Below are 57,671 nucleotides of genomic sequence, written 5' to 3'. Positions count from 1 at the left end.
GATCGCCTGGCGGGAGGCCGCCGCCGCGGTCGCGACGGGCCCGGTGCTCGTGCAGGTGGCACGCCCCGGATACTCGCCGGGCCTGCGCTGTGCCGAGTGCGGCACGGCGGCGCGCTGCCGACGCTGCGGCGGCCCGCTGCGGCAGCAGCGCGCGGGCGGGGCGCCGAGCTGTCTGTGGTGCGGGGTCGAGGAGACCCACTGGCGGTGCACCGAGTGCGGCTCCTCGCGGCTCACGCGCGTCGGGGCGGGCAGCACCCGCACCGCGGAGGAGCTCGGGCGGGCGTTCCCGGGGGCGCGCGTCGTCGTGGCCGACGGCGAGCGCCGCGTGCTCGAGGTCGACGAGCGTCCTGCGCTCGTGGTGGCGACGCGCGGCGCGGAGCCGGTCGCGGCGGGCGGCTACCGCGCCGTGCTGCTGCTCGACGGCGAGCGGATGGTGGCGCGCGAGACCCTGCGCATCGCCGAGGACTGCCTGCGCTGGTGGTCGGATGCGGCCGCCCTCGCGGCGGACGGCGCGCCCGTCATGCTCGTCGGAGTCGGGGGCCGCCTCGCGACGGCGCTCTCCACGGGCAACGTCGGCGCCTTCGCGCGTGCCGAGCTCGCGGACCGTCGCGCCCTCGGCTTCCCGCCGGCCGCGCGCGTCGCGACGCTCGAGGGTCTGCCCGACGCGGTCGCCGCCGCCCGTCGTGCGCTGCCCCCCGAGGCGGCCGTGCTCGCCGAACGCGTGGCCGACGGCCGGGCCCGTGCCATCATCCGCTTCGACTACGCCCACGGTGCCGAGGTGGCCCGGGCCGTGCGCGGCGAGATCGTGCGCCAGGCCGCGACGCGCCGCAAACCGATTCCGGGCGCCGCGCGCCCCGGCCGTGCCCCCCTCCCGCTGCGTGCCCGCTTCGACGATCCCGAGCCCTTCGACGAGCTCTGACCTCGACGTCCCCGAAAGTACGTACTTTTGGGCCCGCTGACGGCGTGTCGGCCCCAAAAGGACGTACTTTCGCGGACAGGGCAGGATGGGGGGATGCGCCTGATCTTCGCGGGGAGCCCCGCCGCCGCCGTGCCGAGCCTGCGGGCGCTGCTCGACTCGCGCCACGAGGTGGTCGCGGTGGTGACACGGGAGGACGCACCACAGGGGCGCAAGCGCGTGCTCACGCCGACGCCCGTCGCCGAGCTCGCGGAGGAGGCGGGCATCCGGGTCATCAAGGCCAACCGGCTCGCGACCGTCACGGCTGAGCTGCTCGCCCTCGAGGCGGACCTCGGCGTCGTGGTGGCCTACGGGGGCCTCATCCGCGAACCCGTGCTGAGCGCCCCGCGGCACGGCTGGATCAACCTGCACTTCTCGCTGCTGCCGCGCTGGCGGGGCGCCGCTCCCGTGCAGCGCGCCGTCATGGCGGGCGACGCCGAGACGGGCGCCGCCGTCTTCCAGCTCGTGGAGGAGCTGGACGCCGGCCCCGTGTTCGCGATGGAGCGCGCCACCGTCGGACGCGTGCAGACCGCCGGCCACCTGCTCGAAGCGCTGAGCGTCTCCGGCGCCCGCCTGCTCGTGGGCGTCGTCGACGCGATCGAGGACGGCACCGCCACCGCGATCCCGCAGGAGGGCGAGGTGACGCTCGCGCCGAAGCTCACCCTCGACGACGGCCGCATCGACTGGACGCTGCCCGTCGCCCGTGTCGACGCGCTCATCCGCGGGGTGACCCCCGAGCCGGGCGCGACGACCCTCCTCGACGGGGAGCGCTTCAAGATCCACGAGGCCGCGATCGCCCACGGCGCCGCGCAGCTGCCACCGGGAGCCCTGGCGCAGCGCGGCAAGGCGGTGCACGTGGGAACGGGCGACGAGCCGCTCGAGCTGCGAACCGTGCAGCCGGCCGGCAAGCGCGCCATGCCCGCCGCCGACTGGTGGCGCGGACGCCCCGCCGGCGCCACCTCGGTGTTCGGATGAGCCGCATCCAGCCCGCGCGGCGGGTGGCCGCCGAGGTGCTCGCGGCGGTGCGTGAGAGCGACGCCTACGCGAACCTGCTGCTGCCCGCGCGCATCCGGGAGGCGCAGCTGAACCCCGCCGACGCCGGCTTCGCGACCGAGCTGGTCTACGGCACGTTGCGCATGCAGGGCTACTACGACCGCGTGCTCGAGCTGGCGGCCCGCCGTCCCGCGGGCCGTATCGACCCGCCCGTGCTCGACGTGCTGCGGCTCGGGGCGCACCAGCTGCTGGGGATGCGGGTGGCCGCGCACGCGGTGCTCGACGAGTCGGTCGAGCTCGTGCGCCGCGCGCGCAAGTCCTCGGCCGCGGGATTCGTGAACGGCGTGCTGCGGACGGTGAGCCGCGAGACCCCCGAATCCTGGCGCGAGCGGGCGGTCGCGGGGCTCTCGGGATCGGCGCGCCTCGCGGTCGCATCCTCGCATCCGGAGTGGGTCGTCGACGCGCTGCGCGACGCCCTCGCGCTCGAGGGGGCGGAGGGCGAGCTCGAGGCGTTGCTCGCGGCCGACAACGACGCCCCGCGGGTGGCGCTCGTCGCGCTCCCCGGTCTCGCGGATGCCACCCGGCTCGAGGCGGAGGGCCTCGCCCCGGGCGAGGTGTCGCCGCTCGCCGTGCGCTCGGGCGGCGGCGACCCGGCCCGGCTGCCCGAGGTGGCCGCCGGTCGCGTGCGCGTGCAGGACGAGGGCTCCCAGCTCGCGGCGCTCGCGCTCAGCCGCGCCCGGCCGATCGCGGCGGGGGAGCGCTGGCTCGACCTCTGCGCCGGCCCCGGCGGCAAGGCGGCGCTGTTGGCCGCGGAGGCGGCCGCCGCGGGTGCGCACCTCGTGGCGAACGAGCTCGTGCCGGCGCGTGCGGGCCTCGTCCGCAACGCCGTGCGCGTCTTCGGCGACGGTGCGGACGCGCCCGAGGTGGTCGAGGGCGACGGGCGACGCTTCGGGGAGGCGGGGGAGCGCTTCGACCGCATCCTGCTCGACGCGCCGTGCACGGGCCTCGGGGCACTCCGCCGTCGGCCCGAGGCGCGCTGGCGCAAGTCGCCCGACGACCTCGCCGCCCTCGTCGCGCTGCAGGCGCAACTGCTCGACGCGGCCGTCGCGGCCCTCGCGCCGGGGGGTGTGCTCGCCTACGTGACCTGCTCGCCGCATCCGGCCGAGACGCGCGAGCAGGTGCGGGCCGCGCTCGCGCGGCACCCGGAGCTGCGCACCCTCGACACCCCGGCCGCGCTCGAGCGCGTCGCGCGGCGTTCGCTCGGGCTGCCGGCGGCCGACTCGGCGCAGTTGTGGCCGCATCGCCACGGGACCGACGCGATGTTCGTGCAACTGCTCACTAGGGTCGAAGCGTGAGTTCCGGACCCCGCATCCAGCCGAGCATCCTCGCCGCCGACTGGGCGAACATCCAGCACGAGGTCGAGCGCATCCACGCGGCCGACGGGGTGCACGTCGACGTCATGGACAACCACTTCGTGCCGAACCTCACCTTCGGCCCGCAGATGGTCGAGGCCGTGCAGCGCGTCTCCCCGATCCCGCTCGACGTGCACCTCATGATCTCGGATGCCGACCGCTGGGCGCCCGGCTACGCGGAGCTCGGCGTGTTCTCCGTCACCTTCCACGCCGAGGCGAGCCTCGACCCGGCGGCCCTGGCCCGGCGCATCCGCGGGATCGGCGCGCGCGCCTCGCTCGCCCTCAAGCCCGGCACCGCCGTCGAGCCGTACCTCGAGCTGCTGCCCGAGTTCGACCAGGTGCTCGTGATGACGGTCGAGCCCGGCTTCGGCGGGCAGAGCTTCATGGCCGACATGATGCCGAAGCTGCGCGCCCTGCGTGCGGCCGCGGAGCGCCACGGCATCGACCTCTGGCTGCAGGTCGACGGCGGCATCGCCCTCGACACCATCGGCATCGCGGCCGAGGCGGGCGCCGACACCTTCGTCGCCGGCTCCTCGGTCTACGGCGCCGCCGACGTGGACGCCGCGATCGCGGGCCTGCGCGAGGCGGCATCCGCCGCGCACGCGCACTAGCCTGGACGCATGAGCGACAAGACCAAGCCCGAGATCGACTTCATCGAGGGCCCCGCGCCCACCGAGCTCGTCATCACCGACCTCGAGGTCGGCGACGGCGCGGAGGCCACCCCCGGCGCGACCGTCGACGTGCACTACGTGGGCGTCGACTTCGAGACGGGCGAGCAGTTCGACGCCAGCTGGGATCGCGGCGCCTCGATCCAGTTCCCGCTCGCCGGGCTCATCAAGGGCTGGCAGGACGGCATCCCGGGCATGAAGGTCGGCGGACGCCGCCAGCTCGTCGTTCCGCCCGCGCAGGCCTACGGCCCCGCCGGTTCCGGTCACCGCCTCGGCGGCCGCACCCTCGTCTTCGTGATCGACCTCCTCGGCGTCCGCTAGCCACCCCGCGCTTTCCGCAACTCAGGAGAAGAAGCCCGGAGGCGTCGGTTCGCCGCTGCATCCGGGCTTCTTCCTGAGTTGCGGGAACTCCGGGTTCCGCAACTCAGGAGATTCGGCCGCCTCGCGGCCGGGTGGGCATGGATGTCCGCCGTTTCCTGAGTTGCGGATGAGGTCGGATGCGTCGGACGCCACCCCCGCGGCCCGGTAACCTAGCCGGGTGAAGACCTTCGACGCCCTCTTCGAGGAGCTCAGCGCCAAGGCCGTCGCGCGACCCGAGGGCTCGCGCACCGTCCAGGAGCTCGACGCGGGCGTGCACGCGATCGGCAAGAAGATCGTCGAGGAGGCCGCCGAGGTGTGGATGGCCGCCGAGTACCAGTCCGACGCCGAGACGGCGGAGGAGATCTCGCAGCTGCTCTACCACCTGCAGGTGCTCATGCTCGCGAAGGGTCTGACCCTCGAGGACGTCGAACGACATCTGTGAACCGCCATCCCCGCCGATGACCGTTCACACACAGAAAGCACAGACATGCTGAGAATCGCCGTGCCCAACAAGGGCACGCTGTCGGAGACCGCCACCTCGATGCTCCACGAGGCCGGCTACGCCACGCGCCGCGACCCGAAGGAGCTCATCGTCGCGGACCCGCGCAACGACGTCGAGTTCTTCTACCTGCGTCCCCGCGACATCGCCACCTACGTCGGCTCCGGCGCCCTCGACGTGGGCATCACGGGCCGCGACCTGCTGCTCGACTCGCACTCCGCCGCCCTCGAGATCGACGCGCTCGACTTCGGTGCCTCCACGTTCCGCTTCGCGGGTCCGATCGGCCGCTACCAGACCCTGCAGGACCTGCAGGGTGTGCGCGTCGCGACGAGCTACGACGCCCTGGTGCGCGACTTCCTCGAGGCCGAGGGTGTCACCGCCACGGTCGTGCGCCTCGACGGCGCGGTCGAGTCGGCCGTCCGGCTCGGGGTCGCGGATGCCGTGGCCGACGTCGTCGAGACGGGCAGCACCCTGAAGAAGCAGGGGCTCGAGATCTTCGGCCCCGTCATCCTCGAGTCGAGCGCCGTGCTCATCGCCGCGCGCGAGGAGGTGCCGGGTCTCGAGACGCTGCGCCGCCGCATCCAGGGCGTCATCGTCGCCCACCAGTACGTGCTCATCGACTACGACCTGCCCGCGGAGCTCATCGAGCAGGCCTCGGCGATCACGCCGGGCCTCGAGTCGCCGACGGTGTCGCCGCTGCGCGACACCGGCTGGGTGGCGGTGCGCGTCATGGTGCCGCGCACCGAGATGAACCACGTCATGGACGAGCTCTACGCGATCGGCGCCCGCGCGATCCTGGTGAGCGCCATCCACGCCGCGAGGATCTGATGAGCGTCGTCGTCCGCGTCATCCCCTGTCTCGACGTGGCCGCCGGCCGCGTCGTCAAGGGCGTGAACTTCCAGGGGCTGCGCGACGCCGGGGACCCCGTCGAGCTCGCCGCGAAGTACTTCGAGCAGGGGGCCGACGAGATCACCTTCCTCGACGTCACCGCGACGGTCGAGGACCGCTCCACGATGTACGACACCGTCACCGCGACCGCCGAGCAGGTGTTCATCCCGCTCACGGTGGGCGGTGGCGTGCGTTCGACGGAGGATGTGGCCCGCCTGCTCGGGCACGGCGCCGACAAGGTGGGCGTCAACTCGGCCGCCCTCGCGCGCCCCGAGCTGATCGACGAGATCGCCGACCGCTTCGGCGCACAGGTGTGCGTGCTGTCGCTCGACGTCAAGCGCACCGACCGCACCGCCTCCGGTTTCGTCGTGACGACGCACGGCGGCCGCACGGAGACCGACCGCGACGCCCTCGACTGGGCGCGCGAGGCGATCGAGCGGGGCGCCGGCGAGCTGCTCGTGAACTCGATCGACGCCGACGGCACCAAGGCGGGCTTCGATCTGGAGCTCGTCGCCGCGATGCGGGAGCTCTCGCGCGTGCCGGTCATCGCGAGCGGGGGAGCGGGCGCCGCGCGCGACTTCGCGCCCGCGGTCGAGGCGGGCGCGGATGCCGTGCTCGCCGCATCCGTGTTCCACAACGGCGAGCTGACCGTCGGCGACGTCAAGCACGCCCTCGGCGAGGCGGGGATCGAGGTCAGATGAGCACCGCGGACACCATCGACGACACCGTGGCACGGGCGCGTTTCGACGCGGACGGCCTGCTGCCGGCGATCATCCAGCAGCACGACACCCGCGAGGTGCTCATGCTCGGCTACATGGACGCCGAGGCGCTGCGCCGCACCCTCACCGAGGGGCGCGTGACGTTCTGGTCCCGCAGCCGCCAGGAGTACTGGCGCAAGGGCGACACCTCCGGCAACCGCCAGTACGTGAGGGCCGCCGCGCTCGACTGCGACGGCGATACGCTGCTGGTCCAGGTCGAGCAGCTCGGTCCCGCCTGCCACACGGGCGCGCACAGCTGCTTCGACGTCGACCCGCTCGACCCCGTCATCGGAGAATCCACGGAGAACGCCTCGTGACCACCACCACGCGCGCCGAGTTCGACGCCGCCGTCGCCGCCGGGCACCGGGTCGTGCCGGTGCTGCGCGAGCTCTTCGCCGACGGCGAGACGCCGGTGGGCGTCTACCGGAAGGTCGCGGACGGCAAGCCCGGCACCTTCCTGCTCGAGTCGGCCGAGCAGGGCGGCATCTGGTCGCGCTGGTCGTTCGTGGGTGCCGGCTCCCTCGGGGTGCTCACCCAGCTGCGGGACGACGACGGCGACCGCGCCGTCTGGCTCGACTACGGGCTGGATGCCGCCCGCGCGCTCGGCGCGGAGGCCCCGTCCGCGCCGCTCGAGGCTCTCGCCCGGCTCTACGACCGCTGGAGCACCCCGCCGCTGCCCGGTCATCCGCCGCTCACGGGCGGGCTGGTCGGCTTCATCGGCTGGGAGGCGGTGCGCCAGCTCGAGCACCTGCCCGAGGTGCCGCCCGCCGAGGTGCCGATCCCGGGTCAGGCGCTCGCCTTCGTCTCGGAGCTCGTGGCCCTCGACCACCGCACGGGCACCGCGACGCTCATCGCCGCCGTGCTCAACGACGGCGCGACGACCCCGGATGCCTCCTGGGCCGACGCGCAGGAGCGGCTCGACGCGCTGCAGCACGCGCTCGCCCAGCCGAGCGCCGCCCAGCTCGCGCAGGTGGATCTGACGGTGGCTCCCGAGCCGCGCGCGCGCATCGCCGCCGAGGCCTTCCAGGCCTCCGTGGTGCGCTCGAAGGACTTCATCCGCGACGGCGACGTCTTCCAGGTGGTCATCTCGCAGCGTTTCGACCACGAGCTCGCCGCCTCGCCGCTCGAGGTGTACCGCGTGCTGCGGGTGCTCAATCCGAGCCCGTACATGTACCTGCTGAGCCTCGAGACGCCCGCGGGCGAGCCGTACGCGATCGTCGGCAGCTCGCCCGAGGCCCTCGTCAAGGTGCAGCACGGGCGCGTCTTCACGCATCCGATCGCCGGATCCCGCCCCCGCGGCGAGACCCCGGAGCGCGACGTCGAACTCGCCGACGAGCTGCTCGCCGACCCGAAGGAGCAGGCCGAGCACCTCATGCTCGTCGACCTGGCGCGCAACGACCTGTCGCGCGTCTGCGCGGCCGGCACGGTCGAGGTGACCGAGTTCATGCAGGTCGAGCGGTTCAGCCACATCATGCACCTCGTCTCGAGCGTCGAGGGCGACCTGCGCGCGGATGCCACGGCGATCGACGCGTTCCGGGCCACCTTCCCCGCGGGCACGCTCTCGGGCGCTCCGAAGCCCCGCGCGCTCGAGATCATCGACGAGCTGGAGGTCGCCCAGCGCGGCCTCTACGGCGGCGTGGTGGGCTACTTCGACCTCGCGGGGGATGCCGACCTGGCGATCGCGATCCGCACCGCGACGCTCGTGGGCGACACGGCGTACGTGCAGGCGGGTGCCGGGCTCGTGGCCGACTCCGACCCGGCGAGCGAGCACCTGGAGGCCCAGAACAAGGCGGCCGCGCCCCTGCGCGCCGTGGCGATCGCGAACGCGATGCGCCGGATCGGCTAGCGGATGTCGGGATCCCGTCTGCGGGGGATGCTGCTCGCCGCGAGCGCCGTGCTCGCCGGGCTCGTGCTGCTGGCCTGGTCGCAGCCGTGGTTCACCTTCACGTTCACGGCCGCGAGCGGCGATCCGGCCCCGCTGCAGGTCGGGGGAGACGTGGCGGCCTCGGGCCTCGCGCCGCTCGCGCTCACCGTGCTCGCGGTGGTCGCGGCGCTCGCCCTCGCGGGACCGGTGTTCCGCGCGGTGTTCGGCGTGCTCGAGGCGCTCGTGGGCGCCGCGATCGTCGCCGTGTGCGCGGTGACCCTCGGCGACCCGGTCGCCTCCTCCGCCTCGGCGATCACCGAGGTCACCGGGGAGAGCGGGCACGAGGCGGTCGCGGCGCTCGTCGCCTCCACGAGCACGACCGCGTGGCCGACGGTCGCGATCGTGCTGGGTGTGCTCGTCGCGCTCGTCGGTGCGCTCGTGGTCGTCACGGGCCGTCGGTGGCCCGTCGCGGGGCGGCGGTACAGCCGCACCCGCACCGAGGCCGTCGCATCCGACCCCATCGCGGAGTGGGACGCGCTGAGCGACGGCGACGACCCCACCGCGCCCTCCCGCTAGACTGACCCCGCCCGCTCTGTCGCGGGCATCCCGCGGGCCCTCGCCCGCGCGCACTCGAGAAGGAGCCCCAGTGACCGACCTGCACGATCCCGGACACGGCCACTCGCCCGCCGCGTGGGTCGCGGTGATCATCATGCTCGTCGCCTTCGCGGCCGGCACGCTGTTCTTCTGGTTCGACATGCCGGCCCTGGTGTGGGCGTCGGCCGGGCTGCTCGTGGTGGGTCTCATCGTCGGGTGGGTGCTCGCGAAGCTCGGCTACGGCGTCAAGGGCCCCAAGTACGTCGCGAAGGTGCACGACTAGCGTGCTCTCGGAACTCGTCGCCGGGGCCCTCGCGGACGCCTCGGACCGTCGCGCTGCCCGCAGTCTCGCCGAGGTCGAGGCGGATGCGCTGGCCGCGCCCGCGCCGCGTGACGCCCATGCGGCGCTCGCGCCCGCCGAGCGCGTCAAGATCATCGCCGAGGTGAAACGTGCGAGCCCCTCGCGCGGTTCGCTCGCCGAGATCCGCGATCCCGCGGGCCTCGCCGTCTCGTACCAGACCGGTGGGGCGAGCGCGATCAGCGTGCTCACCGAGCAGCGCCGCTTCGGCGGATCGCTCGACGACCTGCGCGACGTGCGCGCGGCCGTCGAGCTGCCCGTGCTGCGCAAGGACTTCATCGCCGAGCCGTACCAGGTGTTCGAGGCGCGCGCCGCGGGTGCCGACCTCGTGCTGCTCATCGTGGCCGCGCTCGAGCAGCCCGTGCTCGCGGAGCTCCACGAGCTCATCGGCCAGCTCGGCATGACGGCGCTCGTCGAGGCGCACTCGGCGTCCGAGGTCGAGCGCGCGCTCGAGATCGGTGCGGGTGTCGTGGGCGTCAACGCGCGCGACCTGTCGACGTTCCAGCTCGACCGCGACCTGTTCGGCACGCTCGCCGACTCGATCCCGGCGGGCGTCATCCGGGTGGCCGAGTCGGCCGTGTCCTCGCCTGCCGACGTGGCCCACTACCGCGCCTCGGGTGCCGACGTCGTGCTCATCGGCGAGGCGCTCGTGACGGGAGACGACCCGGTCGCCACCCTCGAGACCTTCCTGGCGGCGGGATGAGCGCCGGCATCCGGGCGAGCCTGCGCGCTCTGCCCGGCCCGTTCTTCGGCGAGTACGGCGGGCGCTTCATGCCCGAGTCGCTCATCGCGGCGATCGACGAGCTCGCGGCCGCCTACGAGGAGGCCAAGGCCGACCCGGCGTTCCAGGCCGAGCTCGACGAGCTGCACCGCAGCTACACCGGCCGTCCGTCGATCGTCACCGAGGTGCCGCGCTTCGCCGAGCACGCGGGCGGCGCACGGGTCTTCCTCAAGCGCGAGGACCTCAACCACACCGGCTCCCACAAGATCAACAACGTGCTCGGCCAGGCCCTGCTCACCCGCCGGATCGGCAAGACGCGCGTCATCGCCGAGACCGGCGCCGGCCAGCACGGCGTCGCCACCGCGACGGCCGCGGCCCTCTTCGGCCTCGACTGCACGATCTACATGGGCGAGGTCGACACGCAGCGCCAGGCGCTCAACGTGGCCCGGATGCGGCTGCTCGGCGCCGAGGTCGTCTCGGTCACGACGGGCTCGCGCACCCTCAAGGACGCCATCAACGAGGCCTACCGCGAGTGGGTCACGAGCGTCGAGACCACCAACTACATCTTCGGCACCGCGGCGGGACCCCACCCGTTCCCGGCGATGGTGCGCGACTTCCAGTCGGTCATCGGCGAGGAGGCGCGCGCCCAGCTGCTCGCGGGCGTCGGCCGCCTCCCGGATGCCGTGATCGCCTGCGTCGGCGGCGGCTCGAACGCGATCGGCATCTTCGACGCCTTCCTCGACGACGAGGGCGTGGCGCTCTACGGCATCGAGGCGGCGGGCGACGGCGTCGACACCGAGCGGCACGCGGCATCCATCGAACGCGGGCGTCCCGGCATCCTTCACGGCGCCCGCAGCTACCTGCTGCAGGACGAGGACGGCCAGACGATCGAGTCGCACTCGATCTCGGCGGGCCTCGACTACCCGGGCGTCGGCCCCGAGCACGCCTACCTCGCCGACATCGGCCGCGCGAGCTACCAGCCCGCCACCGACACGGAGGCGATGGAGGCGCTGCGGCTGCTGAGCCGCACCGAGGGCATCATCCCCGCCATCGAGTCGGCGCACGCCCTCGCGGGGGCGCTGCGGATCGGGCGCGAGCTCGGTCCGGACGCCGTGCTGCTCGTGAACCTCTCGGGTCGCGGCGACAAGGACGTCGCGACCGCGGGCCGCTGGTTCGACCTCTTCGACGACGGGGCGGTGCAGTCGTGACGAGCGTCTCGACGGCGATCACCGGTTCCGGTGCGCTCGTCGGCTACCTGCCGGTCGGCTTCCCGACCCTCGAGGAGTCGATCGACGCGGCCGTCGCGCTCGTCGAGAACGGCGTCGACGCGCTCGAGCTCGGCCTGCCCTACTCCGACCCGGTGATGGACGGCCTCGCGATCCAGAAGGCCACCCAGCAGGCCCTCGCGAACGGCTTCCGGGTGCGCGACGTTTTCACCGCCGTGGAGGCCGTGCGCAGCCGCGTGGACGCCCCCGTGCTCGTCATGACCTACTGGAACCCCGTCGTGCAGTACGGCGTCGCGCGTTTCGCCGACGCGCTGCGCGACGCCGGGGGAGCGGGCCTCATCACGCCCGACATCACCCCCGACTCCGCCGCCGACTGGATCGCCGAGAGCGAGCGCACCGGCCTCGACCGGGTGTTCCTCGCGGCGCCCTCGTCGACCGACGCCCGCATCGCCGACACCGTGGCGGCGAGCCGCGGCTTCGTGTACGCCGTCTCGACGATGGGCATCACGGGCGCCCGCGCCCAGGTGGACGCCCGCGCCCGTGAGCTCGTCGCGCGGTTGCGCACGGCGGGCGCGACGGGCCCCGAGACGATCGCCGCGTGCGTCGGCATCGGCATCTCGACGCCCGAGCAGGTCGCCGAGGTGCTGAGCTACGCCGACGGCGCGATCGTGGGCGCCAAGCTCGTCGGCGCCCTCGCCGAGGGCGGCGTGTCCGGGGTCGCCCGGGTGGCATCCGCACTGTCCCAGGGAAAGTAGACTCACGACGTGTTCGCAGCCCCCATCAGCATCCCCAGCCCGCCTCCCGAGTGGAAGCAGCTGCACATCCCCTACGGCGAGTGGCTGCACGCGATCTTCCCCGCGGTGGATGCGAGCCTGTCGCTGCGCATCACGACGTACGCGATCGTCATCATCGTCGGCATCTTCGCGGCCGTGCTGCTCACCAACCGGCGCCTGACCCGCCGCGGCGCCGAGCCGTGGATCATCGTCGACGTGGGCATCTGGGCCGTCGTGCTCGGCATCATCGGGGCGCGCCTGTACCACGTGGCCACCCACCCGGACGACTACTTCGGCCCGGGCCACGAGAACTGGTGGAACCCCTTCGTCTCCGGCAGCATCTGGGCCATCTGGGAGGGCGGCGGCGCCATCTTCGGCGCGCTCATCTTCGGCGCGCTCGGCGTGTGGATCGGCTGCCGCATCACGGGCCTGCGGTTCTGGACGGTCGCGGATGCCATCGCGCCGACGCTCCTCGTCGCGCAGGCGTTCGGTCGGCTCGGCAACTGGTTCAACCAGGAGCTCTTCGGCCTGCCCACCGACCTCCCGTGGGGCCTCGAGATCGACCGGCCGAACGCGGCGATCCCCGAGGGCATCCCGGACGACGTGCTGTTCCACCCGACGTTCCTCTACGAGATCCTCTGGAACCTCGCCGGCTTCGTCCTCATCATCCTCGTCACCGAGAAGATCACCCGCGTGCCCGGAAAGCTGCTGCCGCTGCTCACCCGCCGCGACAACTGGCAGTGGGGCAAGGTGCTCGGCCTCTACCTCGTCTGGTACGGCGTGGGCCGCAGCTGGTTCGAGTCGATCCGCCTCGACCCGAGCGAGACCTTCCTCGGCATCCGGTCGAACGTGTGGGCGGCCCTCGGGGCGATCCTGCTCGGCCTCATCATCATCGCCGTGCAGTCCCGCCGTCACCCGGGGGTCGAGCCGGACGCCTACCAGCCGGGGCGCCGACCCGAGTCCGCGGCTGCGGTAGACTCCGAGGACACCTACTCGGATTCGGACGAGCCGGGCGATGGCGCCTCGGAGGTCACCGAAGCTGCCGCCACAAGCGGTTCGACCCGGACAAAATAGTTCGCGCACCTCGCCGACGAACCGGACCGCTGCTGACGGCGGATCCGGAATCTCCCTCTCTTCGTCGGGACATCGACGTCCCACATCCAGCTTCCTTGTGAGGACGGTCGACATGTCACAGCACGACACCCCCACCCCACCGGGCTCGCCCGACCCGTTCGGGCGCTTCAGCGCGGTCCCCGACGCCCAGGGCCTCTACAACCCGCGGTTCGAGAAGGACGCCTGCGGGCTCGCCATGGTGGCGACGCTGCGCGGCACCGCGGGCCACGACATCGTGACGAACGCGCTCGACGCGCTGCGGCACCTCGAGCACCGCGGTGCGGTCGGCTCCGACGCCGGCACGGGTGACGGTGCCGGCATCATCACCCAGATCCCGGATGCCTTCCTGCGCGCCGTAGCGGGCTTCGAACTGCCGCCGGTCGGCCGCTACGCGGTCGGCATGGCCTTCCTGCCGCTCGACGACGCCCAGCGCGCCGCCGAGAAGGAGGCGATCGGCCGGATCGCCGTCGAGGAGGGCCTCGAGGTGCTCGGCTGGCGTGACGTGCCGACCGACCCCGAGCACCTCGGCACGCTCGCGCGCGAGGCCGCGCCGGCCTTCGAGCAGCTCTTCGTGACCTCCGCCCGCACCGACGCCGACGGCAAGCCGCTCGCGGGCATCGCGCTCGACCGGCTCACCTTCCGCCTGCGCAAGCGCGCCGAGCGGGAGCTCGGCTCCTACCTGCCGTCGCTGTCGAGCCGCACCCTCGTCTACAAGGGCATGGTCACGACGCTCCAGCTCGAGCCGTTCTACCCCGACCTCTCGGACGAGCGCTTCGCCACGAAGCTCGCCCTCGTGCACTCGCGGTACTCCACCAACACCTTCCCCTCGTGGCCGCTCGCGCAGCCGTTCCGGATGATCGCGCACAACGGCGAGATCAACACCGTGCAGGGCAACCGCAACTGGATGCGCGCGCGCCAGTCGCAGCTGCACTCCGAGGACCTCGGCGACCTGCGTCCGCTGTTCCCGATCGTCTCGGAGGGCGCGAGCGACTCCGCCTCGTTCGACGAGGTCGTCGAGCTGCTGACGCTCGGCGGCCGCAGCCTGCCGCACGCGATCATGATGATGGTGCCGGAGGCCTGGGAGAACCAGGTCGACATCGACCCGGCCCGCCGCGGCTTCTACGACTACCACTCGGCGCTCATGGAGCCGTGGGACGGCCCGGCCGCCCTCGTCTTCACCGACGGCTCGCTCGTCGGTGCGACGCTCGACCGCAACGGGCTGCGACCCGGCCGCTTCCTGGTGACCGACGACGGCCTCGTCGTGCTCGCGAGCGAGATCGGCGTGCTCGACTTCCCGGCCGACAAGATCGTGCGCAAGGGCCGCCTGCGCCCGGGCCGGATGTTCCTCATCGACACGGTCGAGGGCCGCATCATCGAGGACGACGAGATCAAGTCGCAGCTCGCGGCCGCCGAGCCCTACGCCGAGTGGGTCGAGCGCAACCGCATCGAGCTCGAGGACCTGCCGCCGCGCGAGCACGTCGTGCACACCGCGGCATCCGTCACGCGCCGCCAGCGCACCTTCGGCTACACCGAGGAGGAGGTGCGCATCCTCCTCACCCCGATGGCGCAGAACGGCGCCGAGCCGCTCGGCGCGATGGGCTCCGACACGCCCATCGCCGTGCTCTCGGACCGTCCGCGCCTCATCTTCGACTACTTCACCCAGGCGTTCGCGCAGGTCACCAACCCGCCGCTCGACTCGATCCGCGAAGAGGTCGTCACCTCGATGCGGCTGGGCCTCGGCCCCGAGCGCAACCTGCTGGCGGCGACGCCCGAGCACGCCCGCCAGATCGTGCTCGACTTCCCGGTGATCGGCAACGACGAGCTCGCGAAGATCATCCGCATCGGCTCCGAGGACGGCAAGCGCCTCACGCACACCATCCGGGGTCTCTACCGCTTCGACGCGGGCGACGACGCGATGCAGAACCGCATCGAGGCGATGTGCGCGGAGGCCGACGCGGCCATCGAGGCGGGGGCGCAGTTCCTCGTGCTCTCGGACCGCGACTCCAACAAGGACCTCGCGCCCATCCCGTCGCTGCTCATGCTCGCGGCCGTCCACCACCACCTCATCCGCCAGGAGACGCGGATGCAGGTGGGCATCATCGTGGAGACGGGCGACGCCCGCGAGGTGCACCACGCCGCGCTGCTGCTCGGCTACGGCGCCTCGGCGATCAACCCCTACCTCGCGATGGAGACCGCGGAGCAGCTCGTCGCGACGGGCTTCATCACGGGCATCACGCCGGAGAAGGCGGTCAAGAACCTCATCAAGGCGCTCGGCAAGGGCGTGCTGAAGATCATGTCCAAGATGGGCATCTCGGTCATCGGCTCCTACGCGGGCGCCCAGGCCTTCGAGGCGGTCGGTCTCAGCCAGGAGTTCGTCGACCGCTACTTCACCGGCACGACGACGCTGCTCGGCGGGGTCGGCATCGACGTCATCGCGGCCGAGAACCTCATCCGCCACACGAGCGCCTACCCCGAGAACGCGGGCGAGAAGGTGCACGAGCGGCTCGAGACGGGCGGCGAGTACCAGTGGCGCCGCGAGGGCCCGCCGCACCTGTTCAGCCCCGAGACGGTCTTCAAGCTGCAGCACTCCACGCGCGCCCGCCGCTTCGACGTGTTCCGCGAGTACACGAAGTCGGTCGACGAGCAGGCGGAGCGCCTCATGACGCTGCGCGGCCTGTTCCGCATCAAGAACGGGGAGCGCCCCGCGGTGCCGATCGACGAGGTCGAGCCGATCTCGTCGATCATCGAGCGCTTCAACACCGGCGCGATGAGCTACGGCTCGATCTCCAAGGAAGCCCACGAGACCCTCGCGATCGCCATGAACCGCATCGGCGGCCGCTCCAACACGGGCGAGGGCGGCGAGGACGTCGACCGTCTGCTCGACCCGGCCCGCCGCAGCCGGATCAAGCAGGTCGCCTCCGGCCGGTTCGGCGTGACGAGCCTCTACCTCACCAACGCCACCGACATCCAGATCAAGATGGCGCAGGGTGCCAAGCCCGGCGAGGGCGGCCAGCTCATGGCCACCAAGGTGTACCCGTGGGTCGCGCGCACGCGTCACTCGACCCCCGGCGTGGGCCTCATCTCGCCGCCGCCGCACCACGACATCTACTCGATCGAGGACCTCAAGCAGCTCATCTTCGACGTCAAGCGCGCGAACCCCTCGGCCCGCGTGCACGTCAAGCTCGTGAGCCAGTCGGGCATCGGCGCCGTCGCGGCGGGTGTCACGAAGGCGCTGGCGGATGTCGTGCTCGTCTCGGGCCACGACGGCGGCACGGGCGCCTCCCCGCTCAACTCGCTCAAGCACGCGGGCACGCCGTGGGAGATCGGCCTCGCCGAGACGCAGCAGACCCTCATGCTCAACGGCATGCGCGACCGCGTGGTCGTGCAGGTCGACGGGCAGATGAAGACCGGGCGCGACGTCGTGATCGCGGCGCTGCTGGGCGCCGAGGAGTACGGCTTCGCGACGGCGCCGCTCGTCGTCTCGGGCTGCATCCTCATGCGCGTGTGCCACCTCGACACCTGTCCGGTGGGCGTGGCGACCCAGAACCCCGAGCTGCGTGCGCGTTTCAGCGGCAAGCCGGAGTTCGTGGAGACGTTCTTCGAGTTCCTCGCGCAGGAGGTGCGCGAGTACCTCGCCGAGCTCGGCTTCCGCTCGCTCGACGAGGCGATCGGACACTCGGAGCTGCTCGACGTCGACCGCGCCGTGCAGCACTGGAAGGCCGACGGCCTCGACCTCACGCCCGTGCTGGTCGGCCCGGAGTTCCCCGAGGACGAGCCGCGGGGCAACCGTCGCGGCCAGGAGCACGAGCTCGAGAAGCACTTCGACCAGGAGCTCATCCGCCTCGCCGCCGACGCGCTCGAGCACGGCACGCCGATCGAGCTCGAGCTGGCCATCAAGAACACCGAGCGGGCCGTCGGCACGATGCTCGGCCACGAGGTCACGAAGCGCCACGGTGAGCACGGCCTGCCGGAGGGCACCATCCAGGTGACCCTCAACGGCTCGGCCGGCCAGTCGCTCGGCGCGTTCATGCCGCACGGCATCACGCTGCGCCTCGAGGGCGACACCAACGACTACGTCGGCAAGGGGCTCTCGGGCGGCCAGATCGTCGTGCGTCCGCCGCGCGGTGCGGTGTTCCCGGCCGAGCGCAACGTCATCGCCGGCAACGTCATCGGCTACGGGGCCACCCGCGGCTCGATCTTCATCCGCGGCGTCGTGGGGGAGCGGTTCCTGGTGCGCAACTCGGGAGCCACGGCCGTCGTCGAGGGTGTGGGCGACCACGCGCTCGAGTACATGACCGGTGGGCTCGCCGTCATCCTCGGCGGCACCGGACGCAACCTCGGCGCCGGCATGTCGGGCGGCACCGCCTACGTGTACGAGCTGCGGCCCGAGCGCGTCAACCGCGAGTCGCTCGCGAGCGGCGAGCTCGAACTGCTGCCGCTCGAATCCGCCGACGTCGCGATCGTGACCGACCTGCTCGAGAAGCACGTCGCCGAGACCGACTCCGCCCTCGCGAAGCGGATGCTGGAGAACATCGAGGAGACCATGTCCGCCTTCGTGAAGGTGCTGCCGCGCAACTACGCCGCGGTGCTCGAGACCCGTCGCCAGGCGGCCGACGAGGGACTCGACCCCGACGGTGAGATCGTCTGGAGTCGCATCCTCGAAGTGACGGGGGGCTGACCATGGCCGACCCGAAGGGATTCCTCAAGGTCCAGGAGCGCGAGCTCCCGCAGCGCCGGCCGGTCGCCGTGCGCATCATGGACTGGAAAGAGGTCTACGAGGACCAGGACCGCACCCAGCTGCGCCGCCAGGCGGGCCGCTGCATGGACTGCGGCGTGCCGTTCTGCCACCAGGGCTGCCCGCTCGGCAACCTGATCCCCGAGTGGAACGACCTCACCTGGCGCGGGGAGGGCCGTCAGGCCATCGAGCGCCTGCACGCGACGAACAACTTCCCGGAGTTCACCGGGCGCCTGTGCCCCGCGCCCTGCGAGTCGGCGTGCGTGCTCGGCATCAACCAGCCGCCCGTGACGATCAAGCAGGTCGAGGTGTCGATCATCGACCAGGCCTTCCAGAGCGGATGGGTGCAGCCGCATCCGCCGGAGCGCCTCACCGGCAAGACGGTCGCCGTGGTCGGCTCGGGCCCCGCGGGCCTCGCCGCCGCCCAGCAGCTCACGCGCGCGGGCCACACGGTCGCCGTCTACGAGCGCGACGACCGCATCGGCGGCCTGCTGCGCTACGGCATCCCGGACTTCAAGATGGAGAAGCGCCAGATCGAGCAGCGCCTCGCCCAGATGCAGGCCGAGGGCACCCGCTTCCGTGCGGGCGTCGAGATCGGCGTCGACATCTCGTGGGCCGAGCTCAAGGAGCGCTACGACGCGGTCGTCATCGCCACCGGCGCGACCGTGCCGCGCGAGCTGCCCATCCCGGGCCGCGACCTCATGGGCGTGCACTTCGCGATGGACTACCTCGTGCAGCAGAACAAGGTCGTCGCGGGTGATACCGTGCCCGGCCAGATCGACGCGCACGGCAAGCACGTCATCGTCATCGGCGGCGGCGACACGGGGGCCGACTGCATCGGCACCGCGCACCGTCAGGGCGCGCTGAGCGTCACGAACCTCGCGATCGGCTACCAGCCGCCCGTCGACCGTCCCGAGCACCAGCCGTGGCCCATGACCCCGACGGTGTTCGAGGTGTCGAGCGCCCACGAGGAGGGCGGCGAGCGCGTCTTCCTCGCCTCCACGGTCGAGTTCCTCGGCAACGAGGCGGGCGAGGTGCGCGCGCTGCGCGTCGCCGAGACCGAGTACCTCGACGGCCGCCGCGTGCCGAAGTCGGGCACCGAGCGCGAGATCCCCGCCGACCTCGTGCTCATCGCCATGGGCTTCACCGGTCCCGAGCAGGACGCCCTCAGCGACCAGCTGCGGACGCCGTTCGACGCCCGCGGCAACGTCACGCGCGACGCGCAGTACGCCACGAGCGAGCCCGGGGTGTTCGTGGCGGGCGACGCGGGCCGCGGCCAGTCGCTCATCGTCTGGGCGATCGCCGAGGGCCGCGCCGTGGCATCCGCCGTCGACCGCTACCTCGAGGGCGACACGCAGCTGCCGTTCCCCGTGCGCCCCACCGACCGCGGCATCGGCCTCTGAGCCGGCGCCGAATCCGCCACCACCCGAAACACTGAAGGAATCATGAGACGAGCCAAGATCGTCGCGACGCTGGGTCCTGCCACGTCGTCCTACGAGAACCTCCGCGCCATCATCGAGGCGGGCGTCAACGTCGCCCGGATGAACCTCAGCCACGGCAGCTACGAGGTGCACGAGGAGGTCTACGCGAACGTGCGTCGGGCCGCCGACGACGCGGGCCAGCCGGTCGCCGTGCTCGTCGACCTGCAGGGGCCGAAGATCCGCCTCGGCAAGTTCGCCGCCGGCCCGCACGAGCTCGGCGTCGGCGACATCTTCACGATCACCACGGAGGAGGTCGAGGGCACCAAGGAGCTCGTCGGCACGACCTTCAAGGGCCTGCCCCAGGACGTGAAGCCGGGCGACTTCCTGCTGATCGACGACGGCAAGGTCAAGGTGCGCGTGCTCGACACCGACGGCGTGCGCGTGCGCACCGAGGTCGTCGTGGCGGGCCCCGTCTCCAACAACAAGGGCATCAACCTGCCCGGCGTGGCGGTCAACGTGCCGGCGCTGTCCGAGAAGGACGAGGCCGACCTGCGCTGGGGCCTCGCCCTCGGCGCCGACTACATCGCGCTGTCGTTCGTGCGCGACGCCCGCGACATCACGCGCGTGCACGAGATCATGGCCGAGGAGGGGCGCAAGATCCCCGTCATCGCGAAGATCGAGAAGCCGCAGGCGGTCGACGCCCTCGAGGAGATCATCGACGCCTTCGACGGCATCATGGTCGCCCGCGGCGACCTCGCCGTCGAGCTGCCGCTCGAGGCGGTGCCGGTCGTGCAGAAGCGCGCCGTGGAGCTGTGCCGTCGCATGGCGAAGCCCGTCATCGTCGCGACGCAGATGCTCGAGTCGATGACCCACTCGCCCGTGCCGACCCGTGCCGAGGCGTCCGACGTCGCGAACGCGGTGCTCGACGGTGCGGATGCCGTGATGCTCTCCGGCGAGACGAGCGTCGGCGAGTACCCGGTCGTGACGGTGCAGACCATGGCGCGCATCATCGAGTCCACCGAGGACCACGGCCTCGAGCGCATCGCCCCGCTCGGCACGAAGCCGCGCACCCAGGGCGGCGCGATCACGCTCGCGGCCGCGGAGGTCGCCTCCTTCGTCGAGGCGAAGTACGTGTGCGTCTTCACCGAGTCGGGCGACTCGGCGCGCCGCATGTCGCGCTTGCGGTTCCGCATCCCGATGAAGGCCTTCACGCCCGAGGAATCGATCCGTCGCCGCATGAACCTCACGTGGGGCATCGAGTCGTTCAAGGTCGAGCGCGTCACGCACACCGACGCCATGTACGCCCAGGTCGACACCGTGCTGCTCGAGAACAAGCTCGCGGGCCTCGGCGACAAGGTCGTCGTGATCTCGGGATCCCCTCCCGGCATCCCGGGCTCCACGAACGACCTGCGCGTGCACGTCGTGGGCGACGCGATCAACAAGGTCGCGCCCGTGTGGGAGTCCGGCGACCACGCCGACTGACCCCCACGCACCACAACTCAGGAGATCCGCCTCGACATCCGTGCAATGGCGCACGGATGCGGCGGGTCTCCTGAGTTGCGTACGGGGACGTCAGGGCGCGGCGCCGATGGCGCCCCAGGCGCGACCGGGCAGTGTGATCGGGCCGTCGCCGAGGGCGCTGCGGGCCTCCTCGCGGATGCGGTCGCGCGTGGCGGGGTCGCTGGCCCGGAAGTGGCCGCCCGCCGGACCGACGCCGAGCGTGTACGGCTCCCACCACTCCTCGAACGTCGCATGGTGCACCGGCACCTCCAGTGCGATCGCCTCGACGTCGACGAACCCCGCCTCGCGCAGCAACCCGGCGAGCTCGCCCTCGCGCACCCCGCGCATCGAGAGCTCATCCACGACGTGCGCATCGGCGGCGTGCGCGGCGGCCCAGTAGGCGGCGAGCGGGCCGCGGCCGGTCTGATCCCACGCCGTCACGGCGACGCGAGCTCCCGGGCGCGCGACCCGGCGCATCTCGGCGAGTCCTGCCGGCTGGTCGGGGATGAACTGCACCACGAGATGGGCGTACACGCCGTCGAACGACGCATCGTCGAAGGGCAGCGCCTCCGCGGAGGCGAGCCGGATGTCGGCGCGGGGCAGGCGCATCCGAGCCGCCGCGACGAAGCTCGCCGACGGGTCGACGCCGGCCACGGCATCCGGGCCGACGATCGCCGCGAGGCGTTCCGTGAGTGCGCCCGGACCGCAGCCCACATCGAGGACCCGCTGGCCCGGCGCCGCCGCCGCGACCTCGAGCAGCTCCTCCGCGAGCGGGCCGGAGTAGCGGCCCATGAACCGGTCGTACGCCTCCGCGGCGACATCGAACGCCATGCGCCGACGCTACGCCCGCCGATCACGGATGGATACCCTGCGGTGCCGGTGGTGGGGGTCGAACCCACACGTCCTCACGGACAACCGATTTTGAGTCGGTCGCGTCTGCCATTCCGCCACACCGGCCGGTGCGAGCGAGGTCCGCAACCGGAGCCTCGCGGCATCCTGACGTTACCGTAGGATTCAAAGGTGAGTGAGACGGAAGCCACCCCCAGCGCCCCCCGCCGTGTCGTCGTCGCGGAGGACGAGTCGCTGATTCGCCTCGACATCGTCGAGATCCTGCGCGACAACGGCTTCGACGTGGTGGGGGAGGCCGGCGACGGCGAGACCGCCGTGGCCCTCGCCACCGAGCTGCGCCCCGACCTCGTCGTCATGGACGTCAAGATGCCCCAGCTCGACGGCATCTCCGCCGCGGAGCGCCTCACCAAGAACCACATCGCGCCCGTCGTACTGCTCACCGCCTTCAGCCAGAAGGAGCTCGTGGAGCGGGCCTCGGAGGCGGGCGCGCTCGCCTACGTCGTGAAGCCCTTCACGCCCAACGACCTGCTGCCGGCGATCGAGATCGCCCTCAGCCGCTACCAGCAGATCGTGACCCTCGAGGCCGAGGTCGCCGACATGGTCGAGCGCTTCGAGACCCGCAAGCTCGTCGACCGCGCCAAGGGGCTGCTCAACGAGAAGATGGGCCTCACCGAGCCGGAGGCGTTCCGCTGGATCCAGAAGGCGTCGATGGATCGCCGCCTCACCATGCACGACGTCGCCCAGGCGATCATCGACCAGCTCGCGCCCAAGAAATAGGACGAGGCGGCCGACCCGCCCCGGACCGCACGCGCCGAGCGGTATGCGCCATCCGTCCCATCTCAAGGAGTCGCACCACCCGTCTCACGGAGTTCGTGTGGCAGGTGTCGGCTTCTGAGGCTGGTGGGGCCCGGATGCGCGCGGGCTCCTTGAGATGGGCTGGCGCTACGAGCGATCGCGGAGGTAGTTCGTCATCCGCACCGTCGAGAGCCGGCGGCCCTCCTCGTCGGTCATGACGATCTCGTGGGTGCACAGCGTGCGGCCGAGCACGAGCGCGGTGCAGGTGCCCGTGACCCAGCCCTCGGTGATCGAGCGCGAGTGGGTCGCGTTGATCTCGATGCCGACCGCGACACGCCCGGGGCCGCCGTGGATGGCCGAGGAGATCGAGCCGAGAGACTCGCCGAGCACGACGTGGGCGCCGCCGTGCAGCAGCCCCACGACCTGGCGGTTGCCCTCGACCGGCATCCGGGCCACCGAGTACGAGGCCGACAGCTCGAGGAACTCGATGCCCATCTTCTGGGCGAGCTGGCCGCCCCCGGTGTCGCCGAGTCGGGCGACGAGCTCCGGGTCGAGGTCGGGCGGGAGGATGACCATGAGCGCTCCATCGGGTCGTCGGTGGGGTGTCGGGCCCTCTCGCTAGGCTGGGGCCGTGCCGGAAGAAAAGCCTACGCTCCTGCTCATCGACGGCCACTCGCTGGCGTTCCGTGCCTTCTACGCGTTGCCGGTCGACAGCTTCGTGACCCGCGACGGGCAGCACACCAACGCCATCCACGGGTTCATCTCGATGCTGCTGAACCTGCTCCAGCAGCAGAAGCCCACCCATCTCGCGGTCGCGTTCGACATCTCCCGCTACTCGTTCCGCACGCGCGAGTACGCGGAGTACAAGGGCACCCGCGGCGAGACCCCTCCCGAGTTCGTCGGCCAGGTGCCGCTGCTCGAGGAGGCGCTGCACGCCATGAACATCCGCACGCTCTCGAAGGAGGACTTCGAGGCGGACGACATCCTCGCCACGCTCGCCACCCGCGGCGCTGCCGAGGGCTACCGCGTGCTCGTCGTCTCGGGCGACCGCGACACCATCCAGCTCGTCGACGACGACGTCACCCTGCTCTACCCGAACGTGCGCGGGGTGAGCGAGCTCAAGACCTACGACACCGACGCGGTGATCGAGCGCTACGGCATCCGGCCCGAGCAGTACCCCGAGATCGCCGCACTCGTCGGCGAGACGAGCGACAACCTGCCGGGCGTCGACAAGGTCGGCGAGAAGACGGCCGTCAAGTGGATCCAGCAGTACGGCACGGTCGAGGAGCTGCTCGCGCACGCCGACGCCATCACGGGCGTCGTCGGGCAGAACCTGCGCGACCAGCAGGATCGCGTCGTGCGCAACCGGCGGCTCAACCGTCTCGTGCGCGACGTCGAGCTGCCCTACGGTCCGGCCGACCTCGAGCGCGAGGCCATCGACCCGACAGCCGTGCGTGCGGTGTTCGACCGGCTGCAGTTCCGCACCCTGCTCGACCGGGTGTTCAAGATCGAGGGCGCGGCCGCGGATGCGGGGCTCGTCGACGCGGAGGCGGGGGAGAGCACCGCGATCTCGGCCCCCGTGGTGCGCACGATGATCGACGAGGAGCTCGCGAAGTGGCTGCAGACGCAGTCGAAGGACGGCACGTTGCCGCTCGGGTTGCGGATCGCGACCGTGGGCGGCCAGGTCGAAGGCTTCGGCATCGCGAGCCTCACCGAGAGTGCGTGGGTGCCCTGGGCCCCGGGCCGTCCCGACTACACGGCACTCGAGCAGTGGCTCGCCTCCGACGCCCCGAAGTACCTGCACGACGCCAAGCGGCAGCTCAAGACGCTCCACTCCGCGGGCCTCGAGCTTGCGGGCGTGGCGGGCGACACGGCACTCTCGGCGTGGCTGCTGCGCCCCGGCAACAAGGCCGACAGTCTCGGCGGGCTCGTCTACTACTACCTCGGCGAAACCTTGCCCGAGCCCGACCCGAGCCAGCTCGTGCCCGAGACGGAGGCCCTCAACCCCGCCACCGAGGCCTGGTACCTCGTGCGGTTGCAGGCCGAACTCGACGCACGGCTCGACCCGGGCTCCCTCTCGGTGCAGCACGACATCGAGGTGCCGCTCGTGCCCGTGCTCGCGCGCATGGAGCTGCAGGGCATCACGGTCTCGGCGGACGTGCTCGGCGAGTTGAACTCGCGCCTCGGCACGCAGGCGGCTGAGATCGCCCAGCGGGCCTACGCGGAGATCGGCCGGGAGGTGAACCTCGGCTCGCCGAAGCAGCTGCAGGAGGTGCTCTTCGACCAGCTCGGCATGCCGAAGACCCGCTCCAACAAGACCGGCTACTCGACCGACGCGCAGGCGCTGGCCGACCTGCAGGAGCAGCACCCGCATCCGTTCCTCGAACTGCTGCTGCAGCACCGCGACGCCACCAAGATCCGGCAGATCGTCGAGACCCTGCAGACCGCGATCGGGCAGGACGCCCGCATCCACACCACCTACGAGCAGACCGGCTCGGCCACCGGCCGCATCTCCTCGAACGACCCGAACCTGCAGAACATCCCGGTGAAGACCGAGGTCGGCCGCGAGGTGCGGTCGGCGTTCCTCGCCGGCGAGGGCTTCGAGACGCTGCTGACGGCCGACTACTCGCAGATCGAGATGCGGATCATGGCGCACCTCTCCGAGGACGAGGGGCTCATCGAGGCGTTCCGCTCGGGGGAGGACCTGCACCGCTTCGTCGGGGCGCGCATCTTCGGCGTCGCCCCCGCCGACGTCACCCCGACCATGCGCACGAAGGTCAAGGCGATGTCCTACGGTCTCGCCTACGGCCTGTCGGCCTTCGGGCTCAGCAAGCAGCTGCGCATCGAGGTGGCGGAGGCCCGCGAGCTGATGGCCGACTACTTCGCCCGCTTCGGCGCGGTGCGCGAGTACCTGCGCGGCGTCGTCGAGCAGGCCCGCGTCGACGGGTACACCACGACGATCTTCGGTCGGCGCCGGCCCTTCTCCGACCTGGGCTCCACCAACCGGGTGCTGCGCGAGAACGCCGAGCGGCAGGCGCTCAACTCGCCCATCCAGGGCTCCGCGGCCGACATCATCAAGCGCGCGATGCTCACGATCGACGCGGAGATCCGCGCCGCCGGGCTCGCATCCCGGATGCTCCTGCAGGTGCACGACGAACTCGTCTTCGAGGTCGCGCCGGGCGAGCGGGAGGCGCTCACGGGCATCGTCACGGCCGGGATGGCGGGGGCGGCCGAGCTCTCGGTGCCGCTCGACGTGCAGCTGGGGACTGGCCCGAACTGGGACGCTGCCGCACACTAGACGGAACGCATCCGCACCGTCACACAGGCGAAGGGGCCGAGAGGAGAGCCGATGCCCGAACGCACCGTCGTCGTCGCCTCGAGCGTCGGCCTGCACGCGCGGCCCGCCGCGCTGTTCTCGCAGGCGGCCGCGCAGGCGACGCTGCCCGTGACGCTGACCACCGCGTCCGGGCGCACCGTCAACGCCGCGAGCATCCTCGGCGTGCTGTCGCTCGGCATCGACCACGGCGAGCGGGTGACACTCGCGAGCGACGACACGGCGACCCTCGACGCCCTCGTCGAGATGCTCGAGCGCGACCTCGACCTCGAGTAGCCGCGGGCCGGACGTCCCGCTCCCGGGTCGGCGCGCCACCGTAGGGTGGAGAGCATGACCGCACCGCGCCCCACCACCCCGATCGACACCATCGCAGAGGGGTGGGTGGCGACGCTCGTCGACCTCGCACCCGACGTGGCGATCTACATCGGCGTGCCGGGCCGCACGGGCGAGTTCGGCGACCTCTCGCCCGCGGGGCACGAGCGGATCGCGGAGGCGACGCGCGCGGTCGTGCGCGAGCTCGAGGCCGCCCAGCCGGTCGACGCGGTCGACGAGGTCACGAAGGCCGACCTGCTCGCGGAGTCCCGGCTGTCGCTGGAGGCCCACGACGCACGCCTGCACCTGCGGGACCTCAACGTGATCGCCTCGCCCGCCCAGGAGATCCGCGAGTCGTTCGACCTCATGCCCACCGCGACGCCCGAGGACTGGGCGACGATCGCCGAGCGCCTCGGCAACCTGCCGGGGGCGGTGACCGGCTACATCGAGACGCTGCGCGCGGGTATCGCGGAGGGCGTCGTGCCCGCGAAGCGTCAGGTGCGGGAGGTGGCCGAGCAGGCGCGTCGCAACGGGCGCACGGACGGGTTCTTCGCCGAGTTCGTCGGCGGTGCGGACGTCGAGTCGGGCGAGCTGCCCGAGAGTCTGCGCTCCGACCTCGCCCGCGGTGCCGAGGTGTCGGCCGCCGCGTACCGCGAGCTCGCCGACTTCCTCGAGGGGGAGCTGCTGCCGGCGGCATCCGAGGTCGACGGCGTGGGGCGCGAGCTGTACGCGCTGCGCTCGCGGCACTTCCTGGGTGCCGAGATCGACCTCGACGAGACCTACGAGTGGGGCATCGGCGAGCTCGAGCGAATGATCGAGGAGCAGACCCGCGTCGCGCACGAGATCCTCCCCGGTGCGAGCGTCGAGGAGGCCGTGGCCCACCTCGAGCGGGACGCGAGCCGCAAGCTGCACGGCACCGAGGCGCTGAAGGCGTGGATGCAGGAGCTGAGCGACCGCGTCGTCGCCGAGCTGGGCGCCTCGCACTTCGACATCCCCGAGCCGGTGCGCGCACTCGAGTGCATGATCGCCCCCACCCAGGACGGCGGGATCTACTACACGGGTCCGTCCGACGACTTCAGCCGCCCGGGCCGGATGTGGTGGAGCGTGCCCGAGGGCGTCACCGAGTTCGACACGTGGCGCGAGAAGACCACGGTGTTCCACGAGGGCGTGCCGGGACACCACCTGCAGATCGGGCAGGCCGTGCACAACCGCGGCGAGCTGAACCTCTGGCGGCGCCAGCTCGCCGGCACGAGCGGCCACGCGGAGGGTTGGGCGCTCTACGCCGAACGGCTCATGGAGGAGCTCGGCTACCTCGACGACCCGGCCGACCGGCTCGGCATGCTCGACGGCCAGCGGATGCGCGCCGCGCGCGTCGTGCTCGACATCGGCGTGCACCTCGGCAAGCCGAAGCCCCGCGTGCGCGGTCTCGAGGAGCTCTCCTCGGAGGGCACGTGGGATGCCGACTTCGCGCTCGAGTTCATGCGCCGCAACGTCAACATGGACGACGCCTTCGTGCGTTTCGAGGTCAACCGCTACCTGGGCTGGCCCGGGCAGGCGCCGTCCTACAAGGTGGGGCAGCGCATCTGGGAGCAGATCCGCGACGACGCCCAGCGTCGGGCGGGGTCGGCGTTCTCGTTCCGCGCCTTCCACAAGCACGCGCTCGATCTCGGCGGCGTCGGGCTCGACACCCTGCGCACCGCCCTCGCCCCGTGACGCGGCGACGGCACGCGGGCGCGCCGTGGGCGTCCGCGCTCGGCCATCGCGTCGAGGAGCTCTCGCCCGCGCTCCAGGCGTACTTCGGCGGCGCCCCCTACGGTTCGCACGGCATCGGCGAGGGGGTGTTCACGACGGTCGGCACGCCGCGTCGCCTGCTCTGGCCGCTGCTCGCCGTCCTCGGGCGGTGGAACGTCGTCTGGCCCGTGTGGGCGCACAACGTGCCGTTCACGATCGCGAACGTGCCGACCCCGCACGGGCTCATCGGGGTGCGCCGCTTCCGCTTCGCGGACGGGGATCGCACGATGACCGACCGGATCAGCTGGACGAGCCGGGGGCTGCGGCAACGGCTTGGGGCGGGGGAGCGGATCGTGGCCGAGCTGCACGTCGAGCCCGAGGACGGCGGACTGCGGATCACCTCGGGCCGGGTCGGCATCCGGGCGTTCGGGCTGCGGTTCTCGCTGCCGGCGTCGTGGGCGCCGCGTATCGAGGTGCACGAACGCACCCTCGCGGACGGGCGGCAGCACGTCGCCCTGACCCTCGACCTGCCGCTCGTCGGGCGCGCCTACGAGTACGCGGGGGCGTTCGAGTACCGCATCGAACCGGTCGCGCCGGGGTTCTCGTGAGCGACGCGGGGCCCGTGGTCGTCGCGGGCGCTTCGGGCTTCATGGGCCGTCACCTCGTCGACGGATGGCGGGCCGCCGGACGCGAGGTTCGCACGATCGGGCGCGGCACGGCGGATGTGCGCTGGGGCGATGCGGACGGCATCCGGCGCCTGCTGGACGGCAGCGCCCTGCTCGTGAACCTCGCCGGGAAGAGCGTCAACTGCCGCTACGGTCCCGAGAACCGTGCCGAGATCCTGCGATCGCGCGTCGAGACGACCGCGGAACTCGGGCGCGCGGTCGAGGGCGCGAGCACGCCGCCGCCGGTCTGGATCAACTCCTCGACCGCGACCATCTACCGGCACGCCGAGGACCGTCCCCAGACGGAGGAGTCCGGCGAGCTCGGAACCGGGTTCTCGGTGTCGATCGCGAGAGCGTGGGAGGAGGCGTTCTTCGCCGCCGACGCACCCGGCACGCGGCGGGTCGCGATCCGCACCGCGATCGTGCTTGGCGACGGCAGCGCCCTCGTGCCGCTGCTCCGTCTCGCCCGCTTCGGCCTCGGCGGTCCGCAGTGGGACACCCCGTGGTTCTCGACGCGCGCGCGACGCGACGCGGGCACCCAGCACGTGTTCGGCGCGCACTGGGGTCGCCAGCGGTTCAGCTGGATCCACCTCGACGACATCGCGGGGGCGATCGACTTCCTCGAACAGCATCCGGAGCTCGCCGGGGTCGTCAACCTGAGCTCCCCGCATCCCGTGACGAACGTCGAGCTCATGCGCACGATCCGCCGTGCGCTGCGGATGCCGTTCGGGCTCCCGGCGCCGCGGCCCGTGCTCGAGGTGGGGGCGTGGCTCATCCGCACCGAGACCGAGCTGCTCCTCAAGAGCCGCTGGGTGCTGCCGGAGCGGCTGCTGGGGGCCGGTTACGCGTTCCGTCAGCCGCTGCTCGAGCCCGCGATCCGCGACATCGTCGCAGAACGCAGGGCGGTGCGGTAGTCTGGAGAGTCACTTTCGTGACGTCCCTATCCGCGTGCCCGCGGAACACATCCAGTTCCATCGTTTCTCGGGCCTCGACATGTCCCTATCCGGAGCACCCACTACATGACTACCGCAACGACCGCCTCGGCCACCAAGCAGGTCGCCATCGACGACATCGGATCTGCTGAAGACTTCCTGGCCGCGGTCGAGAAGACCCTCAAGTTCTTCAACGACGGAGACCTCATCGAAGGCACCGTCGTCAAGATCGACCGCGACGAGGTCCTCCTCGACGTCGGCTACAAGACCGAGGGTGTCATCCCCTCGCGCGAACTCTCCATCAAGCACGATGTGGACCCCACCGAGGTCGTCTCGGTCGGCGACAGCGTCGAGGCGCTCGTCCTCCAGAAGGAGGACAAGGAGGGTCGCCTCATCCTGTCCAAGAAGCGCGCCCAGTACGAGCGCGCCTGGGGCGACGTCGAGAAGATCAAGGACTCGGACGGCGTGGTGACCGGTTCGGTCATCGAGGTCGTCAAGGGCGGCCTGATCGTCGACATCGGCCTCCGCGGCTTCCTGCCGGCCTCGCTCATCGAGCTGCGCCGCGTCCGCGACCTCACCCCGTACCTCGGCCAGGAGATCGAGGCGAAGATCCTCGAGCTCGACAAGAACCGCAACAACGTGGTCCTCAGCCGTCGTGCGCTCCTCGAGCAGACCCAGTCGGAGTCGCGTTCGACCTTCCTCAACAACCTCCAGAAGGGCCAGGTCCGCAAGGGCGTCGTGTCCTCGATCGTCAACTTCGGCGCCTTCGTCGACCTCGGCGGCGTGGACGGCCTCGTGCACGTCTCGGAGCTCTCGTGGAAGCACATCGAGCACGCGTCCGAGGTCGTCGAGGTGGGCCAGGAGGTCACCGTCGAGATCCTCGAGGTCGACCTCGACCGTGAGCGCGTGTCGCTCTCGCTCAAGGCGACCCAGGAGGACCCGTGGCAGGTCTTCGCCCGCACCCACGCGATCGGCCAGATCGCACCGGGCAAGGTCACCAAGCTCGTCCCGTTCGGTGCGTTCGTGCGCGTCGCGGACGGCATCGAGGGCCTCGTGCACATCTCGGAGCTGTCGGGCAAGCACGTCGAGCTCGCCGAGCAGGTCGTGTCGGTCGGCGACGAGGTGTTCGTCAAGGTCATCGACATCGACCTCGAGCGTCGCCGCATCTCGCTGAGCCTCAAGCAGGCCAACGAGGGCATCGACCCGCACAACACCGAGTTCGACTCGGGCCTCGCCGCGCTGTACGGCATGGTCACCGAGTACGACGAGCAGGGCAACTACAAGTACCCGGAGGGCTTCGACCCGACCTCGGGCGAGTGGCTCGAGGGCTTCGAGGCCCAGCGCGACGCGTGGGAGGCCGAGTACGCGGCCGCTCAGGCTCGCTGGGAGGCCCACAAGAAGCAGATCCTCGCCGCCGAGGAGACCGAGGCCGAGCTCGACGCGCGTCCGTCGTCCGGTAACTCGTTCTCGTCGGAGAGCGTCTCGGGCGGCACCCTCGCCGACGACGAGTCGCTCGCCGCGCTGCGCGAGAAGCTCAGCAGCAACTCCTGAGCGACTGACGCTCATCCGGATGGCCGGTCCCCGCGGGGGCCGGCCATCCGTCGTTTCCCCCGGCTTGTTGCGTTCGGGAGGATGACACGCCGTACAGGCGGACGCTGCCGCTACTTCGACGGCGCGTCGTCCTCCCGAAGGAAGGCAGGAGGGGTGGATGCGGCGGCCGCACGTTCGCGACGGCGGCGGCGGATGCGGAGCACGAGCAGCACGAAGCCGAGCACGAGCAGGGCGAGCCCCACGATCACGAGCACGGGGGCCACGATCGCGAAGATCACCATGACGAGGCTCGCGCCGTCCTCGGCCGTGCTGAGCACGGGCGCGGCGACACCCCCGGTGGCGAGGTTGGCGACCGGCCGCACCGCCATCTTGCCGAGGTGCACGAGCAGCGCCAGGCCGATGCCGATCGCCACCGGGATCCACGCGCCCGACTCGAAGAAGCTCCGGGGGTCCGAGACGGCCACCGTCTCGCTGCCGACGCCGCTCGCGAACACGATGCCGCCGGATGCGGGTCGGATGACGGTCTGGATCCAGTCGTTGACGGTGTCGACGGCCGGCACCTTGTCGGCGATGACCTCGACGACGAGCAGCACGGCGATGATGACGAGCACCCACTCGTTCGAGAGCCAGGTCCATCCGCTCGGCAGCCCGACGAGGTCGAAGCGCGCCGCGAGTCCCATGACGAGCAGCGGGATGTAGGCGTTGAGTCCCGCCGCGGCCGCGAGTCCCGTCCCGGTGAGCAGTTCGAGCATGCCGCCATGCTACGGGTGGGGTGGTCGAACGCTGTAGCGCCTGCCCACCCGCGGCGGCAGTTCCCGCAGCGCGGGGCGTGACGCTGCAGCGTTTGACACTTCCTGCCACGATGGGGGGATGCTCGTGGCGCTCACGGGAGGGATCGCCTCCGGGAAGTCGACGGTCGCCGCGCGGCTGGCGCAGCTCGGGGCCGTCGTCGTGGATGCGGATCGCGTGGCGCGTGAGGTCGTCGAGCCCGGCACGCCCGCGCTCGCCCGGATCGCGGAGGAGTTCGGCCCGGGGGTCATCGCGGACGACGGCACGCTCGACCGTGCCGCGCTCGGGGCGATCATCTTCGGCGACGACGAGGCGCGGCGCCTGCTCAACGCGATCACGCATCCCGCGGTGGGCGAGCGGTCACGCGAGCTGTTCGCCGCCGCCCTCGCCGAGGAGCCGGATGCCGTGGTCGTCTACGACGTGCCCCTGCTCGTGAACGAACGCGGCGAGGGCCGGGCCGACGAGTTCGACCGGGTGGTCGCGGTGTCGGCCGACGAGGAGACCCGGGTGCGCCGCCTCGTCGAGCTGCGCGGCCTCGACGAGGCGGAGGCTCGCCGACGCATCGCGGCCCAGGCCCCGGAGGCGGCGCGTCTCGCGATCGCCGACCACGTCGTCGACGCGAACGGCACCCTCGAGGAGACCCTGGCCCAGGTCGACGCCCTCTGGTCGAGCCTGCGCGGTGTCGGGGGCGCTGCCTAGGCTGTTCTCATGCAGCCGACGCGTTCCGTGCGTCCGTTCGAGGTCGTCTCCGACTACACCCCGAGCGGCGATCAGCCGACCGCGATCGCCGAGCTCGCGCACCGGGTGCAGGCGGGGGAGTCGGACATCGTGCTCCTCGGCGCCACCGGAACGGGCAAGTCCGCGACGACCGCGTGGCTCATCGAGCAGGTGCAGCGTCCCACGCTCGTCCTCGCCCACAACAAGACCCTCGCGGCGCAGCTCGCCAACGAGTTCCGCGAGCTCATGCCGAACAACGCGGTCGAGTACTTCGTCAGCTACTACGACTACTACCAGCCCGAGGCGTACGTCCCGCAGACCGACACCTTCATCGAGAAGGACAGCTCGATCAACGCCGAGGTCGAGCGCCTCCGGCACTCCACCACCAACTCGCTGCTGAGCAGGCGGGATGTCGTGGTCGTCTCGACGGTGTCGTGCATCTACGGCCTCGGTGCCGCCGAGGAGTACCTCGGCGCGATGGTCGCCCTGCAGGTCGGCGACCGCATCTCCCGCGACAAGCTCGTCCGCGGCTTCATCAACATGCAGTACGAGCGCAACGACGTCGACTTCTCGCGCGGCAAGTTCCGGGTGCGCGGCGACACGATCGAGATCATCCCCGTCTACGAGGAGCTCGCCGTGCGCATCGAGATGTTCGGCGACGAGATCGAGGCCCTCTACGCCCTGCACCCGCTCACGGGCGACGTCATGCGGCAGATGGATGCGGTGTCGATCTTCCCGGCCACGCACTACGCCGCGAGCCCCGAGGCGATGCAGCGCGCCATCCGCTCCATCAAGGAGGAGCTCGCCGAGCGGCTGCCCGAACTCGAGCGACAGGGCAAGCTGCTCGAGGCGCAGCGGCTGCGCATGCGCACGGGCTTCGATCTCGAGATGATGGAGCAGATCGGCTTCTGCAACGGCATCGAGAACTATTCGCGGCACATCGACGGCCGCCAGGCGGGGCAGCCGCCGAACACCCTGCTCGACTACTTCCCCGACGACTTCCTCGTGGTGATCGACGAGTCGCACGTCACGGTGCCGCAGATCGGCGCGATGTACGAGGGCGACGCGAGCCGCAAGCGCACCCTCGTCGAGCACGGCTTCCGTCTGCCGAGCGCGCTCGACAACCGCCCGCTGCGCTGGGAGGAGTTCCTCGACCGGGTCGGTCAGAAGATCTACCTCTCGGCCACCCCCGGCAAGTACGAGCTCTCGATGGGCGACGGCGTGGTCGAGCAGATCATCCGCCCGACGGGGCTCGTCGACCCGCAGATCGTCGTGAAGCCCTCGAAGGGCCAGATCGACGACCTGCTCGAGGAGATCCGCATCCGGGCCGAGCGCGACGAACGCGTGCTCGTGACGACCCTCACCAAGAAGATGGCCGAGGAGCTCACCGACTACCTCACCGAGGCCGGCGTGCGGGTGCGCTACCTGCACTCGGATGTCGACACCCTGCGCCGCGTCGAACTGCTCACCGAACTGCGGGCGGGCGTCTACGACGTGCTCGTCGGCATCAACCTGCTGCGCGAGGGCCTCGACCTGCCGGAGGTGTCGCTCGTGGCGATCCTCGACGCCGACAAGGAGGGCTTCCTGCGCTCCTCGACCTCGCTCATCCAGACGATCGGTCGCGCCGCCCGCAACGTCTCGGGCGAGGTGCACATGTACGCCGACAACCTCACCGACTCGATGAAGATCGCGATCGACGAGACCAACCGGCGCCGCGAGAAGCAGGTCGCCTACAACGTCGAGCACGGCATCGACCCTCAGCCGCTGCGCAAGCGCATCGCCGACATCACCGACATCCTGGCCCGGGAAGAGGCCGACACCGCGAAGCTGCTCGCCGGCCGCAGCGGTCAGGACGGCTCGAAGCGCCGCTCGCCGACCCCGAACCTGCGACGCGAGGGCGTGGGCGCCTCCGGCGCCGCCGAGCTCGAGACGATCATCGCCGACCTCAACGAGCAGATGCTGCAGGCGGCCGGGGAGCTCAAGTTCGAGCTCGCGGCGCGGCTGCGCGACGAGCTCTCCGAGCTCAAGAAGGAGCTGCGCCAGATGGAGTCGGTCGGGCACGTGCGCTAGCGCCCGAGCGCGTGTCGGAGGCCGCCCGTAGAATGGGTTCAGTGTCGATCACCCCTGTCTCCGGGAGCCAGAAGCTCAGCGTCCGAGGCGCACGCGTCCACAATCTGAAGGACGTCGACCTCGAGATCCCTCGGGATGCGCTCGTCGTCTTCACGGGGCTGTCGGGGTCCGGCAAGTCGAGCCTCGCGTTCGACACGATCTTCGCCGAGGGCCAGCGCCGCTACGTCGAGTCGCTGTCCGCCTACGCCCGCCAGTTCCTCGGGCAGGTGGACCGCCCCGACGTCGACTTCATCGAGGGCCTGAGCCCGGCCGTCTCGATCGACCAGAAGTCGACCAACCGCAACCCGCGCTCCACGGTCGGCACGATCACCGAGATCTACGACTACATGCGTCTGCTGTGGGCGCGCATCGGCGAGCCGCACTGCCCGGTCTGCGGCGAGAGGATCCAGCGCCAGACGGTGCAGCAGATCGCCGACCAGCTCATGGAGCTGCCGACCGGCACCCGCTATCAGGTGCTGGCGCCCGTCGTCTCGCAGAAGAAGGGCGAGTTCGTCGACCTCTTCAAGGAGCTCTCGGCATCCGGCTACTCCCGGGCGATCGTCGACGGCGAGCTCGTGCAGCTGGCCGAGCCCCCCGCGCTCAAGAAGCAGTACAAGCACGACATCGCCGTCGTGATCGACCGGCTCGTCGCCTCCGACGAGCTGCTCACGCGCGTCACCGACTCCGTCGAGACCGCGCTCGGCCTCGCGGGCGGGGTACTCGAGATCGACTTCGTCGACGAGGAGCCCACCGCGAAGACCCGCCGCCGCTCGTTCAGCGAGAAGCTGTCGTGCCCGAACGGCCACCCCATCCAGCTCACCGAGATCGAGCCGCGCACCTTCTCGTTCAACGCGCCGTTCGGCGCCTGCCCCGAGTGCTCGGGCCTCGGCACGAAGATGGCGGTCGACACGGATCTCGTGATCGGCGACCCGGAGCTCAGCCTCAACGAGGGCGTCATCCTCCCCTGGAACCAGGGCGGCAAGGGTCTCTACAGCTACTTCCAGCGACTGCTGCAGGGGCTCGCGCGCGACCTCGACTTCTCGCTCGACACCCCGTGGGGCGAACTGCCGGACGAGGTGCGCGCGGCGATCCTGCAGGGCAACGACTTCGAGGTCGTCGTGCAGTGGCGCAACCGCTTCGGCCGCACGATGAAGTACTCGACGGGCTTCGAGGGCGTCATGCCCTACATCGAGCGCAAGTACCACGAGGCCGAGTCCGACTGGTCGCAGCAGCGCTACGGCGAGTACCTGCGCGAGGTGCCGTGCCCGGTCTGCGCGGGCAAGCGGCTGAAGCCCGAGGTGCTCGCGGTGCGCGTCGCGGGGGAGAGCATCTCGGATGTCGCCGAGCTCAGCCTGGTGACCGCGTACGAGTTCATGCAGCGGCTCGAGCTCACCGAGCGCGAGGCGCGGATCGCCGCGCAGGTGCTGCGCGAGATCCGTCTGCGGCTCGAGTTCCTGCTCGAGGTCGGTCTCGGATACCTGACGATGGCGCGCGCGGCGGCGACGCTCTCGGGCGGCGAGGCCCAGCGCATCCGCCTCGCGACCCAGATCGGCTCGGGGCTCACGGGCGTGCTCTACGTGCTCGACGAGCCCTCGATCGGCCTGCATCAGCGCGACAACCGCCGACTGATCGACACGCTCGTGAAGCTCAAGAGCCTCGGCAACACGCTCATCGTCGTCGAGCACGACGAGGACACCATCCGCACCGCCGACTGGATCGTCGACATCGGCCCGGGCGCGGGAGAGCACGGTGGCCGCGTGGTGCACTCGGGCGGCTACGAGGCGCTGCTCGACAACCACGCCTCCGTCACGGGGGACTACCTGGCGGGGCGCCGGGCGATCGCGATGCCCGCGAAGCGGCGCCCGATCGACAAGAAGCGGCAGCTGACGGTGGAGGGCGCTCAGGCCAACAACCTGCAGAACGTGACCGTGAGCTTCCCGCTCGGCGCCTTTGTCGCCGTCACGGGCGTCTCCGGCTCGGGCAAGTCGAGCCTCGTCAACGACATCCTCTACAAGGTGCTCGCCAACCAGCTGAACGGCGCCCGTCAGGTGCCCGGCAAGCACAAGCGCGTGACGGGGCTCGAGCACCTCGACAAGGTCGTGCACGTGGATCAGGCCCCCATCGGCCGCACCCCGCGCTCGAACCCGGCGACCTACACGGGCGTCTTCGACCGCATCCGCACCCTGTTCTCGGAGACGATCGAGGCGAAGGCGCGCGGCTATCAGCCCGGCCGGTTCAGCTTCAACGTCAAGGGCGGACGCTGTGAGAACTGCTCGGGTGACGGCACCATCAAGATCGAGATGAACTTCCTGCCCGACGTGTACGTCGTGTGCGAGGTGTGCCACGGCGCGCGCTACAACCGCGACACCCTGCAGGTGCACTACAAGGGCAAGAACATCGCCGAGGTGCTCGACATGCCGATCGCCGAGGCGGCCGAGTTCTTCGAGCCGATCACGGCCATCCATCGCTACCTCAAGACCCTCGTGGATGTCGGGCTCGGCTACGTGCGCCTCGGCCAGAGCGCGACGACCCTCTCCGGCGGCGAGGCGCAGCGCGTGAAGCTCGCGACCGAGCTGCAGAAGCGCTCCAACGGCCGCTCGATCTACGTGCTCGACGAACCGACCACGGGCCTGCACTTCGAAGACGTGCGGAAGCTGCTCGAGGTGCTGAACGGGCTCGTCGACAAGGGCAACTCGGTCATCGTGATCGAGCACAACCTCGACGTCATCAAGAGCGCCGACTGGATCATCGACCTCGGTCCCGAGGGCGGATCGGGCGGTGGCCAGGTGATCGCCACCGGCACGCCAGAGCAGGTCGCGCGGAACGCGGCGAGCCACACCGGGCGCTTCCTCGCGGAGCTCCTCGAGTCCGAGGCGGCCGGGCGGGGACGCCGGAAGGCGGGCTGACCCCGTGAGCCCGTCGCCGCGCGCCGACGTGCTGCCCTGGCGACCGAAGGCCGGCGAGATCCCCGCGGCGCCCGGGGTCTACCGCTTCTCGGATGCCGCCGGCCGCATCCTCTACGTCGGCAAGGCCGTGAACCTCCGCCAGCGCCTCTCGAACTACTTCCAGCCGCTGCGCAGCCTGCACGAGCGCACCCGGCATATGGTGCTGGCGGCATCGAAGGTCGAGTGGACGGTCGTCGGCAGCGACGTCGAGGCGTTGCAGCTGGAGTACACCTGGATCAAGGAGTTCTCGCCGCCGTACAACGTCAAGTTCCGCGACGACAAGAGCTACCCGTACATGGTCGTCACGCTCGCCGACGAGGCACCGCGGGTCATGGTCACCCGCAACCGCCGTATTCCGGGGGCGCGCTACTTCGGCCCGTACCCGAAGGTGTGGGCGGTGCGCGAGACCATCGACCTGATGATCAAGGCGTTCCCGATCCGCACCTGCTCGGATGCGAGCTACAAGCGCGCGATGCAGAGCGGACGCCCCTGCTTCCCGGGCCAGATCGGGCGCTGCGGCGGCCCGTGCTCGCAGAGGGTGACGATCGAGGAGCACCGCGAGATCGTCGACCAGTTCGTGGCGTTCATGGCGAGCCACGACCGCAGCGTCATCACGCTGCTGCAGCGGGAGATGAAGGATGCGGCGACCGCCTTCGAATACGAGCGCGCCGCGAAGATCCGCGACCGCATCCAGGCGCTCGAGAACGTGCTCGAGAAGAGCGCCGTCGTGCTCGCCGAGGCGACGGACGTCGACGTCTTCGGCATCGAGGAGGACGAGCTGGCCGCCGCGGTGCAGCAGTTCGTGGTGCGCGGCGGCCGCATCCGCGGGGTGCGCAGCTGGGTCGTGGACAAGGAGCTCGACATCAGCTCGGGCGAGCTCGTCGAATCGGTGATCGAGACCGCCTACGAGACGGAGCAGCCGCCCCGCGAGATCGTCGTGCCCGTGCTGCCCGACGACGCCCCCGCGCTCGAGCAGTGGCTCGGCGATCGCCGGGAGCGCGGTGCCGTGGCGCTCAAGACCGCGAAGCGCGGCGAGAAGGCGGCACTGCTGCAGACGGCCTCGCTCAACGCGAAGCAGGCGCTCGCGCTCTACAAGACGCGGCGCACGGCGGATTACGTGGCCCGCAGCCAGGCTCTCGGCGAACTGCAGGAGGCGCTCGGGCTCGACGAGGCCCCGCTGCGCATGGAGTGCTACGACGTCTCGCACCTCGGCGGCACCAACGTCGTCGCGTCGATGGTGGTGTTCGAGGACGGGCTTCCGAAGAAGTCCGACTACCGCAAGTTCGCCGTGCACGACACGAACGACGACACCGAATCGCTCGCCCAGGTGCTGCGTCGGCGCCTCGCGCGGCTCGACGAGGACGAGACCCCGACGGAGGCGGAGGAGGGCGCCCGGCCGCGGCGGCGCTTCGCGTACCGTCCCGGACTGCTCATCGTCGACGGGGGCCAGCCGCAGGTGCAGGCGGTGGCCGCGGTGCTCGACGAGCTCGGGATCGACGACATCCCGCTCGTGGGCATCGCCAAGCGGCTCGAGGAGCTGTGGCTCCCCGACGACCCGTTCCCCGTGATCCTGCCGCGCGGCAGCGAGGCCCTCTTCCTGGTGCAGCGCATCCGCGACGAGGCGCACCGTTTCGCGATCACCTTCCAGCGCCAGAAGCGGCGCGCCGACATCGGCACCGTGCTCGCCGAGATCCCCGGCCTCGGGCCCGCGCGCTCGCGCGAGCTGCTGCGGCACTTCGGCTCGGTCGCCCGGCTGAAGGCCGCCGATGAGGCCGAGATCGCCGAGGTGCGGGGGATCGGGCCCCAACTCGCGACCGCCATCGTGGCTAGGCTGGGAGGCGGGCGACGACGGGAAGACGGCGAGGCATGAGCGACGGGGACGACGGGCGGGAACTGCTCGTCGTGACGGGCATGTCGGGTGCCGGCCGTTCCACGGTCGCGAACGCCCTCGAGGATCTCGGGTGGTACGTCGTCGACAATCTGCCCCCGCAGATGCTCCGCCCGCTCGTCGATCTCGGCGCCCACACGGGGGAGGCGATCCCGAAGATCGCGGCCGTCGTCGACGTGCGCGGGGGACGTCTCTTCGAAGACGCCCAGGCGAGCGTCGCCGAGCTCCAGTCCGCCGGCAGCGCCCGGGTGGTGTTCCTCGACGCGTCCGACGACGCCCTCGTGCGGCGCTTCGAGCAGGTGCGGCGACCGCATCCGCTGCAGGGCGACGGCACGCTCCTCGACGGCATCGTCGCCGAGCGCGGTCGGATGACGGGCCTGCGCGAGCAGAGCGACGTCGTCATCGACACCTCGCAGCTCAACGTCCACCAGCTCGCCACCCGTGTCGCCGAGCTGTTCGGGGGCGAGTCGACGCCGCGCGTCAAGCTCACCGTGATGAGCTTCGGCTTCAAGTACGGACTGCCCGCAGATGCCGACATGGTGGCCGACATGCGCTTCCTGCCGAACCCGTTCTGGGTGGGCGAGCTCGCGCCGCTCACCGGACTCGACGCGCGGGTGAGCGACTACGTGCTCGCCCAGGAGGGCGTCGACGAGTTCGTGACGCACTATGTCGCCGCCCTGGCGGTCGTCGTCGACGGCTATCGGCGCGAGAACAAGCGCCACGCTACGATCGCCGTAGGATGCACAGGCGGCAAGCACCGGTCCGTGGCGATCGTCGAGGAGGTGGCACGCCGCCTCCGTGAACTCCCCGGGGTGTCCGTCGCCGTTCGGCATCGCGACCTCGGGCGCGAGTGAGCGATGACCGCAGGGATCCGAGAAGAGAACGAGGAATGAGCGCGTGGCACTGACGGCTGACGTCAAGGAGGAGCTCGTCTCCGTCGAAGTCGGCAAGACGAGCGTGCGCGCGGCCGAGCTCGCGGCGCTGCTGCGCTTCTCCGGCGGTCTGCACATCATCTCCGGCCGCATCGCGGTCGAGGCGGAGCTCGACTCGCAGACGGTCGCGCAGCGCGTGCGCCGCGACCTCGCCGAGCTGTACGGCGTGCGCAGCGAGGGGAAGCTCATCGGCGGGTCCGGCCCGCAGAAGACCACGACGTTCGTCGTGCGGGTGGTCGACGGCGGCGAGACGCTCGCGCGCCAGACCGGACTCCTGGATGCGCGCCGCCGCCCGGTACGCGGCCTGCCGAACCGGCTCACGACCGGCTCACGCGAGGACCTCGCGGCGATCTGGCGGGGGGCGTTCCTCGCCCGCGGCACCCTCACCGACCCCGGCCGGTCGGCAGCGCTCGAGGTCACCTGCCCCGGTAACGAGGCCGCGATGGCGCTGGTCGGCGCCGCCGGGCGCCTCAAGGTGCCCGCCAAGGCACGCGAGGTGCGCGGTGTGCACCGGGTGATCATCCGCGAGGGAGAGGCGATTGCCGCGATGCTGCGCCTCATGGGCGCCGAGCGCGCCGTGACCGCCTGGGAGGAGCTGCGCCAGCGCCGCGAGGTGCGAGCGACCGCGAACCGGCTCGTCAACTTCGACGACGCGAACCTGCGCCGTTCCGCGCAGGCCGCCGTGGCCGCGTGCGCGCGCGTCGAGCGGGCGATGGAGATCCTCGGCGAGGAGATCCCCGACCACCTGCGCTACGCGGGCACCCTGCGGCTCGAGCACCGCGACGCGAGCCTCGACGAGCTCGGCCACTTCGCCGACCCGCCCATGACGAAGGACGCCGTGGCCGGCCGCATCCGCCGTCTGCTGGCGATGGCCGACAAGCGCGCCTCCGATCTCGGGATCCCCGGCACGGACGCCAACCTGCCGCCCGACTTCGACGAATAGACCTCGAGAACCTCAAGAAGGAAGAAGGAGAACCATGGCCGTCTACAGCCTCCCGGATCTGCCCTACGACTACGCGGCGCTCGAACCGAGCATCAGCGCCCGGATCATGGAGCTGCACCACGACAAGCACCACGCGGCCTACGTCGCCGGCGCGAACACCGCCCTCGAGAAGCTCGAGGAGGCGCGCGACTCGGGCGACTTCACGAACGTGCCGAAGCTCGAGAAGGACCTCGCCTTCCACCTCGGCGGGCACGTCAACCACTCGATCTTCTGGAAGAACCTCTCGCCCGACGGCGGCGACAAGCCGGTCGGCGAGCTCGCCTCCGCGATCGACGAGTTCTTCGGGTCGTTCGACAAGTTCGTGGGCCACTTCAGCGCCGCCGCGAACAGCCTGCAGGGCTCGGGCTGGGCGGTGCTCGCCTGGGACCCGGTGGGCGCCCGCCTGCTCGTGCACCAGCTCTACGACCAGCAGAACAACACGCCGCTCGGGATCACGCCCATCCTCCAGCTCGACATGTGGGAGCACGCGTTCTACCTCGACTACGTCAACGTCAAGGCGGACTACGTGAAGGCGTTCTGGAACATCGCCAACTGGGCGGATGCCGGGGCCCGCTTCGACGCCGCACGTTCGGGCGGTGCGGGGCTGCTGCTACTGTCGTAGCAGGCGAGGTGGCCGGGGCCCGCGCCCCGGCCACCCCCTCTACTCACCACATCCAGACACCTCGCGCATCCAGCGCTCATCAAGGAGACAACGTGTCCGTCAAGATCGGCATCAACGGCTTCGGCCGGATCGGTCGCAACTACCTCCGTGCCGCCCTCGCCCAGGGCGCCGACCTCGAGATCGTGGCCGTGAACGACCTCACGGACAACAAGACCCTCGCGCACCTGCTCAAGTACGACTCGGTCACGGGACGTCTCGACGCCACCGTCGAGTACGACGACGAGAACATCGTCGTCGGCGGCAAGGCCATCCGCGTCTTCGAAGAGCGCGACCCCGCCCTGCTGCCGTGGTCCGACTACGGTGTCGACATCGTCATCGAGTCGACGGGGCGCTTCACCAAGGCCGTCGACGCCCGCAAGCACATCGACGGCGGCGGCGCCAAGAAGGTGCTCATCTCGGCCCCCGCCACGGGCGAGGACGCCACCTTCGTGATGGGTGTCAACGAGGGCGACTACGACCCGGCGACGCAGCACATCATCTCGAACGCGTCGTGCACCACCAACTGCCTCGCGCCGCTCGCCAAGGTCTTCAACGACAACTTCGGCATCGAGCGCGGCCTCATGACGACCGTGCACGCCTACACGGCCGATCAGAACCTCCAGGACGGCCCGCACAGCGACCTGCGTCGCGCCCGCGCCGCCGCGATCAACATCGTGCCGACCTCCACGGGTGCCGCCAAGGCCATCGGCCTCGTCCTGCCCGAGCTCGTCGGCAAGCTCGACGGCTTCGCGCTGCGCGTGCCGGTGCCCACCGGCTCGATCACCGACCTCACCGTCACCGCGAGCAAGTCGGCCACCGTCGACGAGATCAAGGCGGTCTACAAGGAGGCCGCCGAGGGCTACCTCAAGGGCATCCTCAAGTACACCGAGGACGAGATCGTCTCGAGCGACATCGTCACCGACCCGCACTCGTCGATCTTCGACGCGGGCCTGCTGCGCGTCATCGGCGACCAGGTCAAGCTGTCGGCCTGGTACGACAACGAGTGGGGCTACTCGAACCGTCTGGTCGACCTCACCGAGTACGTCGCCGAGCGCCTCTAAGCGATGACCCTCCGGACGATCGACAGCCTGGGAGAGCTGTCCGGCAAGGTCGTGCTCCTGCGCTGCGACCTCAACGTTCCGCTCAAGGACGGCGTCATCACCGACGACGGGCGCGTGCGCGCCTCCGTCCCGACCATCCGCCTGCTCCTCGAGAGGGGTGCGAAGGTCGTGGTGATGAGCCACCTCGGTCGTCCGGAGGGTGCTCCGGACCCCAAGTACTCGCTCGCGCCCGTCGCGGTGCGGCTGGGCGAGCTGCTCGGCGTCGACGTCGCCTTCTCGCCGGAGACGGTGGGGGAGTCGGCGGCCGGCGTCGTCGAGGCGGCGCCGACGCCCGGCGTCGTGCTGCTCGAGAACCTGCGGTTCAACCCGGGTGAGGCGTCGAAGGACGCCGCCGAGCGTGAGGCCTTCGCCGCGCAGCTCGCCGCCCTCGGCGACGTCGTGGTGTCGGACGGCTTCGGGGTCGTGCACCGCAAGCAGGCGAGCGTCTACGAGCTCGTGCAGGCGCTCCCGAGCGCCGCCGGTCTGCTCATCGCGGCCGAGCTCGAGGTGCTCGACAAGCTCACCGAGAACCCCGAGCGGCCGTACACGGTCGTGCTCGGAGGCTCCAAGGTCTCCGACAAGCTCGGCGTCATCGGCCACCTGCTGCCGCGGGTGGATGCACTGCTCATCGGCGGCGGCATGCTCTTCACCTTCCTCGCCGCGCAGGGCCACAAGGTCGCCTCGAGCCTGCTCGAGGCCGACCAGCTCGACACGGTCCGCGGCTACCTCGCCGAGGCGGCCGAGCGCGGCGTCGAGCTCGTGCTGCCGACGGATGTCGTGGTCGCCTCCGGCTTCTCGGCCGACGCCGACCACGTGGTCGCCCCGGCCTCGGGGATCGAGGACACGGCGTTCGGCGCCTCCGGGATCGGGCTCGACATCGGCCCCGACACGGCGGCCGCGTTCGCCGAGCGGGTGCGGGCGTCGAAGACCGTCTTCTGGAACGGCCCGATGGGCGTGTTCGAGTTCCCGGCGTTCGCCGCCGGGACGCGCGCCGTCGCCGAGGCGCTCACCCACGTCGACGGCCTCGGGGTCGTCGGCGGCGGCGACTCGGCCGCCGCGATCCGCCAGCTGGGCTTCCCGGACGAGCAGTTCGGTCACGTCTCGACGGGCGGCGGCGCGAGCCTCGAGTTCCTCGAGGGCAAGAAGCTCCCCGGACTGGAGGTCCTCGGATGGCAGTAGCAGCCCGCACGCCGCTCATCGCCGGCAACTGGAAGATGAACCTCGACCATCTGCAGTCGATCGCGTTCGTGCAGAAGCTCGCCTGGACCCTCGAGGACAAGAAGCACGACTTCTCCGACGTCGAGGTGGCGGTCTTCCCGCCGTTCACCGACCTGCGTTCCGTGCAGACCCTCGTGGCGGGCGACAAGCTGCCGCTCAAGTTCGGCGGCCAGGATCTGTCCGCTCACGACGCCGGTGCGTACACCGGCGAGATCTCGGGCGCCTTCCTCGCGGCGCTCGACTCCGCGTACGTCATCATCGGCCACTCGGAGCGTCGCCAGTACCACGGCGAGACCGACGAGCTCGTCGCCGCCAAGGTGGCGGCCGCCCACCGGCACGGCATCGTGCCGATCATCTGCGTGGGCGAGACGGCGGAGGACCTCGAGCAGCACGGCCCGAGCGCCGTACCGGTGGCGCAGCTGCGCACGGCCCTCGAGGGCGTCGTCGCGGGCAAGGAGATCGTCGTCGCGTACGAGCCGGTGTGGGCGATCGGCTCCGGTCAGGCCGCGACCAGCGCGCAGGCCCAGCAGGTGTGCGAGGCGCTGCGCGCGCTCATCGCGGAGGTGCTCGGTGACGACGCGGCCGCAGCCACCCGCATCCTCTACGGCGGCTCGGTGAAGGCGAACAACATCGCCGGTTTCCTCAAGGAGCCGGATGTGGACGGCGCGCTCGTCGGCGGTGCGAGCCTCCAGCTCGAGGAGTTCGCGAGCATCGTGCGCTTCAAGAGCCACGTCGGCACACTCTGACGCCGGATGACGGCCGTCACGTGCGGCCTCGCTTATACTGATCCTCGGCCGTCTGGCCGACCCGAAAGGCAACCCATGGACGTTCTCTGGTCGATCGTGCAGGTCGCATTCCAGATCCTGCTCGGCATCACGAGTCTGCTGCTGACCCTGCTGATCCTCCTGCACAAGGGGCGCGGCGGCGGTCTGTCCGACATGTTCGGCGGCGGCGTGACGAGCAACCTGGGCGCCTCGGGCGTCGCCGAGCGCAACCTGAACCGCATCACGGTCGCACTGGGCATCACCTGGTTCTTCTCCATCGTGGTGCTCGGGCTGCTGACGAAGTTCGGCGTGGGCGCGGCCTGACGGCCGTCGTCGACCACCACCACCACCACCACGAGGAGACAGCATGGCATCGGGCGGTAGCGCCATCCGGGGATCCCGCGTCGGGTCCGGGCCGATGGGGGAGCAGGACCGCGGGTACCACGCGGATCGCATCGCGATCTCGTACTGGGACGCCCAGGGCAACGAGACCGTCCGCTACTTCGCGGCGAACCTGCCCGAGGAGGAGATCCCCGACGTCATCGACAGCCCGTCGACGGGCCTGCCCGCCGGGCGCGACCGCGAGAACCCGCCGCTGCTCGCGAAGACCGAGCCCTACAAGACGCACCTCGCGTACGTGAAGGAGCGCCGCTCCGACGACGAGGCCGCCCAGATCCTCGAGGACGCCCTCCAGCAGCTGCGCGAGCGCCGCGGCACCGCCTGAATCCAGCCCGGGCGGCAGGCCGGGTCAGTTCGCCGGGATCTCGTGCGCGGCGGTCCAGAACCGCTCGCGCGTGAGCAGGTTCTCCGGCACTTCGGCCGCGGCCTCCGCGTCGACGAAGAACACGGTGCGCGCGCGCCCGGAGACCCCGGCGACGGGCACGTCGTGCGGGTTCGCGTCGGCGAGTGCGAGACCGAGCGCGCCCGCCTTGTCCGCGCCCGCGAGCACGAGCCACACCCGCTCGGAGGAGTTGATGACGGGCAAGGTGAGCGTGAGCCGCGCGGGCGGCGGCTTCGGGGAGTTCGTCTCGGCGAGCACCACGTGCTGCGTGTCGCGGATCGCCTCGTGGTCGGGGAACAGCGACGCGATGTGGCCGTCCCCGCCGACGCCCAGGAAGGTGATGTCGAAACGCGGATGCGTCGCACCGGCCGGCGCGGCCGCCGCGAGCTCCGCCGCGTAGGCCTCGGCCGCCGCCTCGATGTCGGCGTGCTCCCCGAGGGCGGGGAAGGCCTTGACCTGCGCGGGGGAGAGCTCGAGCGCGTCCAGGAGCGCATGCCGGGACTGCGTCTCGTTGCGGTCCGGGTCGCCCGCCGGGAGGTAGCGTTCGTCGCCCCACCAGAACGTCACCCGCGACCAGTCGACCGTGTCGCGGCGCGCGGACTCGCGCACCGCCGCGAGGACGGCCTCGCCCATGGTGCCGCCGGTGAGCACGACGTGCGCACGATCCTGTTCCGCGAGCGTCTCGACGAGACGCTTGATGAACCGCGCGGCGACCGCGTTCGCGAGCGCCGCCTTGCCGTCGTAGACCCGTACCCGTCGTTCCGTCACGGTCCGCCCCCTCTGCGCTAGACCTTCTCGGCGGGCGTGTCGAGCAGTGCGAGTCCCCGCTGCACCACCTCGCCGAAGAGGTCGTCCGGGTCGAGCCTACGCAATTCCTCGGCCAGGCAATCGCGCAGGCTGCGGCGCGGCAGCGAGATGTCGTGTGTCGGCTGGTTCGGCTGCACGAGGGTCGCGACGTTCGGCATGGTGCGCTCGAGGTCGATGATGCCCGACGCCCGCTCGAGCTTGACGCCGTGGATGCCGCTAGAGCCGAGCGACGGCGTCGTCTCGAGGGCCACCGGCACCTGCAGCTGCAGGCGCAGCCAGGCGGCCAGCAACTCGGTGGAGGGGGAGTCGGACGCGCCGCTCACGGTGACCGCGGTGACGGGCTCGTAGGGCGGCTGGTCGAGCACCGCGGCGAGCTGCGCCCGCCACAGGGTGAGACGCGTCCACGAGAAGTCGGTGTCGCCCGGCTGGTAGTTGCGACCGAGGGTCGTGAGCGCCTGCACCGGGTCGGCCGCCTCGGCGGCGTCGGTGATCCGGCGCTGCGCGATGCGGCCGAGCGGGGAGCGGCTGGGTGCCTGGGGGGCGACGCTCGGCCACCACACCACGACGGGCGCGTCCGGCAGCAGGAGGCTCGTGACGAGCCCCTCCTCGTCGGAGGCGGCGGCGCCGTAGGCGCGCAGGACGACCACCTCGCTCGCCCCGGCGTCCCCGCCGACGCGGATCTGCCCGTCGAGACGCGCCTCCTCGTCGGTGGGCTCGGGACGACGCGACAGCACGATGACGCGCATCGGGTGCTCGCGTGAGGCGTCGTTGGCGGCCTCGATGGCCTCCTCCTCCTCGCCGAGCGGGGTGGCGATCACGAGGGTCAGCACCCGGCCGAGGGCGACGGCGCCGCCCTCTTCGCGGATCTTGACGAGCGCCTTCGAGAGGGCGCTCGTGGTGGTGTCGGGCAGGTCGACGATCATGGGTGTCTCCGGATCAGGGGCGTCGCCAGGTGCGGCCGTCGCGTTCGAGCAGTTCGTCGGCGGAGCCGGGGCCCCAGGTGCCGGGCTGGTACTGCTCGAGGGGTCCGCCGAGGCTGTCCCAGTACTGCTCGATCGGGTCGAGGATCTTCCAGCTGAGCTCGACCTCCTCGTGCCGCGGGAAGAGCGGCGGGTCGCCCAGCAGCACGTCGAGGATGAGACGTTCGTAGGCCTCCGGGCTCGCCTCGGTGAAGGCGTGGCCGTAGCCGAAGTCCATCGTCACGTCGCGCACCTGCATGCCGGCGCCCGGCACCTTGGAGCCGAAGCGGATCGTGACGCCCTCGTCCGGCTGCACCCGGATGACGAGCGCGTTCTGGCCGAGGGCCGAGGTCTGCGATTCCGCGAACAGGTACTGCGGGGCGCGCGTGAAGACGACCGCGATCTCGGTCACGCGGCGTCCGAGGCGCTTGCCCGCGCGCAGGTAGAACGGCACGCCCGCCCAACGCCGGGTGTTGATCTCGAGCTTGAGCGCCGCGTAGGTCTCGGTGACCGACTGCGGGTTCATGCCCTCCTCTTCGAGGAAGCCGAGCACCTTCTCGCCGCCCTGCCAGCCGCCCGCGTACTGCCCACGGGCGGTCGCGGTGGACAGATCCTTCGGCAGGTGCACGGCCGAGAGCACCTTCTCCTTCTCGGCACGCAGATCGGCGGCGGCGAAGGAGACCGGCTCCTCCATCGCGGTGAGGGCGAGCAGCTGCAGGAGGTGGTTCTGGATGACGTCGCGGGCCGCGCCGATGCCGTCGTAGTAGCCGGCTCGGCCGCCGACGCCGATGTCCTCGGCCATCGTGATCTGCACGTGGTCGACGTAGTTGGCGTTCCAGATGGGCTCGTAGAGCTGGTTGGCGAAGCGCAGCGCCAGGATGTTCTGGACGGTCTCCTTGCCGAGGTAGTGGTCGATGCGGAAGACGCTGTCGGGCGGGAAGACCGACTCGACGACGTCGTTCAGCTCGCGCGCCGAGGCGAGGTCGTGCCCGAACGGCTTCTCGATGACGACGCGCCGCCACTGACCGGGCGCCTGCTCGGCGAGCCCCGAACGGCGCAACTGCTCGGTCACGAGCGGGAACGACTTCGGCGGGATCGACAGGTAGAACGCGTGGTTCCCCATGGTGCCGCGACTCGCGTCGAGCTCGGTGAGCGTCTGCTTGAGCCGGTCGAACGCGCTGTCGTCGTCGAACTCGCCCTGCACGAAGCGGATGCCCTGCTTGAGCTGGCGCCAGACGTCCTCGTCGAACGGGGTGCGCGCGTACTGCTTGACGGCGTCGTGCACGACCTTCTCGAAGTCCTGGTCGACCCAGTCGCGCCGGGCGAAGCCGACGAGCGCGAAGCCCGGCGGCAGCAGCCCGCGGTTGGCGAGGTCGTAGACCGCCGGCATCAGCTTCTTGCGCGACAGGTCGCCCGTGACGCCGAAGATGATGAGGCTGGACGGTCCCGCGATGCGGTTCAGCCGACGGTCGGAGGGGAGCCGGAGCGGGTTGTTCTCCCGCGTGATCTCCACCGGCATGGCTCAGCCGATCCGCTCGCGCAGCGTCACCACACCGGCGGCGGGCTGCGGGAGCGTGAGGGTCAGCACGGGGCGGCCGTGGTCGGCGAGCACGCTCGCGTCGCCCGCGGCCTGCGCCTGGATGAGCTGCCCGAAGGTGAACGGCCGTCCCGGGATCTCGAGGTCCTCCTCGCCCGCGCCGACGATCTGCAGGAACACGCCGACGGCGGGGCCGCCCTTGTGGAACTGCCCGGTCGAGTGCAGGAAGCGCGGCCCCCAGCCGAAGGTCACGGGACGCTCCGCGCGACGCGCGAGGGCGTCGCGGATGCCCGCGAGCTCGGGGTAGGCGATCCGGTCGAGGTAGGCCTGCACCGAGATGTACCCGTCGGCGGGGAGCGCCGCGAGCAGAGCGTCGACGGCCCCGTCGAGGGTCTCGTCCGAGATCGTCAGCCCACCCGCCGTGCGCACCTCGACACCGTCCGCCGTGTAGAGCGCGGGGACGGGTTCGGGGCGTGCGTCGAGGAGGCCGCGCGCGGCGATCTTCGCCGATTCGACGTCGGGCTGGTCGAAGGGGTTGATGCCGAGGATGCGGCCGGCGACGGCGGTCGCGTACTCCCAGACGAGCAGCTGGCCGCCGAGCGATCCGGAGACCTCGATCTCGCCGTCCCGCACCTCACGGGTCTCGCGGGCGCTGGCGACGAGCCGCACGAGCTGCACGTCGGGCAGGCCGGCGGTGACCTCGTAGGAGTCGACGTCGAGCACGACGGGCAGGATGCCGGTGCCGTCCTTGCCGGTCGACTCGGCGATGAGCTGCTCGACCCAGTCGCCGAAGCCGACGATGTGCGTGCCGTCGGGCACGATGCCGAGCTTGTTCCGGAGCGGACGCGTCGCCGAGATCGCGGCGCCGAGCACGAGGCCGGGGTTGTGCTCGGTGTCGAGGGCGAGCTCGAGCGAGACGGCCTGCGCCTCGTCGAGGAGCTCGGCGATGTCGACGCCCGCGAGGCCGGTCGGCACGAGGCCGAAGGCCGTGAGCGCCGAGTAGCGGCCACCCACGGTCGGGTCGGCGTTGAAGACGCGGTAGCCGTCGGCCCGGGCGGCCTGGTCGAGCGGCGACCCCGGGTCGGTCACGACGACGATGCGCGAGATCGGGTCGATGCCCGCCTCGCGGAAGGCCTGCTCGTAGACGCGCTTCTGGCTGTCGGTCTCGACCGTCGAGCCGGACTTCGAGGAGATCACGACCGCGGTGCGGGCGAGGCGGTCCTCGAGCGCCGAACGCACCTGGGCGGGATCGGTCGAGTCGAGCACCGTGAGCTCGACGCCGTAGGTGTTCGCGATGACCTCCGGGGCCAGCGACGAGCCGCCCATGCCGCCGAGGACGATGTGGTCGACACCCTGGGCGTGCAGGTCGTCCCGCAGGGCGAGGATGTCGTCGACGAGGCCCTCGGAGACGGCCACCGCCTCCGTCCAGCCGAGTCGCTTCGAGGCCTCCTCCTCGGCCGCGGGGCCCCAGAGGGTCGCGTCGAGGGTCGTGATGCGTCCCGCGACGCCGTCGGAGACGAGCTGCGGGACGACCCGCTCGATCGCCTCCGCCGCGGCACCGCTGGCCGCGATGGTGACGGTCACTTCGCGGCCTCGAGTGCCGCGGTGACGGTGTCGAGCAGCTCGTTCCAGGACACGATGAACTTCTCGACGCCCTCGCGCTCGAGCGTGTCGGTGACGTCGTCGTAGTCGACGCCCACGGCGGCGAGCGCGTCGAGCACGCCCTGCGCCTCGGCGTACGAACCGGTGACCGCGTCGCCGTGCAGCGGCGCGTGGTCGAACGTCGCCTCGAGCGTCTTCTCGGGCATCGTGTTGACGACCCCCGCGACGGCCAGCTCGGTCACGTAGAGGGTGTCGGGAAGGGCCGGGTCCTTGACGCCCGTCGATGCCCACAGCGGACGCTGCGCGTTGCCGCCCGCGGCCAGGAGCGCCTGCGCCTGCTCGGTCGCGAACTCCTGCTCGAAGAGCTGGTAGGCGAGCTGGGCGTTCGCGACGCCCGCCTTGCTCTTGAGGGCGAGCGCCTCCGGGGTGCCGATCGCCTCGAGGCGCTTGTCGATCTCGGTGTCGACGCGCGAGACGAAGAACGAGGCGACCGAGTGGATCGTCGAGATGTCGATCCCGGCGGCCTGGGCCTTCTCGAGGCCGGCGAGGTAGGCGCGGATGACGGCGCGGTGGCGCTCGAGGCTGAAGATGAGCGTGACGTTGACGCTGATGCCCGCGCCGATGACCTCGGTGATGGCCTCGAGGCCCTCGACGGTCGCGGGGATCTTGATCATCGCGTTCGGACGGTCGACCTTGGCCCACAGCTGCTTCGCCTGCGCGATCGTGCCGGCGGCGTCGTTGGCGAGGCCCGGCTCGACCTCGATCGAGACGCGACCGTCGACGCCCGCGGTGCCGTCGTAGACCCCACGGAAGATGTCGGAGGCGGCGGCCACGTCATCCGTCGTGATCTCGAAGACCGCCTCGGAGACGCTCGCGCCGGCGGACGCCAGCTCGGCGACCTGCGCGTCGTAGGCCTGACCCTTGGCGAGCGCGGCCGCGAAGATCGTCGGGTTCGTGGTGACCCCGACGACGTTGCGGTCGGCGATGAGGGCCTCGAGGGAGCCCCCGGCGATGCGCTCACGCGAGAGGTCGTCGAGCCAGATGCTGACGCCGATGGCGGACAGTTCGGCGGTCTTGGAGGTGGTGTCGGTCATGGTGCTGGATCTTCTTCCGTTGAGGGATGTACGTGTCAGGCGCCGGCGGCGGCGATCGAGTCGTGGGCGGCGGCCACGACGTGCTCCGTGGTGATGCCGAACTCGCGGTACAGCGTCTTGTAGTCGGCGGAGGCGCCGAAGTGCTCGATCGACACCGAGCGGCCGTGGGCGCCGAGGTAGGGCGCCCAGGTGAGGGCGAGACCCGCTTCGACGGAGACGCGCGCCGTGACCGACGCCGGCAGCACCGACTCGCGGTAGGCGGCGTCCTGCTCGGCGAACCACTCCTGGCTCGGCACCGAGACGACGCGGGCGTTGACGCCCTCCGCCTTCAGCTGCTCGCGCGCCTCGAGGGCGAACTGCACCTCGGAGCCCGTCCCCAGCAGGATGACGTCGGGCGTGCCGCCGGGCGCCTCCGCGAGCACGTACGCGCCGCGCGCGACGTTCGATGCCGCAGCCAGGGTGTCGCCCTCGGCCGCCCCCTCGCCACGTGCGAACACGGGCAGGTTCTGGCGGCTGAGCGCGATGCCGGCGGGGGCGTCGCGGCGCTCGAGGATCGTCTTCCAGGCCCAGGCGACCTCGTTGGCGTCCGCGGGGCGCACGATGTCGAGGCCCGGGATGGCGCGCAGCGTCGTGAGCTGCTCGATCGGCTGGTGGGTGGGGCCATCCTCGCCGAGCGCGACGGAGTCGTGCGTCCAGACGAAGATCGACGGCACCTTCATGAGGGCCGCCAGCCGCACCGCGGGGCGCATGTAGTCGCTGAAGATGAGGAAGGTGCCGCCGAAGGCGCGGGTGTTGCCGTGCAGCACGATGCCGTTGAGGATCGCGCCCATGGCGTGCTCGCGGATGCCGAAGTGCAGCACACGGCCGTAGGGGTCGCCCGACCACTCGTGCGTGGACCACTGGGTGGGGATGAACGACTTGGCGCCCTCGATGGTCGTGAGGTTCGACTCGGCGAGGTCGGCCGATCCGCCCCACAGCTCGGGGATGACGGCGCCGAGGGCGCCGAGCACCTTGCCGGAGGCGGCGCGGGTGGAGAGGTCCTTGCCGGCCTCGAAGACGGGCAGCGCGTCCTCGACGCCGTCGGGGAGCTGCCCCGACTGGATGCGGTCGAACAGCGCCTTCTTCTCGGGGTTGGCGGTGGCCCAGGCGTCGAAGCCCTGCTGCCATTCGGCGCGCGCCGCCTGGCCGCGCTCGAGCGCGCCCCGGGTGCGCTCGATGACCTCGTCGGCGACGACAAAGCTCTCCGCCGGGTCGAAGCCGAGCACCTCCTTGAGGCCCGCGAGCTCCTCGGCGCCGAGGGCGGAACCGTGGATCTTGCCGGTGTTCTGCTTCTTGGGGCTCGGCCAGCCGATGATGGTCTTGAGGATGATGAGCGAGGGCTTCGCGCGCTCGCCCTGCGCGGCGAGGATCGCGTCGTAGAGGGCCTGCACGTCCTCGACGTACTCGCCCGTCTTCTTCCAGTCGACGGTCTGCACCTGCCAGCCGTAGGCCTCGTAGCGCTTCGCGACGTCCTCGGTGAAGGCGATGTTGGTGTCGTCCTCGATCGAGATCTGGTTCGAGTCGTAGATCGCGATGAGGTTGCCGAGCTGCTGGTGGCCGGCGAGCGAGGACGCCTCGGCGCTCACACCCTCCTGCAGGTCGCCGTCGCCCGCGATGACGTAGGTGAAGTGGTCGAAGGGGCTCGCACCGTCGGCGGCGTCCGGGTCGAACAGGCCGCGCTCGAAGCGCTGCGCGTACGCGAATCCGACCGAGGAGGAGATGCCCTGGCCGAGCGGGCCGGTCGTGATCTCGACACCCGCGGTGTGCCCGTACTCGGGGTGGCCGGGGGTCTTCGAGCCCCAGGTGCGCAGGGCCTTCAGATCGTCGAGCTCGAGGCCGTAGCCGCCGAGGTACAGCTGCACGTACTGGGTGAGCGAGCTGTGGCCCGCCGAGAGGATGAACCGGTCGCGCCCCGTCCAGTGCGGGTCGGAGGGGTCCTGCCGCATGACCTTCTGGAAGAGCAGGTAGGCGGCGGGCGCCAGGCTCATCGCCGTGCCCGGGTGGCCGTTGCCGACCTTCTCCACGGCGTCTGCGGCGAGGACTCGCGCCGTGTCGACGGCCTTCTTGTCGAGCTCGTCCCAGGAGAGTGCTGCCACGTGTATGTCGACCTTTCGGATGCGGGGCAGCATCATGCGCCCCTGGTGGTGTCAACCCGCCGAATCGGTCTTCGACGGCGCACCGCGCACGGCCGCCATCGTCAGCAGAGGATGGGGGAGGCGCGCACGGTCGGCGGGCACGACCAGCATAGCGAGAGACGCATCCTCTCGCGGGCACGAGTCACGGGATGACGCGCCCGTGACGCGACGTAGACTGGGCTCAGCCGAGCCGATCCGAGGAGCCATGCAGCATTCCGCCCAGAGCGCCCCCGCGCCGGCGTCTCCCGAGATGCCGGTCGTCGACGCCGTGGCGGCGGATGCGGTTGCCTCGCCCGGGCGAATCGGCCTCCGGCGCAAGGCGCTCGCGTATGTCGCCCTCACCAAGCCGCGCGTCATCGAGCTGCTGCTCGTCACGACCGCACCCGTCATGGTGCTCGCCGCGAAGGGCCAGCTCGACCTGCACTTCCTGGGGCTCGTCGTCGCGACGCTCGTGGGCGGTGCGCTCTCGGCGGGGAGCGCCAACGCGTTCAACTGCTACATCGACCGCGACATCGACAAGCTCATGAAGCGCACCCAGAACCGTCCGCTCGTGACGGGGGAGCTCAGCCCGCGCGAGGCGCTCGTGTTCTCGTGGGTGACCGGCATCGTCTCGATCGCGGTGCTGTGGGTGTTCACCACCTGGCTCGCCGCCGTGCTCTCGGCGGTCGCGATCGCGTTCTACGTGCTGATCTACACGCTCATCCTCAAGCGCCGCACGCCGCAGAACATCGTCTGGGGCGGCATCGCGGGCTGCATGCCCGTGCTGATCGGCTGGGCGGCCGTCACCGGCACGCTCGACTGGGCGCCCGTCATCCTCTTCGGGATCGTCTTCCTCTGGACCCCGCCGCACTACTGGCCGCTCTCGATGCGCTACCGCGAGGACTACGCGGCGGCCTCCGTGCCGATGCTCGCGGTGGTACGCGGCCGCACGGCTGTCGGCCTGCAGGTCGTGCTCTACGCGTGGGCCACCGTCGCGTGCTCGCTGCTGCTCGTGCCCCTGGCCCCCATGGGCGTCGTCTACGCGGTCATCGCGGTGCTGTCGGGCGCCTGGTTCCTCATCGAGTCGCACCGGCTCTACGCGGCCGCGATCCGTCCGGGCGAGGTGAAGCCGATGCGCGTGTTCCACGCGAGCATCACCTACCTGACCCTCGTCTTCATCGCGGTCGGCGTCGACCCGCTCGTCTTCATCCCCCTCCCGCTCTGATGCGCCTGACGACGCCGCTCGGCTGGGCCGCCGCCCGCTGGAGCCTCGGCCCGCGCGCGCTGCGCTGGGGCACGACGGCGGCGCTCGTCGCCTCCGTGCTCATCGTGCTGGGCGGGGTGACGGTGCGCGTCACGGGATCCGGACTCGGCTGCCCCACCTGGCCCACCTGCACGGAGGACTCCCTCGTCGCCACGCCCGAGCTCGGCATCCACGGCGCCATCGAGTTCGGCAACCGGATGGTCACCATGCTGCTGATCGCGGCCGTCGGCTGGGCGATCATCGCCGCCCGCCTGCAGCAGCCGCGCGACAGGACGATGACCCGGCTCGCATGGTCGATGTTCTGGCTCGTCGTCGCCAACGCGGTCGCCGGCGGCTTCACCGTGTGGTTCGAGCTGAACCCGTGGATGGTGGCCGTGCATTTCGTGCTCGCCATGACCCTGCTCGCCTGCGCCACCTTCACCTGGCACCGCGCCCGCTGGCGCGGGGGAGACGGACCGCGCCCCTCCGCCGGATCGCGCGCGCTCGCCTGGGCGCTCGTCGTCGCCACCGCCGTGCTCATCGCGGCCGGCACCCTCGTAACCGGATCGGGACCGCACGCCGGTGACTCGAGCGACGTGCCGCGGATGGGGTTCGACTGGACCGCGGTCGTGTGGCTGCACGGCGTCATCGCGCTGGTCGTGCTGGGGATCGCCGCGGCGCTCGCCTTCCGGCTGCGACGCGAGGACGGCGGTCGCCTCGCCCTCGGCCGCGTCGGGACGTTCCTGCTCGTGCTGCTCGCGCAGCTCGGGGTGGGGGTGGCCCAGTCGCTCGTCGGCCTGCCCGAACTGCTCGTCATCGTGCACGTCGTGTTCGCCGCGCTCATCTGGGTGGGGGCGCTCCGCGTGCTGCTCGACACCGATCCCCGGCTCTGGGCGGTACGCGCGGTTCGGCCGGAACCGGCCAGGGAACCGGCGGGACTGTAGACTTGACCGGTTGGAGCGTGAGCGTCCAGCCACCCGGAATGCCGACACGAGCGGAATGGTTCGCTTCGGTGGAAGAGAGGTAGCCCCATGTCAGACGTGCTCATCGACCGTCCGGAACTCTCGAGCCTCGGCCAGTACGAATTCGGCTGGTCGGACTCCGACGCGGCAGGCGCCTCCGCCCGACGCGGGCTCAACGAGGAGGTCGTCGCCGACATCTCCCGCCTCAAGGACGAGCCCGAGTGGATGCTGCAGAACCGTCTCAAGGCTCTCAAGATCTTCGGCATGAAGCCCATGCCCACCTGGGGCGCCGACCTCACGGGCATCGACTTCGACAACATCAAGTACTTCGTGCGCTCCACCGAGAAGCAGGCCCAGAGCTGGGAGGAGCTTCCGGAGGACATCAAGAACACCTACGAGAAGCTCGGCATCCCGGAGGCGGAGCGTCAGCGCCTCGTCGCGGGCGTCGCCGCCCAGTACGAGTCCGAGGTGGTCTACCACCAGATCCGCGAGGACCTCGAGGCGCAGGGCGTCATCTTCCTCGACACCGACACGGCGCTCAAGGAGCACCCGGAGATCTTCCAGGAGTACTTCGGCACCGTCATCCCCTCGGGCGACAACAAGTTCGCGGCGCTCAACACGGCCGTCTGGTCGGGCGGTTCGTTCGTGTACGTGCCGAAGGGCGTGCACGTCGAGATCCCGCTGCAGGCCTACTTCCGCATCAACACCGAGAACATGGGCCAGTTCGAGCGGACGCTCATCATCGCCGACGAGGGCTCGTACGTGCACTACATCGAGGGCTGCACGGCGCCGATCTACAAGTCGGACTCGCTGCACTCGGCCGTTGTCGAGATCATCGTCAAGAAGAACGCCCGCGTGCGGTACACGACGATCCAGAACTGGTCGAACAACGTCTACAACCTGGTCACCAAGCGCGCGATCGCCCACGAGGGCGCCACGATGGAGTGGATCGACGGCAACATCGGCTCCAAGGTGACGATGAAGTACCCCTCGATCTTCCTCGTGGGGGAGCACGCCAAGGGCGAGACCCTGTCGGTCGCCTTCGCGGGCCCCGGCCAGCACCAGGACGCCGGCGCCAAGATGATCCACATGGCGCCGTACACCACGAGCTCCATCGTCTCGAAGTCGATCGCCCGTGGCGGCGGCCGCGCGGGTTACCGCGGTGAGGTGCGGGTGGATGCCAACGCGCACCACGCCGCCAACACGGTGCGCTGCGATGCGCTGCTCGTCGACACGATCTCGCGCTCCGACACCTACCCGGCGATCGACATCCGTGTCGACGACGTGCAGCTCGGCCACGAGGCGACCGTCTCGCGCGTCTCCGAGGAGCAGCTGTTCTACCTGCAGTCCCGCGGCATGCCCGAGGACGAGGCGATGGCGATGATCGTGCGTGGGTTCATCGAGCCCATCGCGCGCGAGCT

Annotated in this window: 50 protein-coding genes and 1 tRNA gene (2 of these 51 cut by a window edge); 41 read left to right on the top strand and 10 right to left on the bottom strand. The window is 71.2% G+C overall.

Annotated elements, in window-relative coordinates:
* The 19 genes from D7I47_RS13075 to pyk all read left to right on the top strand — a co-directional run.
* Positions 1-919: the end of a primosomal protein N' family DNA-binding protein gene (locus D7I47_RS13075; protein WP_120763466.1), read on the top strand. The gene continues 1,055 nt to the left of window position 1, outside the view; the window shows 919 of its 1,974 coding nt (coding positions 1,056-1,974); its start codon lies beyond the left edge, outside the window; the stop codon is at positions 917-919.
* 93 nt (positions 920-1,012) lie between these two features.
* Complete coding sequence (gene fmt, locus D7I47_RS13070; RefSeq protein WP_120763465.1) at positions 1,013-1,930, top strand: methionyl-tRNA formyltransferase; 918 nt, start codon at positions 1,013-1,015, stop codon at positions 1,928-1,930.
* Positions 1,927-3,303 (top strand): RsmB/NOP family class I SAM-dependent RNA methyltransferase, encoded by a 1,377-nt coding sequence (locus D7I47_RS13065; RefSeq protein ID WP_120763464.1) that lies wholly within the window; start codon positions 1,927-1,929, stop codon positions 3,301-3,303. Before fmt ends, D7I47_RS13065 begins: the two co-directional genes overlap by 4 nt.
* Positions 3,300-3,971, top strand: coding sequence for a ribulose-phosphate 3-epimerase (rpe, locus tag D7I47_RS13060; RefSeq protein ID WP_120763463.1), 672 nt, complete (start codon positions 3,300-3,302; stop codon positions 3,969-3,971). The genes D7I47_RS13065 and rpe overlap by 4 nt, the downstream gene beginning before the upstream one ends.
* Positions 3,972-3,980: 9 nt before the next feature.
* On the top strand, positions 3,981-4,349 hold the full coding sequence (locus D7I47_RS13055) for an FKBP-type peptidyl-prolyl cis-trans isomerase (RefSeq protein WP_120763462.1): 369 nt from the start codon (positions 3,981-3,983) through the stop codon (positions 4,347-4,349).
* A gap of 217 nt (positions 4,350-4,566) precedes the next feature.
* Positions 4,567-4,830 (top strand): phosphoribosyl-ATP diphosphatase, encoded by a 264-nt coding sequence (locus tag D7I47_RS13050; RefSeq protein WP_120763461.1) that lies wholly within the window; start codon positions 4,567-4,569, stop codon positions 4,828-4,830.
* Between the two features lie 45 nt (positions 4,831-4,875).
* A complete protein-coding gene (hisG, locus tag D7I47_RS13045; RefSeq protein ID WP_120763460.1) occupies positions 4,876-5,715 on the top strand; it encodes an ATP phosphoribosyltransferase in 840 nt (279 codons plus the stop codon).
* The gene (gene hisF, locus D7I47_RS13040) at positions 5,715-6,476 is read left to right on the top strand and encodes an imidazole glycerol phosphate synthase subunit HisF (RefSeq protein ID WP_120763459.1); all 762 of its coding nucleotides are present in this window, start codon (positions 5,715-5,717) and stop codon (positions 6,474-6,476) included. The genes hisG and hisF overlap by 1 nt, the downstream gene beginning before the upstream one ends.
* Positions 6,473-6,850, top strand: a complete 378-nt coding sequence (hisI, locus tag D7I47_RS13035) for a phosphoribosyl-AMP cyclohydrolase (protein WP_120763458.1) — start codon at positions 6,473-6,475, stop codon at positions 6,848-6,850. Before hisF ends, hisI begins: the two co-directional genes overlap by 4 nt.
* The gene (locus tag D7I47_RS13030) at positions 6,847-8,379 is read left to right on the top strand and encodes an anthranilate synthase component I (protein ID WP_120763457.1); all 1,533 of its coding nucleotides are present in this window, start codon (positions 6,847-6,849) and stop codon (positions 8,377-8,379) included. The genes hisI and D7I47_RS13030 overlap by 4 nt, the downstream gene beginning before the upstream one ends.
* 3 nt (positions 8,380-8,382) lie before the next feature.
* On the top strand, positions 8,383-8,973 hold the full coding sequence (locus D7I47_RS13025; RefSeq protein WP_120763456.1) for a Trp biosynthesis-associated membrane protein: 591 nt from the start codon (positions 8,383-8,385) through the stop codon (positions 8,971-8,973).
* Positions 8,974-9,043: 70 nt separating this feature from the next.
* The gene (locus D7I47_RS13020; protein ID WP_120763455.1) at positions 9,044-9,274 is read left to right on the top strand and encodes a DUF6704 family protein; all 231 of its coding nucleotides are present in this window, start codon (positions 9,044-9,046) and stop codon (positions 9,272-9,274) included.
* 1 nt (position 9,275) lies between these two features.
* The gene (gene trpC, locus D7I47_RS13015) at positions 9,276-10,052 is read left to right on the top strand and encodes an indole-3-glycerol phosphate synthase TrpC (protein WP_120763454.1); all 777 of its coding nucleotides are present in this window, start codon (positions 9,276-9,278) and stop codon (positions 10,050-10,052) included.
* Positions 10,049-11,278 (top strand): tryptophan synthase subunit beta, encoded by a 1,230-nt coding sequence (gene trpB, locus D7I47_RS13010; RefSeq protein WP_120763453.1) that lies wholly within the window; start codon positions 10,049-10,051, stop codon positions 11,276-11,278. Before trpC ends, trpB begins: the two co-directional genes overlap by 4 nt.
* On the top strand, positions 11,275-12,051 hold the full coding sequence (trpA, locus tag D7I47_RS13005) for a tryptophan synthase subunit alpha (RefSeq protein ID WP_120763452.1): 777 nt from the start codon (positions 11,275-11,277) through the stop codon (positions 12,049-12,051). The genes trpB and trpA overlap by 4 nt, the downstream gene beginning before the upstream one ends.
* 9 nt (positions 12,052-12,060) lie before the next feature.
* Positions 12,061-13,143, top strand: coding sequence for a prolipoprotein diacylglyceryl transferase (gene lgt, locus D7I47_RS13000; protein ID WP_405083439.1), 1,083 nt, complete (start codon positions 12,061-12,063; stop codon positions 13,141-13,143).
* A 112-nt stretch (positions 13,144-13,255) separates the two neighbouring features.
* The gene (gene gltB / locus D7I47_RS12995) at positions 13,256-17,860 is read left to right on the top strand and encodes a glutamate synthase large subunit (protein ID WP_120763451.1); all 4,605 of its coding nucleotides are present in this window, start codon (positions 13,256-13,258) and stop codon (positions 17,858-17,860) included.
* Positions 17,861-17,862: 2 nt separating this feature from the next.
* Positions 17,863-19,320 carry a glutamate synthase subunit beta gene (locus D7I47_RS12990; protein WP_120763450.1) on the top strand — a complete coding sequence of 486 codons (1,458 nt, stop codon included), beginning with the start codon at positions 17,863-17,865 and terminating at the stop codon, positions 19,318-19,320.
* Between the two features lie 42 nt (positions 19,321-19,362).
* Entirely contained in the window at positions 19,363-20,820 is a 1,458-nt protein-coding gene (gene pyk, locus D7I47_RS12985; RefSeq protein WP_120763449.1) for a pyruvate kinase, read from the top strand.
* A 90-nt stretch (positions 20,821-20,910) separates the two neighbouring features.
* On the opposite strand, the gene D7I47_RS12980 is transcribed toward pyk, so the two are convergent.
* Positions 20,911-21,669 carry a class I SAM-dependent methyltransferase gene (locus D7I47_RS12980; RefSeq protein WP_120763448.1) on the bottom strand — a complete coding sequence of 253 codons (759 nt, stop codon included), beginning with the start codon at positions 21,667-21,669 and terminating at the stop codon, positions 20,911-20,913.
* A gap of 43 nt (positions 21,670-21,712) precedes the next feature.
* Positions 21,713-21,795, bottom strand: a tRNA-Leu gene (locus D7I47_RS12975).
* Positions 21,796-21,858: 63 nt separating this feature from the next.
* On the opposite strand from D7I47_RS12975, the gene D7I47_RS12970 reads away from it, so the two are divergent.
* Positions 21,859-22,464, top strand: a complete 606-nt coding sequence (locus D7I47_RS12970) for an ANTAR domain-containing response regulator (protein WP_120763447.1) — start codon at positions 21,859-21,861, stop codon at positions 22,462-22,464.
* Between the two features lie 165 nt (positions 22,465-22,629).
* Here the strand turns inward: D7I47_RS12970 and D7I47_RS12965 are convergent, their stop codons facing one another.
* Positions 22,630-23,058 carry a PaaI family thioesterase gene (locus D7I47_RS12965; protein ID WP_120763446.1) on the bottom strand — a complete coding sequence of 143 codons (429 nt, stop codon included), beginning with the start codon at positions 23,056-23,058 and terminating at the stop codon, positions 22,630-22,632.
* A 55-nt stretch (positions 23,059-23,113) separates the two neighbouring features.
* Between D7I47_RS12965 and polA the strand changes: the two genes are divergently transcribed.
* The 6 genes from polA to rpsA all read left to right on the top strand — a co-directional run bounded on the left by polA (position 23,114) and on the right by rpsA (position 31,007).
* Positions 23,114-25,780 carry a DNA polymerase I gene (gene polA / locus D7I47_RS12960; RefSeq protein ID WP_120763445.1) on the top strand — a complete coding sequence of 889 codons (2,667 nt, stop codon included), beginning with the start codon at positions 23,114-23,116 and terminating at the stop codon, positions 25,778-25,780.
* A gap of 51 nt (positions 25,781-25,831) precedes the next feature.
* Positions 25,832-26,092 carry an HPr family phosphocarrier protein gene (locus D7I47_RS12955; protein ID WP_120763444.1) on the top strand — a complete coding sequence of 87 codons (261 nt, stop codon included), beginning with the start codon at positions 25,832-25,834 and terminating at the stop codon, positions 26,090-26,092.
* 54 nt (positions 26,093-26,146) lie between these two features.
* Positions 26,147-27,841 (top strand): DUF885 domain-containing protein, encoded by a 1,695-nt coding sequence (locus D7I47_RS12950; RefSeq protein ID WP_120763443.1) that lies wholly within the window; start codon positions 26,147-26,149, stop codon positions 27,839-27,841.
* On the top strand, positions 27,838-28,467 hold the full coding sequence (locus D7I47_RS12945) for a DUF4166 domain-containing protein (protein WP_120763442.1): 630 nt from the start codon (positions 27,838-27,840) through the stop codon (positions 28,465-28,467). Before D7I47_RS12950 ends, D7I47_RS12945 begins: the two co-directional genes overlap by 4 nt.
* Before the next feature lie 41 nt (positions 28,468-28,508).
* Positions 28,509-29,438 (top strand): epimerase, encoded by a 930-nt coding sequence (locus D7I47_RS12940; protein ID WP_120763982.1) that lies wholly within the window; start codon positions 28,509-28,511, stop codon positions 29,436-29,438.
* A 105-nt stretch (positions 29,439-29,543) separates the two neighbouring features.
* Positions 29,544-31,007: a 30S ribosomal protein S1 gene (gene rpsA / locus D7I47_RS12935; protein ID WP_120763441.1), complete on the top strand. Its 1,464-nt coding sequence runs from the start codon at positions 29,544-29,546 to the stop codon at positions 31,005-31,007.
* 110 nt (positions 31,008-31,117) lie between these two features.
* Here the strand turns inward: rpsA and D7I47_RS12930 are convergent, their stop codons facing one another.
* The gene (locus D7I47_RS12930) at positions 31,118-31,759 is read right to left on the bottom strand and encodes a DUF4126 domain-containing protein (protein WP_120763440.1); all 642 of its coding nucleotides are present in this window, start codon (positions 31,757-31,759) and stop codon (positions 31,118-31,120) included.
* Positions 31,760-31,877: 118 nt separating this feature from the next.
* Between D7I47_RS12930 and coaE the strand changes: the two genes are divergently transcribed.
* The 12 genes from coaE to D7I47_RS12870 all read left to right on the top strand — a co-directional run bounded on the left by coaE (position 31,878) and on the right by D7I47_RS12870 (position 45,836).
* Positions 31,878-32,495 (top strand): dephospho-CoA kinase, encoded by a 618-nt coding sequence (gene coaE, locus D7I47_RS12925; RefSeq protein ID WP_120763439.1) that lies wholly within the window; start codon positions 31,878-31,880, stop codon positions 32,493-32,495.
* A 9-nt stretch (positions 32,496-32,504) separates the two neighbouring features.
* Entirely contained in the window at positions 32,505-34,583 is a 2,079-nt protein-coding gene (gene uvrB, locus D7I47_RS12920; protein WP_120763438.1) for an excinuclease ABC subunit UvrB, read from the top strand.
* A 32-nt stretch (positions 34,584-34,615) separates the two neighbouring features.
* The gene (gene uvrA, locus D7I47_RS12915; protein WP_170154383.1) at positions 34,616-37,528 is read left to right on the top strand and encodes an excinuclease ABC subunit UvrA; all 2,913 of its coding nucleotides are present in this window, start codon (positions 34,616-34,618) and stop codon (positions 37,526-37,528) included.
* A gap of 4 nt (positions 37,529-37,532) precedes the next feature.
* Positions 37,533-39,437 (top strand): excinuclease ABC subunit UvrC, encoded by a 1,905-nt coding sequence (uvrC, locus tag D7I47_RS12910; RefSeq protein WP_120763436.1) that lies wholly within the window; start codon positions 37,533-37,535, stop codon positions 39,435-39,437.
* Positions 39,434-40,309, top strand: coding sequence for an RNase adapter RapZ (rapZ, locus tag D7I47_RS12905; RefSeq protein ID WP_120763435.1), 876 nt, complete (start codon positions 39,434-39,436; stop codon positions 40,307-40,309). Before uvrC ends, rapZ begins: the two co-directional genes overlap by 4 nt.
* Positions 40,310-40,352: 43 nt before the next feature.
* Positions 40,353-41,330: a DNA-binding protein WhiA gene (whiA, locus tag D7I47_RS12900; RefSeq protein ID WP_120763434.1), complete on the top strand. Its 978-nt coding sequence runs from the start codon at positions 40,353-40,355 to the stop codon at positions 41,328-41,330.
* Between the two features lie 34 nt (positions 41,331-41,364).
* Positions 41,365-41,991, top strand: coding sequence for a superoxide dismutase (locus D7I47_RS12895; protein ID WP_120763433.1), 627 nt, complete (start codon positions 41,365-41,367; stop codon positions 41,989-41,991).
* Positions 41,992-42,083: 92 nt separating this feature from the next.
* The gene (gene gap / locus D7I47_RS12890) at positions 42,084-43,091 is read left to right on the top strand and encodes a type I glyceraldehyde-3-phosphate dehydrogenase (protein WP_120763432.1); all 1,008 of its coding nucleotides are present in this window, start codon (positions 42,084-42,086) and stop codon (positions 43,089-43,091) included.
* Between the two features lie 3 nt (positions 43,092-43,094).
* On the top strand, positions 43,095-44,309 hold the full coding sequence (locus D7I47_RS12885) for a phosphoglycerate kinase (RefSeq protein WP_120763431.1): 1,215 nt from the start codon (positions 43,095-43,097) through the stop codon (positions 44,307-44,309).
* On the top strand, positions 44,300-45,094 hold the full coding sequence (gene tpiA / locus D7I47_RS12880) for a triose-phosphate isomerase (protein ID WP_120763430.1): 795 nt from the start codon (positions 44,300-44,302) through the stop codon (positions 45,092-45,094). The genes D7I47_RS12885 and tpiA overlap by 10 nt, the downstream gene beginning before the upstream one ends.
* A 75-nt stretch (positions 45,095-45,169) precedes the next feature.
* Positions 45,170-45,436: a preprotein translocase subunit SecG gene (gene secG, locus D7I47_RS12875; RefSeq protein ID WP_120763429.1), complete on the top strand. Its 267-nt coding sequence runs from the start codon at positions 45,170-45,172 to the stop codon at positions 45,434-45,436.
* Positions 45,437-45,479: 43 nt separating this feature from the next.
* Positions 45,480-45,836 carry an RNA polymerase-binding protein RbpA gene (locus D7I47_RS12870; protein ID WP_120763428.1) on the top strand — a complete coding sequence of 119 codons (357 nt, stop codon included), beginning with the start codon at positions 45,480-45,482 and terminating at the stop codon, positions 45,834-45,836.
* Positions 45,837-45,860: 24 nt separating this feature from the next.
* On the opposite strand, the gene pgl is transcribed toward D7I47_RS12870, so the two are convergent.
* Genes pgl through tkt form a run of 6 tightly spaced genes read right to left on the bottom strand, consistent with a single transcriptional unit; the run spans position 45,861 to position 54,027 of the window.
* A complete protein-coding gene (gene pgl, locus D7I47_RS12865; RefSeq protein WP_120763427.1) occupies positions 45,861-46,661 on the bottom strand; it encodes a 6-phosphogluconolactonase in 801 nt (266 codons plus the stop codon).
* A 17-nt stretch (positions 46,662-46,678) separates the two neighbouring features.
* Positions 46,679-47,623: a glucose-6-phosphate dehydrogenase assembly protein OpcA gene (locus tag D7I47_RS12860; RefSeq protein WP_120763426.1), complete on the bottom strand. Its 945-nt coding sequence runs from the start codon at positions 47,621-47,623 to the stop codon at positions 46,679-46,681.
* A gap of 13 nt (positions 47,624-47,636) precedes the next feature.
* Positions 47,637-49,178, bottom strand: a complete 1,542-nt coding sequence (gene zwf / locus D7I47_RS12855) for a glucose-6-phosphate dehydrogenase (RefSeq protein WP_120763425.1) — start codon at positions 49,176-49,178, stop codon at positions 47,637-47,639.
* A gap of 3 nt (positions 49,179-49,181) precedes the next feature.
* Complete coding sequence (locus D7I47_RS12850; RefSeq protein WP_120763424.1) at positions 49,182-50,780, bottom strand: glucose-6-phosphate isomerase; 1,599 nt, start codon at positions 50,778-50,780, stop codon at positions 49,182-49,184.
* A complete protein-coding gene (tal, locus tag D7I47_RS12845) occupies positions 50,777-51,892 on the bottom strand; it encodes a transaldolase (protein ID WP_120763423.1) in 1,116 nt (371 codons plus the stop codon). Before tal ends, D7I47_RS12850 begins: the two co-directional genes overlap by 4 nt.
* 35 nt (positions 51,893-51,927) lie before the next feature.
* A complete protein-coding gene (gene tkt, locus D7I47_RS12840) occupies positions 51,928-54,027 on the bottom strand; it encodes a transketolase (RefSeq protein ID WP_120763422.1) in 2,100 nt (699 codons plus the stop codon).
* Between the two features lie 289 nt (positions 54,028-54,316).
* Between tkt and D7I47_RS12835 the strand changes: the two genes are divergently transcribed.
* The 3 genes from D7I47_RS12835 to sufB all read left to right on the top strand — a co-directional run.
* Positions 54,317-55,270, top strand: coding sequence for a heme o synthase (locus D7I47_RS12835; protein ID WP_120763981.1), 954 nt, complete (start codon positions 54,317-54,319; stop codon positions 55,268-55,270).
* Complete coding sequence (locus tag D7I47_RS12830; RefSeq protein ID WP_120763421.1) at positions 55,270-56,232, top strand: COX15/CtaA family protein; 963 nt, start codon at positions 55,270-55,272, stop codon at positions 56,230-56,232. The genes D7I47_RS12835 and D7I47_RS12830 overlap by 1 nt, the downstream gene beginning before the upstream one ends.
* Before the next feature lie 87 nt (positions 56,233-56,319).
* A protein-coding gene (gene sufB / locus D7I47_RS12825; RefSeq protein ID WP_120763420.1) for a Fe-S cluster assembly protein SufB crosses the window boundary here: on the top strand, positions 56,320-57,671 show its 5' portion. It continues 67 nt past the right edge of the window; only the first 1,352 of its 1,419 coding nucleotides appear in the window; the start codon lies at positions 56,320-56,322; its stop codon lies off the right edge, out of view.

This window comes from Protaetiibacter intestinalis (genome assembly GCF_003627075.1).
Lineage (GTDB): Bacteria > Actinomycetota > Actinomycetes > Actinomycetales > Microbacteriaceae > Homoserinibacter > Homoserinibacter intestinalis.
The sequence above is the reverse complement of the archived record's forward strand: the minus strand, read 5'-3'. Positions and strand labels throughout refer to the sequence as shown.

What these genes read in the sequence shown, in the direction of transcription:
- tpiA (WP_120763430.1), top strand. Translation starts at nt 44,300, where the DNA reads ATGGCAGTAGCAGCCCGCACGCCGCTCATCGCCGGCAACTGGAAGATG.
- rapZ (WP_120763435.1), top strand. Translation starts at nt 39,434, where the DNA reads ATGAGCGACGGGGACGACGGGCGGGAACTGCTCGTCGTGACGGGCATG.
- hisF (WP_120763459.1), top strand. Translation starts at nt 5,715, where the DNA reads ATGAGCGTCGTCGTCCGCGTCATCCCCTGTCTCGACGTGGCCGCCGGC.
- D7I47_RS12860 (WP_120763426.1), bottom strand. Translation starts at nt 47,623, where the DNA reads ATGATCGTCGACCTGCCCGACACCACCACGAGCGCCCTCTCGAAGGCG.
- uvrA (WP_170154383.1), top strand. Translation starts at nt 34,616, where the DNA reads ATGGGTTCAGTGTCGATCACCCCTGTCTCCGGGAGCCAGAAGCTCAGC.
- tal (WP_120763423.1), bottom strand. Translation starts at nt 51,892, where the DNA reads ATGACCGACACCACCTCCAAGACCGCCGAACTGTCCGCCATCGGCGTC.
- D7I47_RS13065 (WP_120763464.1), top strand. Translation starts at nt 1,927, where the DNA reads ATGAGCCGCATCCAGCCCGCGCGGCGGGTGGCCGCCGAGGTGCTCGCG.
- fmt (WP_120763465.1), top strand. Translation starts at nt 1,013, where the DNA reads ATGCGCCTGATCTTCGCGGGGAGCCCCGCCGCCGCCGTGCCGAGCCTG.
- trpB (WP_120763453.1), top strand. Translation starts at nt 10,049, where the DNA reads ATGAGCGCCGGCATCCGGGCGAGCCTGCGCGCTCTGCCCGGCCCGTTC.
- D7I47_RS12965 (WP_120763446.1), bottom strand. Translation starts at nt 23,058, where the DNA reads ATGGTCATCCTCCCGCCCGACCTCGACCCGGAGCTCGTCGCCCGACTC.
- coaE (WP_120763439.1), top strand. Translation starts at nt 31,878, where the DNA reads ATGCTCGTGGCGCTCACGGGAGGGATCGCCTCCGGGAAGTCGACGGTC.
- D7I47_RS12980 (WP_120763448.1), bottom strand. Translation starts at nt 21,669, where the DNA reads ATGGCGTTCGATGTCGCCGCGGAGGCGTACGACCGGTTCATGGGCCGC.
- rpsA (WP_120763441.1), top strand. Translation starts at nt 29,544, where the DNA reads ATGACTACCGCAACGACCGCCTCGGCCACCAAGCAGGTCGCCATCGAC.
- zwf (WP_120763425.1), bottom strand. Translation starts at nt 49,178, where the DNA reads ATGCCGGTGGAGATCACGCGGGAGAACAACCCGCTCCGGCTCCCCTCC.
- hisG (WP_120763460.1), top strand. Translation starts at nt 4,876, where the DNA reads ATGCTGAGAATCGCCGTGCCCAACAAGGGCACGCTGTCGGAGACCGCC.
- D7I47_RS12835 (WP_120763981.1), top strand. Translation starts at nt 54,317, where the DNA reads ATGCCGGTCGTCGACGCCGTGGCGGCGGATGCGGTTGCCTCGCCCGGG.
- gltB (WP_120763451.1), top strand. Translation starts at nt 13,256, where the DNA reads ATGTCACAGCACGACACCCCCACCCCACCGGGCTCGCCCGACCCGTTC.
- pyk (WP_120763449.1), top strand. Translation starts at nt 19,363, where the DNA reads ATGAGACGAGCCAAGATCGTCGCGACGCTGGGTCCTGCCACGTCGTCC.
- D7I47_RS13055 (WP_120763462.1), top strand. Translation starts at nt 3,981, where the DNA reads ATGAGCGACAAGACCAAGCCCGAGATCGACTTCATCGAGGGCCCCGCG.
- D7I47_RS13025 (WP_120763456.1), top strand. Translation starts at nt 8,383, where the DNA reads ATGTCGGGATCCCGTCTGCGGGGGATGCTGCTCGCCGCGAGCGCCGTG.
- D7I47_RS12990 (WP_120763450.1), top strand. Translation starts at nt 17,863, where the DNA reads ATGGCCGACCCGAAGGGATTCCTCAAGGTCCAGGAGCGCGAGCTCCCG.
- uvrB (WP_120763438.1), top strand. Translation starts at nt 32,505, where the DNA reads ATGCAGCCGACGCGTTCCGTGCGTCCGTTCGAGGTCGTCTCCGACTAC.
- D7I47_RS12955 (WP_120763444.1), top strand. Translation starts at nt 25,832, where the DNA reads ATGCCCGAACGCACCGTCGTCGTCGCCTCGAGCGTCGGCCTGCACGCG.
- hisI (WP_120763458.1), top strand. Translation starts at nt 6,473, where the DNA reads ATGAGCACCGCGGACACCATCGACGACACCGTGGCACGGGCGCGTTTC.
- secG (WP_120763429.1), top strand. Translation starts at nt 45,170, where the DNA reads ATGGACGTTCTCTGGTCGATCGTGCAGGTCGCATTCCAGATCCTGCTC.
- D7I47_RS12895 (WP_120763433.1), top strand. Translation starts at nt 41,365, where the DNA reads ATGGCCGTCTACAGCCTCCCGGATCTGCCCTACGACTACGCGGCGCTC.
- D7I47_RS12950 (WP_120763443.1), top strand. Translation starts at nt 26,147, where the DNA reads ATGACCGCACCGCGCCCCACCACCCCGATCGACACCATCGCAGAGGGG.
- D7I47_RS12940 (WP_120763982.1), top strand. Translation starts at nt 28,509, where the DNA reads ATGGGCCGTCACCTCGTCGACGGATGGCGGGCCGCCGGACGCGAGGTT.
- D7I47_RS12885 (WP_120763431.1), top strand. Translation starts at nt 43,095, where the DNA reads ATGACCCTCCGGACGATCGACAGCCTGGGAGAGCTGTCCGGCAAGGTC.
- D7I47_RS12930 (WP_120763440.1), bottom strand. Translation starts at nt 31,759, where the DNA reads ATGCTCGAACTGCTCACCGGGACGGGACTCGCGGCCGCGGCGGGACTC.
- D7I47_RS12830 (WP_120763421.1), top strand. Translation starts at nt 55,270, where the DNA reads ATGCGCCTGACGACGCCGCTCGGCTGGGCCGCCGCCCGCTGGAGCCTC.
- D7I47_RS12870 (WP_120763428.1), top strand. Translation starts at nt 45,480, where the DNA reads ATGGCATCGGGCGGTAGCGCCATCCGGGGATCCCGCGTCGGGTCCGGG.